This is a genomic window from Micromonospora sp. NPDC003241 (genome assembly GCF_053589795.1).
On the sequence record NZ_JBSFSO010000015.1, the window covers coordinates 96,133 to 139,811 of the forward strand.

The window sequence follows — 43,679 nt, forward strand, 5'->3', positions numbered from 1 at the left end:
ATCAGTGCCCGGAGGGAATACCTCAAGGCGAAGGAGGAGCCATGTCGCCCACGCAGATAGTCGTCACCGTCCTCGTCATCCTGGTGGTCGCCGCCGTGGCCGCGGCTGTCGTCGTGGCCGGCCGCCGCCGGTCGCTACGGCAACGCTTCGGCCCGGAGTACGACCATGTCGTCTCCGAGCGGGACAGCCGCAGCGCCGCCGAGCGGGAGCTGCGGGACCGGGAACGCCGGCACGCCGAGCTCGAACTCGTCCCGCTGGACCCGGAGTCCCGCGCCCGGTACTCCGCCGCCTGGGAGGAACTCCAGGTGCGTTTCATCGACTCCCCCGCCGAGACCGTCGGCCAGGCCGACGAACTGGTCACCCGGCTCGTCGCCGAGCGGGGCTACCCCACCGGTGACTTCTCGGACCAGATCGCCCACCTGTCCGTCGAGCACGCCCGGACGCTCAGCCACTACCGGGACGCGCACGAGATCCACCTGCGCAACTCGCGGGGCGAGGCCAGCACCGAGGACCTCCGCCAGGCCGTCGTCCACTACCGCGCCCTCTTCGCCGACCTGCTGGGCGAGGAACCGGTCGCGGCCGCCACCACGCCCGAGCAGCGCCACCCCGAGGCCGCCCATGACGCCACGAACCGCTGAGGAGAGCACCATGCGGCAAGACGAGCAGCAGCTCAACAACGACCACCCCGAGGCCGTCCGGTCTGCCCCGGTGGCAGTGCCGCCGAACGGTGCCCACCGGGACGTACCGGACGACCTCGACCGCGTCGACGAGCCGACGGACCGCGACTGGGTGGAGTCCACCGACCGCAACCGTCCCTGGGACGGCCGGCCGGGCGACGACGACCGGGATGACGAGGTGACCGATCCCGCTCCGGTGCCGACCGCTTTCGGCGCCACCTCGGTCGGTGGCGCCGTGGCCGCGTCCGCGCTGGCCAGCCGCCGTCCGGAGGACGAGATCGACCCGCGCGAGGAGCGCACCGCGGCGCCGGGCGACGGCGCGGTCGACGGCGAGCGGGAGGGGCTGCGGGCCGACCCGACGGCCGAGTTCGACCGGACCGGTGACGACGTGGACCGCACCAACCTCGACCGCACCGACCTCGACCTGGACGACTCTGACACGGCCGCGCACCGTGGGACGGACGTCCATCGGGCCGACGACCTCGACGGGCGGATCGAGTCGCGGGACCTCCCCGGTGACGCGTCGACGGTCGACACCACCGACGTGGCGGCGGCCGGCGGCCCCGGCTACGGCAGCGCCGCCCCGACGATGGTCGACCCGGACGGGCCGTCGCCGACCGGTGACACCGACGCCGGATCGGCGGTTCCGGCCAGTGCGGCGACCCTCTTCGACGAGACGACCGCACAGGGCTTCCGGGACCGCTGGCGTGACGTCCAGCTCCGCTTCGTGGACGACCCGCAGGCCGCCGCCGGTCAGGCGCAGTCGCTCGTCGACGAGGCCATGCAGGCGCTGTCCGCGGCGCTGGCGGAGCACAAGGACAAGCTGGGCGGGTGGCAGGAGGCGGGCTCGCCCGACACCGAGCAGCTCCGCGTGGCGGTCCGCGGTTACCGCGACTTCCTCGACCGGGTGCTCGGCCGCTGATCACCGTCGAAGGCGGGTGTCCCGGACGGGACGCCCGCCTTCGTCGTGCCGTCGCAGGCATTACCCAGCGGCCTGCGGGTACCCGCAGGGGGCCGGAGGAACCGTGTGGCGGACAGGAGGGCGGCAGGATGACGGATCGTGACCGACCGCTGGAGGAGCGCCCCGAGGTGGCCGCGGCGGTGGACGACGACAGCGGCGTGCCGGAGCTGATGACCGGCGGCGGGGCCGACCGGGACACCCCGGCCTTCGCCGGGCCGGGCGAGCGGATCGACCTCGACGCGCCCACCGAGGACGTCATCGCCGACCCGTACGCGGCGGGCACCGGCGCGACCGGTACCGGCACCGGAGCCGCCCGGGACGACATCCGTACCGGCGCCGAGCAGCCCTGGGACCCGGAGGACCTGGTGATGGCCCGGGGCCAGGACCTCACCCCCGAGAACATCGAGCGGGCCCGGCGTGAAATGGCGGAGACCGGCCGGGCCGCGATCGAGAAGACGGTGCCCTGAGCGCCGGACGGGTCCACCCGGTTCGAGTGGACCCGTCCGGCGCGGCGAGAGGGGCCCCTGGTCCGACCGGTGCGGTCGGACCAGGGGCCCGGGGAACCTGCCGCCGCAGCGCCTCACCTACTGCCGGCGGCCGGTATGCCTGACCGTCAGGACAACGGCGGGTAGGCGTTGCGCATCAGCTCGGAGAGCTGCGCCGGGAACCAGGCGCCCGAGATCGGGGCGTCGGCCAGGGCACCGCTACGGTTGTTGCCGTTGCGGACGTTGCCGGTGTAGGTCGGGTCGCACATCCGGTCGAAGCCCTTGCCGTCGTTGTTCGGGATCTCGCGGCTGGAGCCGTCCGACTCACCCGGGGGCTTGATCCAGACGTACGCGTCGATGCCCGGCTCCGGCGCGGCCTTCGGGCGCTCGCCCAGACCGGCACCGGCCTGGTTGCACCAGTTGCCCTTGTGGATACGACGGTCGACCCGACCACCGTCCACGTAGGCGTCGATGCTGGTCGTCGGGCCCGCGGCGGTGGGCCGGGCGCTGCCGCCCCAGCCGTTGCGGGAGGTGTCGATCAGCATGCCGATGCCGCTGTCGAAGCCCTGCCGGACCAGCTCCTGCCGGAACGCCTGGGCGAAGGACAGCTCGTCGTTGTACTGGTTCCAGTCGATCCACTTCGCCTGCCGCACCGTCTGGCCGTTCACCGTGTCGGTGACCCGGGCGTACGGCTCACGCAGCGCCGAGTAGTTCGCGGTGTTGACGATGAAGCCGTGCACGTGGGCGGCGGTGGCGCCGGACGCACGCGAGGCCTCCCGCAGGATCTGCGCGCTCGGGACGAGGTTGGTGTCCCAGCCGAGCCAGCCGTGGTGGCCGGCGTCGATGTAGTTGTAGACGTTCGGGATCGCGCCCAGCTTGGCGAGGGCGTAGCCGACACCCTGCACGTACCCACCGTTGGCCTTCATGGTGTCGCACAGCGGGACGCCACCGTCTCGGTCGGTGGTGTTGGTGACCAGGTTCGGCAGCGAGTCGATCTCGATGATGTTGATGATCCGCAGGTTGCGGTACTTCGCGTCACCCTGGATCGCCGCGATCGGGTCGATGTACTGCGCCTTGTACTTGGGCAGTTCGTCGGCCTTCAGCTCACCGTTGGAGGCGAGCGCCGAACAGTCCCGGCCGGGCAGGTTGTAGATGACGACCTGGATGTACTGGGCGTTCTGCCGCAGTGCCTCGTCCAGGTGGTCACGCAGACCCATCGGGCCGTTGGACTGGCTGTTGTCGGTGCCCTCGATCGCCGCGATCCGGTCCAACCAGACACCCGTCGGGGTGTTCGAGATCCGGTTACCACCGCTGACCGACTCGGCCTTGGCCTTCCACTCCGGGTTCACGTAACCCCGGGCGTTCAGGTACGGGTTGTCCACCTTGGTGCCGGGCGGCGGCGTGGTCGGCGGAGGCGTCGTGGGCGGAGGGGTGGTGGGCGGCGGCGTCGTGGGTGGAGGCGTGGTCGGCGGCGGCGTGGTGGGCGGCGGCGTGGTCGGCGTGGTGCCGCCGTTGCAGGAGACCCCGTTGACCGTGAACGAGGTGGGCTTCGGGTTGCTGCCGCTCCAGGCACCGTTGAAGCCGATGCTGGTGCTGGCGCCGGTGGCCAGGTTGCCGTTGTAGGACTCGTTCTGCGCGGTCACGTTCCGGCCCGACTGGGTCCAACGGGCCGACCAGCCCTGCTGGACGCGCTGGTTGGCGTCGGGGAACGTGAAGCCGAGGGTCCAGCTGGTGAGCCGGTCGCCGATGTTCCGGATGGTGATGTTGGCGGTGAAGCCGCCCTGCCAGTCGTTGGTCGTGTACGCGACGTCGCACTGCGTCGCGGCGTGCGCCGCGGTGACCGGGATCGTCACCAGACCGCCCGCTACCAGCGCGCTCGCGCCGGCCAGTGCGACAGCCCGTCGTCGACTGGACAGCCTTCTCCACACATTCATGCCACTGATCTCCTTGGGCGAGACCGGATCCGCGTACGGCCCGGCACGTGGCGTCCGAGGGACGTCCTGCACGGACGACCGCCGATGCCAACGGGATTCTTTGGGAGCGCCCGACCCGGGCGGGCGTTGGTGGTGGTGCACGACCGGCGAACCCGGCCGACGGCAAGTGGTCGTCCGGTGACACCGGCTGCCCTCGACACCTGCCTGTGCGGTGTGGCTCCGATCACCGCGTGCAGCGATTCTTGCATGGGAGCGCTTCCATGGCAATGGTTCGATATTTTCGAAACCCTACCCGGACTCGACGGGTCCACTACGTGACACACCGCCACCGAGCGGGCGCCCGCCGGTCACGAAGCGTGGAACCACCCCACCGAGGACACCCCGACACGCCTCCCTCAGCAGCACCCGATCGACCGGGTAAATCGTACTAATGCCAGAACACGAATCTTTCCCTGCATAGGTTGTGAAACGGTCTAACGTCAGTTCTGGCTCGGTTGTGCGAGCCGCAGGACAACCAGGGATGGAGTGACACAGGTCATGGCTAAGAAGATGCTGGGGAAGGTCGTTGCGGGTGCCGCCCTCGGCGGGGCTTCCCTGCTGGTGTTCGCGCCCGGGGTCGCGCTCGCCGACGGCCACGGTCCCGAGGACGAGGGCAAGGTCTTCGCCAAGCCGCACGCGGTGAAGCCCGGCGACGAGGTCAAGCTGGTGCAGATCTGCGAAGAGGCGCAGGAGCACCCCTTCGTCTGGTCCAAGGTCACCGGCAAGGTCGAGCTCGAATCGGCCCACAAGGACGGCGACAAGGGCGACAAGGGCGACAAGGGTGGCGACCGGGACTGGAAACAGGACCGCAAGGACTGGGAGGACCGCAAGGACTCGCAGGACGGCAAGGACTGGGAGTCCGGCGGCGAGGACCGCTCGGGTGGCAAGGACTGGTCGGGCGAGACCGGGTCGGCGCCGGAGTCCAAGGGCACCGGCGGCGGTGCGGCGGACGCGGCCGACGAGAGTGGCAAGGACCGCGACTGGAAGGCCGAGGAGCACGGCCAGGACGCGGAGGGTGCGCGGGACCACAAGGCCCCGTCCGCCGAGGAGGAGCGCGGCGCCAAGTCCGAGAAGGACTGGTCGAGCAAGAGCGAGCACGAGTCGTCCGGCGAGAAGGACTGGGCGAGCGAGGGCGAGCGCGAGTGGGAGCGGTCGAGCGAGCGTGACTGGTCGGGCGAGCACGGCAAGGACTCGGGCGAGCATGGCAAGGACGACTCGGGTGACCGCTGGGAGCACGAGAAGGACTTCGTCTACTACGGCGAAGCCCGCGTCGCCAAGGACGCCAAGCCCGGCACGTACGAGCTGAAGGGCTCCTGCGGCGTCGGCGAGCTGGTGGTCCTGCCGCGCGGTGGGGTCGACGGCGGTGACGGTGGGATCGCCACCGGCGCCAACGGTGGCCTGGCCACCGCCGGAGCGGGCATGGTCGGCGCGGCGGCCCTCGGTGGCCTCGTGCTGATGCGTCGGCGCCGGACCGATGAGTTCGCGGCCTGACGCGACGGCGAGACGGGCCGGCGGCCGTCACGGTTCTCCGTGGCGCGCCGTCGGCGCCGCCGTCGTCGTGCTGCTGGCCATGGTGGGTTCCGGGCTGGTCGGCGCGGCACTGCGGCCCGTCGAGCCGGTACGCCCACCGCAGCCCCTGGCACAGGCCGGGCCGAGCACCCCCGAGCCCCGTGCGTCCGTACCGGTCGATGACGCGGACATCGACGACGGTGACTCCGACGCGGCCCGCCCCGCGACCGGGCTGCCCCGGTCCGCCCCGACCACGATCACCATCCCCCGCATCGGCGTCAACGCGAAGATCATGATGCTCGGCACCAACGCCGACGGCACGGTGGAGGTCCCCCCGCTGGACCAGGCCATGCTCGCCGGCTGGTACGAGCCGGGTCCCAGCCCTGGTGAGGTGGGCAACTCGGTGATCGTCGGACACGTGGACTCCGCCGCGATCGGCGCGGCCGTGTTCTTCTCCCTCGGCGCGTTGCAACCCGGCGACGTGATCACGGTCGGCCGGGCCGACGGCGGCTCGGTCGACTTCCGGGTGGACTCGGTGGCCGCCCACCCCAAGAACGCGTTCCCCACCGAGCAGGTGTACGGCCCGTCCGACCGGCCCGGGCTGCGCGTGATCACCTGCGGCGGCCAGTTCGACGAGGCCAAGGGCGACTACCCGGACAACGTGATCGTCTTCGCCTCGCTGGCGAGCTGACCGGAACGTTAGGAAGGGCCCCTTCCTATGCACGAGGCGTTAGAAAGGGGCCCTTCCTTACATCTCAGCTTGCTGAGGAGGTGCGGACCAGCGTGCGGATCTGGCGCAGCAGCACCGAGAGCGCGGCCAGGTCGGCGCGGGACTCGTCGAACTCCCCCATCGCCCGCTCGGCGCGGTGGATCGAGGTGGCGTTCGACTGTTCCCACTGCTGCACCCGCTCCGACGGCGGAAGGTCACCCGCCGTGGAGTCAAGCACCTCCCCGGTGAGCGCGGCCAGCGCGGCGTACAGGTCGTAGCGCAGCGCCATCCGGGCCAGCGTCTGCCAGCGGTCCTCCCGGGGCAGCAGGGAGATCTTCGACAGCAGCGAGTCGACCCGGAACCGGTTCGAGAGCACGAAGTAGACCGAGGCCACCTCGCTCACGTCCCGCCCGCTGCCGGCCGCGGTCTCCACCACGTCCAGCAGACCGAAGCTGTACATCAGGCGGGTGTTGCGCTCGGCCAGCTCACGCGGCACGCCCCGCTCGGTCATCGAGTCGATGTGCGCCGCGATGCCCTCCCGCTCGGTGCCGTAGAAGAGCGTCTCCAGCTTCGGCAGCAGCTCCGACACGCCCTCACGCAACCGGGCGATCTCCGCCGGCACGTCCAGCGGCGAGCGCCGGTTGGTGACCAGCCAGCGCACCGCCCGGTCGAGCAGCCGCCGGGTGTCCAGGTAGGCGCTGGTCTGCAACCCCGGGTCGACGCGGTTGTCCAGGGCCTCGATGGCGTCCCAGACCTCCCGCAACCCGAACACCTCGCGGACCACCACGTACGCGCGGATCACGTCGGCGGCGGTGGCGGCGGTCTCCTCGACCACCCGGTAGACGAACGAGATGCCGCCCCGGTTGATCGCCTCGTTGACCAGCACCGTGGTCACGATGTCGCGACGCAGCCGGTGCCGGTCCATCCGGTCGGCGAACCGCTCCCGCATCGGGGTCGGGAAGTAGTTGACCAACACCTCGTTGGTCCACTTCTCGTCGGCCAACCCCTCGGCGATGATCTCCTTCTCCAGGGCGATCTTCACGTACGCCAGCAGCACCGCGAACTCCGGCGCGGTCAGCCCGGACTCGGCGCGTACCGCCAGCTCCTCGTCCGGCGGCAACGCCTCCAGCGCCCGGTTCAACTCGCCGGAGCGTTCCAGGTGGGTGATCATCCGCCGGTGCACCGGCAGCAGCGAGGCGGCCTGCGTCTGGGCGTTGTTGATCGCGCGGGCCTGGTCGTAGTTGTCCCGCAGGACCAGCTCGGCGACCTCGTCGGTCATCCGGGCGAGCAGGTCGTCCCGCTCGGGGACGGACAGCTCGCCGTCGGCGACCGCCGTGTTCAGCAGGATCTTGATGTTCACCTCGTGGTCGGAGCAGTCCACCCCGGCCGCGTTGTCGATGAAGTCGGTGTACATCCGGCCGCCCGCCTGGGCGTACTCGATCCGGCCCTGCTGGGTGAAGCCCAGGTTGCCGCCCTCGCCGACCACCCGGCAGCGCATGCTGCGCCCGTCCACCCGGATCGCGTCGTTGGACTTGTCGCCCACCTCGCCGTTGGTCTGGGTGGAGGCCTTGACGTAGGTGCCGATGCCGCCGTTCCAGAACAGGTCGACCGGCGCGGTGACGATCGCCTTCATCAACTCCTGCGGGCTGATCTGCGTCACGTCGTCGGGCAGCCCGAGCACCTCGCGGACCTGCGGCGACACCGGCACCGACTTCGCGGTACGCGGGTAGACGCCACCGCCGGCCGAGATCAGCTCGGCGTGGTAGTCCTCCCAGGTCGAACGGGACAGCTCGAACAGCCGCTTGCGCTCGACGAACGAGGTGGCCGCGTCCGGGTTCGGGTCCAGGAAGATGTGCCGGTGGTCGAAGGCGGCCACCAGCCGGATGTGCTCGGAGAGCAGCATTCCGTTGCCGAACACGTCGCCGGACATGTCGCCGACGCCGACCACGGTGAAGTCCTGGCTCTGGGTGTCGTGGCCCAGCTCGCGGAAGTGCCGCTTGACCGACTCCCAGGCGCCCCGGGCGGTGATGCCCATCTTCTTGTGGTCGTAGCCCGCCGAACCGCCGGAGGCGAACGCGTCGCCCATCCAGAAGTTGTGCGCGACGGAGATCTCGTTGGCGATGTCGGAGAAGGTCGCGGTGCCCTTGTCCGCTGCCACCACCATGTACGGGTCGTCGCCGTCGTGCCGGACCACGTCGTCGGGCGGCACGATGTCACCGGCCACGATGTTGTCGGTGACGTCCAGCAGCGCGGAGATGAACTCCTTGTAGCAGACCACGGCCTCGTCCCGGTCGCCCGGCTTCTGCTTCAGCACGAAGCCGCCCTTGGCGCCCACCGGCACGATCACCGCGTTCTTCACCATCTGCGCCTTGACCAGGCCGAGCACCTCGGTCCGGAAGTCCTCCCGCCGGTCGGACCAGCGCAGCCCGCCCCGGGCCACCGGCCCGAACCGCAGGTGCACACCCTCGAACCGGGGCGAGTAGACGAAGATCTCGAACTTCGGCCGGGGCGCCGGCAGGTCCGGGATGGCCTGCGGGTCGAGCTTGAACGCCACGTACGACTTGGGCCGCCCGCCGATCGGCTTCTGGTAGAAGCTGGTCCGCAGGGTGGCCTGGATCAGGTTCAGGTACGCCCGCAGGATGCGGTCCTGGTCCAGGCTGGCCACGTCGTCGAGCGCGGCGTCGATCTCGGAGACCAGCTCCGCCGCCCGTTCCTCCCGCTGTTCGGCGGTGAGCGTCCCCGGTTCGAACCGCGCCTCGAAGAGCCGCACCAGCAGCGTGGCCATGCCCGGGTACGCGATGAAGGTGGACTCCATGTAGTCCTGGGAGAAGACGGTGCCGGTCTGACGCAGGTACTTCGCGTACGCCCGCAGCACCACCACCTGCCGCCAGGTGAGCCCGGCGCGCAGCACCAGCTCGTTGAAGCCGTCCACCTCGGCCTCGCCCCGCCACGCCGCCGCGAAGGCGTTCTCCACGTGCGGGCGGACCTCGGCCAGCTCCTGGTGGCCCTCGGGCAGACGCAGCCCGAAGTCGTACAGCCAGATCCGGCCGTCGACCCGTTCCACCTCGTACGGGTGCTCGTCGACCACCTTCACGCCGAGCGAGTGCAGCACCGGCAGCACCGCGGAGAGCATCATCGGCTCGCCGTAGCGGTAGACCTTGAACCGGACGTCCATCGACTCGTCGACATCGGACCGGACGACCGCACGCGGCAACGGCTGCTTGCGGAACAGGTGCATCTCGAGCTGGCCGGACTCCTCCAGCAGCTCCAGCTTGGCCAGGTCCTTCATCGCCTCGTACGGCGTGTGCCCGTCCTTGTAGCCCTCCGGGAACGCGTCGGCGTACCGGGCGAACAGGTGCTTGGCCTGCTCGTCGCCGAGCTTGCGCTCCAGCACCAGCCGGTAGTCGTCGTCCCACAGCCGGGTGGCGTCGGCCAGCTCCTCGGCGAGCAGGTCGGCGTCGATGTCCCCGGGCGGGCTGCTCGGGTCGGTACGCACGATGAAGTGCACCCGGGCCAGCATCGACTCGGTCACCCGGGTGGTGTAGTCCACCCCGACACCGTTCAGCTCGCGCAGCAGGATGTCCTGCATGCGTAGTCGGTTCTGCGTGGTGAACCGGTCCCGGGGCAGATAGATCAGGCAGGAGATGAACCGCCCGTACGCGTCCCGGCGCAGGAAGACCCGCAGTTGCCGGCGACCCGCCATCCGCAGTACGCCGATCACCGCGTGGTAGAGGTCGTCGGTCTTGATCTGGAACAGCTCGTCGCGCGGGTACGTCTCCAGGATCTGCAACAGGTCCTTGCCGGAGTGGCTGCGCTGGCTGAGCCCGGAGCGGTCCAGCACCTCGGCGACCTTGCGTCGGACCACCGGCAGCTCCTGCACGCTGGTGCGGTACGCGGCGGTGGAGAACAGGCCGAGGAACCGCCGTTCGCCCACTACCCGACCGTCGGCGTCGAAGATCTTGAAGCCGATGTAGTCGAGGTACGCCGAGCGGTGCACGGTGGCCCGCGAGTTCGCCTTGGTGATGATCAACAGGCGCTTCTCGGTGACCTTCTCGTGCGCCTCGGGCGTCATCGACGACAGCGCCCGCGCCTCCGGCGAGTCCTGTCGCAGGATGCCCAGCCCGGTGCCGAGCACCGCCTCCAGCGCCGGCCCGCCCTCGGTCGAGTCCTGCACCAGCCGGTACTCGCGGTAGCCGAGGAAGGTGAAGTGGTCGTGGGCCAGCCAGCGCAGCAGCTCGACCGAGTCGGTGATGTCCTTCTCCGGCACCGGCGGCCGGTTGTCGCTGGTCCGCGCGGCGGCCAACTCGTCGGCGAGGGCGAGGGCCCGCTGGCGCATCTTGGGCCAGTCCTCGACGGCCTCGCGCACGTCGGTGAGCACCCGCTGCAACTCGCGGCGCAGCTTGTCGCGTACCTCCGGGTCACGGACCGGATCGATCTCGATCCGCATCCAGCTCTCGACCAGGTCGCCGTCGATCGCGTCGTCCGGCTCCACGTCGGCGGCGACCTCGACCAGTCGACCCAGCGGCTCCCGGCGCACCACGACCAGCGGGTGCACCAGCAGGTGCACGTCCAGGTGGTGGCTGTTGAGCAGGGCGGTCACCGAGTCGACCAGGAACGGCATGTCGTCGGTGACGATCTCGACGACGCTGTGGTGCTGCTCCGCGTCGGGTGAGTGGATCCGCAGCTTCAACTCGCCCGGCACCCGCTGCTCGGCGAGCTGGCGGTGGGCGCGTGCGGCGTCGAGCATCTCCTCGGCGGTGAAGCCGATCAGCTCCTCGTCCGGCGCGAACCGCCAGAACCGACCCACCAGGGTCGCCGCGTCGTGGTCGTCGCCGGCCAGGGCGACCGCATGGGCCACCAACCGCTCGGCGTTGGGCACCGGCTCGTCGAGTTCGGCGTCCTCCACGTCGTCCGCCAACGCCTCTGGTGGCAGGCCCAGGTCATAGAGGGTGTCGATGCTCGAACCGGTCATCCCGGTCGTTCCTGTGTCGAGTCGGCCGTAGCCGTCTCCGTCGGTCGCCGTGTCGAAGCTGTCGTCCCGGCCGGTGTCATCCTGCCGGAGGTCGGGTCCCGGTTTGATCGCCGGACGCCGGTCCATTCGGTGCCACTCCCCTCGACCCACCGCGTTGTGGGTCACTCTCGCCGCCCAGCCTAGGCCAGACCGACCGGTCGGCCCGTCGGCGTACCACCAGCCGGACTTCCGGTGCGTGACGTCGTCCTTTCGCACGTTGCGGTACGAGGTTCGGCCGGGTCAGGAGTACCCCGCCAGATGTTGTTCATCACACGAGCGCGGTCCCGTCTTTCGCCGAACGGGATACGGCGGGGCAGCCCCAGGTGTCGGGGCGTACTAGCGTGCAGGGCAGCCCGAGCAGGAGGACACCAGCCCGATGCACCGTGTGTACCGCAACCGTCACACCTCGTCACGACTGGCCGCCCTTGCCACCTGCCTGGTGATCTCGGCCACTCTGGTCGCCTGCTCCGGTGAGGACGGCCCGGAGCGCAGCGTGGACGCCTTCCTCGCCGGCTGGCCCACAGGCGATCTCCAGGCGGTCGGTTTCGTCGACCCGACCGGCAGTCGGCTGCCCGCCGCCGACGTCGCCCGGGAGATCAGGGAGCTCTCCGGCGAGCTGGTCGAGACGCCGCCCAAGCTGAGCCGGCAGGGCAAGCCCACGGTGGAACAGGACACCGCGACCAGCACGGTCCGGGTCGAGTGGACGCTGCCCGGCGACGTCACCTGGGCGTACGACCGGCCGGTTCGGCTGGTCAAGGGACGCGACGACGACTGGCAGGTGATCTGGGAGCCGCAGGTCCTCGCCGAGCAGCTCACCCGTGGCGACCGGCTCGGTCTGCGGCGTGACCCGGCGCCCCGCGCCGGCGTGCTCGACGGTGCGGGCGCGCCGCTGGTGGCCCCGCGCGCGGTGGTCCGGGTCGGGCTGGAGCCCCGCGCGGTGACCGACGTGAAGGCCGCCACCCGCGAACTGGACGCGGCGTTCCGGGCGATCCGACCGGCGATCACCCCACCGGTCGACCTGTCCGGTCTGGCCAAGCGGTTGGACGAGGCGAAGCCGGACGCGTTCGTCGAGGTCGTCACGCTGCGCGACGAGGCGTACCGGCAGATCAGGTCCCGGATCAAGGACCTGCCGGGGGCCGTCTTCTCCACCGACGAGCTGGACCTCGCTCCCACCCGCGAGTTCGCCCGGGCGGTGCTCGGCACGGTCGGTCCGGCCCAGGCCGACGACCTGAAGAACTTCCCCGACCGTTACTCCCCTGGTGACCTGGTCGGGCACGGCGGGGTACAGGGACGCTGGGACGAGCGGCTCCGTGGCGCGCCGGGCCTCACCGTGGTGGTCAAGCGGGCGTCCGGAGCCGGCACGGTGGAGCCCACCGGCACCGAGCTGTTCCAGCACGACCCACGGCCCGGCGAGCCGGTGCGGACCAGCCTCGACGTGGCCACCCAGAACGCGGCGGACCAGGCACTGCGCGGCGAGCGGCGACGCTCCGCCCTGGTCGCCGTCCGGATCGGCGACGGCGCGGTGCTCGCCGCCGCCAACGGTCCCGGCGCCTCCGGGGAGAACCTGGCCTTCACCGCCCAGGTGCCGCCGGGCTCCACGTTCAAGATGGTCAGCGCGCTCGGGCTGGTGGAACGCGGCGCGGTGACCCCGGACACCCGGGTCGACTGCCCCAAGACCCAGGTCGTCGACGGCCGGTCGTTCAAGAACTCGAACGACTTCGCCCTCGGCGAGGTGCCCTTCCGCACCGTCTTCGCCCGGTCCTGCAACACCACGTTCGCCGCCCTGGCACCGCAGCTCGGCGGCGACGGACTGGCCGCGACCGGCAAGACGCTCGGCCTGGAGGGCCAGTGGACGGTCGGGCTCGACGCCTTCACCGGCAAGGTCTCCGCGAACGGTGGCGCCACCGAACAGGCCGCCGCCGCGATCGGCCAGGGCACCACCCTGGTCAGTCCGTTGGCCATGGCGGCGGCGACCGCGGCGGTGGCCAAGGGCGGCTTCACCCCGCCGAAGCTGGTGCTCGACCCCGCCCCGGAGGGGGCGACCGAGCCGGGCCCGGAGCTGAACGCCGAGGCGGTGACGGCGGTCCGCGAGATGATGCGCGAGGTCGTGACCAGCGGCACCGGCACCGCCTTGAAGGACGCCCCGGGCGGGCCGGTGCACGGCAAGACGGGCACCGCCGAGTACGACGACAACCCGGAGAACACCCACGCCTGGTTCGTCGGGTGGCAGGGCGACATCGCCTTCGCCGTCTTCGTGGAGAAGGGCGGCTCGGGCAGCGGCACCGCCGTGCCGATCGCCGAGCGTTTCCTGCGCGCCCTGTCCCGCTGACCGCTCAGGCGGTCAGCCCGCCCGGCGCGGATGCGGGCCGGGCGGCGTCGTCGGCCGAGTCGGCGTCGGTGAACCCGTCCTCGTCGAGAGCGGCGACGTCCGGTTCCCGGTACGCCACGTCCGACTCCGACGCCCGGTGTTCGACGCCGTCCGGAGCCGGCTCCCAGTCGGTGCGGTCAGGCTCCGGCTCCCGGTCGGCCGAGAGCCCCTCGTCCGGGCCGCCCGCACCCGGGCCGGCGGCGACCGGTGCCGCCGCCAGCAGGCGCGGTCCGGCCGACGGCACGTCGGCCCCCCGGCGCGGTGCCGGAGCGGGACGTTCGACGGTCTCCGGACGCAGCCGGGGCGGCATCGAGCCGGGCGCGGTCACCGGACGCAGCCCGGCCACCAACGTGTTGACGATCTCGGCCGCGTACGCGCCGTCCGGGTCGTAGTCGGGGTCGAAGACGGTCAGCTCGACGCCGAGGCAGTGCGGGGTGTCGACCAGCCCGGCGAGCAGGATCTCCAGCTCGGCGAAGGCGATGCCGCCCGGGTCGGGGGCGTCGACCGCCGGCATCACGGCCGGGTCGAGGACGTCCACGTCGACGTGCACCCAGTAGCCGGCGCAGTCCGCGAGCTGCTCGTGCGCCCACTGGGCGGTACGGGCGGCGCCCTCGGCCCGCAGCGCCGGGACCGGCCGGGTCAGGATCCCGGCGGCCTGGAGGTCCAGCCGGTACTCGTCCTGGGCGCGGATGCCGAGCACCACCACGTCGATGTCCCGGAAGTACGGGCGTCGCCCCTCGATGGCGGCCAGGTCGGCCTGGCCCCGGCCGGTGACCAGGGCGAGGTCCTCACCAGCCGCCGCGCCCACGTACGAGGCGTTGCCCGGGTGCCGGAAGTCGGAGTGTCCGTCCACGAAGACCAGGCCGATCCGGCCGCCCACCGCCTCGCCGAGCCGGTGCATGGCCAGTGCCGAGCCGAGCAGGATCGAGCAGTCGCCGCCCAGGATCACCGGGAACTCGTCCCGGTCGATGATCGCGCCGATCCGGTCGGCCAGTCCCACCGAGTAGTCGGCGATCTCCCGGGCGTGACACACCCCGTCGCCCGGCCGCCAGTCCCCGGCGTCGTACCGGGGCGGGGTCAGGTGACCGGCGTCGCGAGCCCGCAGCCGGGGCAGCAGGCCCTGGTCACGCAGTGCGCCCGGGGCCTTGCCGCAGCCCGGCACCGAGGTGGGCGTGGGTGGACGCAGGCCGAGGTTGCTCGGCGCGTCGAGGACGGCGATCCGGCGCATGATGGGCTCCCGTCCTCCGATGTCGGGCGGGCCGGCGAACACGCCGGCCCGCGCTGGCGTGGTAAGTGACTCAGAACAGGGCGCTGGCCAGGGCCCGACGCGCCGACGCGACCGCCGGATCCTCCGGACCGGCGATGGTGAAGAGGCCGACCAGGTGCTGGCGTACCTTCTCCCGGTCCTCCCCGGCGGTCCGCCGGACCACCGAGACCAGCCGCTGGTAGGCCTGCTCGGCCAGCCCGCTGAGCACCTCGATGTCGGCGGCCAGCAGTTGCGCGTCGACGTCGTCGGGGTCGGACGCGGCGGCGGCGAGCGCCGCCTGCGGGTCCGCACCGGCCACCCGGCGGGCCAGCCCGACCTGGGCCAGTCCGGCCTCCGCCGCCGCGTCCGCCGGGCTCTCCGCCAGGATCTTGCGGTACGCCTGCTCGGCGGCGTCCAGGTCGCCGGTCATCAGGGCGTCGTCCGCCTCGTCCAGGCGCGGGTCCTCCGGCTCGGCCACGGCCACGCCGCCGGCCTTGAGCACCGCCTGGAGCCACTGGCGCAGTTGCGCCTCCGGCACCACGCCGGAGAAGGCGTCGACCGGCTGCCCGCCGACCACCGCGTACACCATCGGGATGCCCTGCACCCGGAACATCTGGGCCAGTCGAGGGTTGGCGTCCACGTCGACCTTGGCGAGCACCCAGGCGCCGCCGCCCTCCGCCGCCAACCGCTCCAGCACCGGGGAGAGCTGCTTGCACGGCTCGCACCACTCGGCCCAGAAGTCCACCACCACGGGTGTGGTCAGCGAGCGCTCCAGGACCTCGGACTGGAAGGTCGCCTCCGTCACGTCGACGACGGTGACGCCGCCGCCGACGGGGTTGCCGGGCGCGGCGGCGGGCGGGCCGGACTGGGCCGGTGCCGGGGTGGGACTGGGCGCGGCGGGGCGCAACGCGCTGAGGTCGACCGCGCCGCGGGTGAAGATCGACGAGGTGATCCGTGGGTCGCTCATGGTTACCTAGTCTCGCACGCGATTTGCCGAACTCAGGTGCAGCCACCGCCCGTGCAGTTGCCACTGTCGCCCCTGCCCAGACACCCCCGCCGGAGCAGGTGTCAGAACCGGGCGGGCTCGCGGTAAACGCCCCATTCCGCGCGCAACGCGTCGCAGATCTCGCCGAGCGTCGCCTCGGCCCGGACGGCGTCGAGCATCGCCGGGATCATGTTCTCCCCGGTACGGCTCACCGCCACCATCGCCTCGACCGCCGCCCGGGCCCGGGCGGCGTCCCGGCCGGTCTTGCGCTCGGCCAGCAACCGGCGCTGCTCCAGCTCCACCTCGTGCGAGATGCGCAGGATCTCCAGCTCCTTGGCGACCGTGCCGGTGTGGCAGTTGACGCCGACGATCTTCTTGTCGCCCTTCTCCAGCGCCTGTTGGTAGACGAACGCCGACTCGGCGATCTGGCCGGTGAACCAGCCGTCCTCGATGCCGCGCAGGATGCCGGAGGTCATCGGGCCGATGGTGTGCGGGCCCTCGCCGCCCAACGCGCGGATCCGGGCGAAGATCTCCTCCGCCTCCGCCTCGATCCGGTCGGTCAGCGCCTCGACGTACCACGAGCCGCCGAGCGGGTCGGCCACGTTGGTCACCCCGATCTCCTCCATCAGCACCTGCTGGGTCCGCAGGGCGATCTCGGCGGAGGAGTCGGTGGGCAGCGCCAGGGTCTCGTCCAGCGCGTTGGTGTGCAGCGAGTTGGTGCCGCCGAGCACCGCGGCGAGCGCCTCGACGGCCGTACGCACCACGTTGTTGACCGGCTGCTGGGCGGTCAGCGACACTCCGGCGGTCTGCGTGTGGAAGCGCAGCCAGAGCGCTTTCTCGCTGGTGGCGCCGTACACGTCGCGCAGCCAGCGGGCCCAGATCCGGCGGGCGGCGCGGAACTTGGCGATCTCCTCGAAGAAGTCGACGTGCGAGTCGAAGAAGAAGCTCAGCCCGGGGGCGAAGACGTTGACGTCGAGTCCGCGCGAAAGGCCCAGCTCGACGTAGCCGAACCCGTCGGCGAGCGTGTACGCCAACTCCTGCGCGGCGGTCGAGCCGGCCTCGCGGATGTGGTAGCCGGAGACGGAGAGCGGCTTGTAGCGCGGGATCTCCCGGGCGCAGTACTCCATCAGGTCGCCGATCAGGCGCAGGTGCGGCTCGGGGTCGAACAGCCACTCCTTCTGCGCGATGTACTCCTTGAAGATGTCCGTCTGCAGGGTGCCGTCGAGCGTCGACAGGTCGGCACCCTGCCGCTCGGCGGCGACCAGGTACATGCAGAACACCGGCACCGCCGGGCCGGAGATGGTCATGCTGGTGGTGACCGCCGCCAGGTCGATGCCGTCGAAGAGCGCCTCCATGTCGACGGCGCTGTCCACCGCCACCCCGCAGTGGCCCACCTCGCCGAGCGACTGCGGGTCGTCGGAGTCGCGGCCCATCAGGGTGGGCATGTCGAACGCGACCGAGAGACCGCCGCCGCCGGCGCCGAGGATCATCTTGTAGCGCTCGTTGGTCTGCCGGGCGTTGCCGAACCCGGCGAACTGCCGGATGGTCCAGGTCCGCCCGCGATAGCCGGTCGGGTGCAGGCCCCGGGTGTACGGGAACTCGCCCGGCCAGCCGATCCGGTCGAAGCCCGGGTACGCGGCGCCCTCCGGGGGCCCGTAGACCGGCTCGACGGGCAGCCCGGAGAGCGTGGTGAAGTCCGCGTCCCGCTTGCGCGCGGCGTCGTACCGGGCCTGCCAGCGGGCCCGTCCGGCGGCGATCTCGTCGGCGTTCATCCCCGGGCTCCTCCTTGAGTCCTCGACTGCACGTCGAGTGTAGAGCCCTTACCTGAACGATCGCTAAGGAAACTGCTACCGACCGGTAATGCCGACGGGCCCCTCAGACGGCGGGACCACCGATGGCGACGTCGTCCACCCGGATGTTGATCTCGTCGACCCGCAGCCCGTACGCCTCGATGGCCTGGGTCACGCCGGTCCGCACCGCCGAGGTCACCTCGGGCACCGCGTGCCCGGCGTCGATCACGATCACCAGGTTGACCACCGCCGAGCCGTTGGTGACGTGCGCCGAGCACCCGCGCCGGGCGTCGCCCACCTGGTCCAGCCCGACCCGGTCGAGCACCGCGTTGAAGAACCGTGCGATGTCACCGCCCAACTCGACCACACCGGGAACGGCCTTCGCGGCGGCCACCGCGATCTTCTCCACCACCTCGTCCGAGATGTCGGTACGACCACCCGCCACCGCGTCCGGCGTCATCGGCAACTCCTGCGTCATCTCGTGGTCCATCTCTCTCCAGCAGCCGTCACACCACCCCACGCGCTCTGCGAAGGCGGTGCGAGCGTAACCGTCCGAGACGGTCCGCAGTGGACTGGATTTCAGCCGGAGAGCTGGGCCAGCAGGGTGTCCGCGGCGGCGTACGGATCGATCGCACCGGCAGCGACCTCGGCGGCGAGCGCCGGCAACTGCGTACCGTCGCGCAGCGAGCCGATCCGGGCGCGCAGCGCACCCAGCGCGATCGCCTCGATCTCGGCGGCGGCCCGCGTCTCCCGGCGACGGCGCAGCTCGTCGTGCTCGACCAGCCAGCCCCGGTGCTTGTCGACGGCGGCGGCGACGTCGTCGATCCCCTCGCCCCGGACGGCGACCGCCCGCACCACCTGTGGCCGCCACTGGCCCGGTCCGCGCTCGCCGAGCGCGATCATGCCCTGGATGTCCCGGACCGTCGCGTCGGCGCCGTCCCGGTCGGCCTTGTTCACCACGAAGATGTCGGCGATCTCCAGGATGCCGGCCTTCACCGCCTGGATCGCGTCGCCCATGCCCGGCGCGAGCAGCACCAACGTGGTGTCGGCGAGCGAGGCCACCTCGACCTCGGCCTGCCCGACCCCGACGGTCTCCACCAGCACCACGTCGCAGCCGGCGCCCTCCAGCACCCGCACCGCCTGCGGGGTGGCCGCCGACAACCCGCCCAGGTGCCCCCGGCTGGACATCGACCGGATGTACACCCCGGGGTCGGTGGCGTGGTCCTGCATCCGCACCCGGTCACCGAGGATCGCCCCACCGGTGAACGGACTGGACGGGTCGATCGCCAGCACGCCGACCCGGTGTCCCCGCGCCCGCAGCGCGCGGACCAGCTCGTTGGTGGTGGTCGACTTGCCCACCCCCGGCGAACCGGTCAGACCGACCACCTGGGCCCGTCCGGTGTGCGGCGCGAGCGCCGCCGCGATGCGCGGCAGCGTCTCGTCACCCGACTCGACCAGGGTGATCAGCCGGGCCACCGCGCGTGGGTCACCCTCGCGGGCCCGTTCGACGAGCATCGGTACGTCCCGGCTACGCCGCACCGAACCGGCTGCGGCCGGCGCGCTCCCCCTCGTCTCGCTCATACCGCCGCCCTCGACCGCGACGCTCGCACGCGGTGCGTCGGGCCCGACTGCCGGGCCCGCCCGCTCACCGTGCTGCGCGTCGGGCCCGACGGCCGGGCTCGCACGATCGGCTCGTTCCTCGTGCTCACAGGTCGGTCTCGGTCGGGGCCGGGACGTGGATGATCAGCGCGTCGCCCTGACCACCGCCGCCGCAGAGCGCCGCCGCTCCGGTGCCGCCGCCGCGCCGCTTGAGCTCCATCGCCAGGGTCAGCACCAGCCGGGCGCCGGACATGCCGATCGGGTGCCCCAGCGCGATCGCGCCGCCGTTGACGTTGACCTTGTCCGGGCTGATCCCGAGGTCACGGGTGGACTGGATGCCGACCTGGGCGAACGCCTCGTTGACCTCGATCAGGTCGAGGTCGGAGACGCTCAGCCCGCCCTTGCGCAGGGCGTGCTGGATGGCGTTGGACGGCTGCGAGTGCAGGGAGTTGTCCGGGCCCGCCACGTTGCCGTGCGCACCCACCTCGGCCAGCCAGGTCAGTCCGAGTTCCTTGGCCTTCGCCTTGCTCATCACGACCACCGCAGCCGCGCCGTCGGAGATCGGCGACGAACTGCCGGCGGTGATGGTGCCGTCCTTGGCGAAGGCCGGACGGAGCTTGGCCAGCGTCTCGGCGGTGGTGTCCGGGCGGATGCCCTCGTCCTCGCTGACCACCAGCGGGTCACCCTTGCGCTGCGGGATGACCACCGGGGTGATCTCGTCGGCGAAGTGGCCGTTCTTCTGCGCGGCGGCGGCCCGCTGGTGGCTCGCGGCGGCGAAGGCGTCCTGCTCCTCGCGGCTGATCCCCCGCTCGGCGCCGTGGCGCTCGGTGGACTCGCCCATCGAGCAGCAGTCCCAGGCGTCGGTCAGCCCGTCGAGCGCCATGTGGTCCTTGACCACCACATCGCCGTACTTGTAGCCGCTCCGCTGACCGAGCAGCAGGTGCGGGGCGTTGGTCATCGACTCCATGCCGCCGGCCACCACCACGTCGAACTCACCGGCCCGGATCAACTGGTCGGCCAGCGCGATCGCGTCCAGCCCGGAGAGGCAGACCTTGTTGATGGTCAGCGCGGGCACCGACATCGGGATGCCCGCCGCCACCGCCGCCTGGCGGGCCGGGATCTGACCGGTACCGGCCTGGAGCACCTGCCCCATGATCACGTACTGGACCTGGTCGGGGGCCACGCCGGCACGTTCCAGTGCCGCGGAGATGGCGACACCGCCGAGTTTCGTCGCCGGTAGGTCCTTCAGGTTGCCCAGCAGACGCCCCATCGGGGTGCGCGCGCCACTGACGATCACCGAAGCCATGACTGCCTCCGAGGGGGTGCCGACCTGTACGCCTTAACTATCGTTCGGCCAGACTAGCGTCATGCCTGAGAACTCCCCCGTCGAGCCCGCTGCCGACTATGTCACAGACATCGGTCTACGCCGCATCGACCATGTCGGGATCGCGGTCGCCGACCTCGACGCCGCGATCGACTTCTACCAACGGACCTTCGGCATGCGGTGCGTGCACACCGAGGTCAACGCCGAGCAGGGGGTCCGCGAGGCGATGCTGACGGTCGGGCCGACCGCCGAGGGTGGCTGCGTGCAACTGCTCGCCCCGCTGACGCCGGAGTCGACCATCGGGAAGTTCCTCGACCGCAACGGACCGGGTGTGCAGCAGGTCGCGTACACCGTGGCGGACATCGACGTCGCCTGTGCGGCGCTGCGCGAGCGCGGCGTACGCCTGCTGTACGAGACGCCCCGGCGCGGCACCGCCGACTCCCGGATCAACTTCGTCCACCCCAAGGACGCCGGCGGCGTCCTGATCGAACTGGTCCAACCCGCCTGACGACACGGCGCACAGCCCGAACGCAACGCAGGTGCCGGTGCGGTGCGGGTGCGGTGAAAGGAAGGGTCCCCTGCTAACGCCTCGTGCATAGCAGGGGACCCTTCCTAACACGCAGCACCCCGCACACACGCAGTACGCCGCACATCGCGCCGTACCCCGCACACGCGCGCTACGCCGTACCCCGCACACGCGCAGCACGTCCCACGTCGCGCAGCACGTTCCACGTCGCGCAGCACGCCGCACGTGGTGTACGACGCGGCGCGCCGTCGGTACGACGAGGCTGGCCGGGGACGGCGTGCGGTGACGGGCGGGTACGACGCTGCCCGGGCCGGGCGCGGCGGCTGGCCTCACGGACGAGGTGCCGGTGGCCATTCGGTGAACCGCCTTTGACTTTCCCAGAGGCACGCCGACACCCATTCGAGTGAGACGGGGCGGCTGGAAACATAAGGACGCCGGTCCCCTTTTCCGCCTCACGCTGCGTGCCTTCGCGCTCGCCTCGGAGCTGGCAAGATCGCCACTTCCCCCCGCGGTCCGGCACCCTGTCGAGTTGACCATGTAATGAGGACGGCAAAGGGCGGCACGCTCTTGCGAAGCACCCCGGGGGGTCTGCCAGTATGTCCCAATGCCCCAGCAGCAGTCCTCCCCTCTCGCGTTCTTCGATAACGCGAACTCGCAGCCCGATTTCACGGTTGGCCTGCGCGGATACAACACCGGTCAGGTCGACGACTTCATCGGCCGGCTCAACGCCGCGCTGAGCCAGGCCAACAAGGACCGCGCCGACGCCGAGCAGGCGCTCAACGACGCCCAGCGCCGGCTCCGGCAGTCCGAGCAGCGGCTCACCGCCCTGGAGCAGAAGCTCACCGACACCAGCAAGCAGCTGGAGGAGAACAGCCGCCCGACGCTGTCCGGTCTCGGCACCCGGGTCGAGCAGATCCTCCGGCTCGCCGAGGAGCAGGCCAACGACCACCGCAACGAGGCCAAGCGCGAGTCGGAGGGCATCCTCTCCGCCGCCCGCCTCGAGGCGCGGGAGATCACCGACAAGGCCCGTGCCGAGGCCGCCGCGATGAAGGCCAGCGCCGAGCGCGAGGCGGGCAACGTCCGCACCGCCGCCGAGCGCGAGGCGGCCGAGGCGCGGGTGCAGGCCCGCCGGGAGGCCGACACGCTGCGCGCCGACGCGGAGCGGGAGACCAAGCAGCTGCGTACGGTGACCGCGCACGAGGTCGCCGAGCTGAAGTCGACCGTCGAGCGGGAGGTGGCCACCCTCCGGGCCACCGCCGAGCGGGAGATCACCCAGCAGCGGGCCAAGGCGGCCCGAGAGGCCGAGGAGAAGCGCGCCGAGGCGACCAAGCTCCTCACCGACGCCCGCGACAAGCGCGACAAGGACCTCCAGGCGCTGGAGCTGCAGCTCGCCGAGCGGCGGGAGAAGGCCGAGCGCGAGGAGTCGGAGCGGCACGCCGCCCAGGTCGCGCAGACCCAGAAGCTGGTCAGCGAGGCCGAGCAGCGGGCCCGGGCCGCGCAGGAGCGGGCCAAGGAGATCGAGCAGCGGGCCGAGGCCCGTCGGGTCGAGTCCGAGCGCAACGCGACCGAGACGGTCGAGAAGGCCAAGGCGCTCTCCGAGCGGACCCTGAGCGAGGCCCGCGCCGAGTCGCAGCGTCTGCTCAACGAGGCGCGTACCGAGGCCGAGCTGACCACCCAGGCGGCCCGCCGCGAGGTCGAGGACCTCACCCGCCAGAAGGACGCCGTCACCTCGCAGCTCGGGCAGATGCTCTCCGGCCTGGCCGGCATCGTTCCGGGCGTACCGAACAACGCGAACGCCGCCGCGGCGGCGGACAAGCCGGCGGCCAAGAAGGCCGACGAGTCCGACGACAAGGTCGCTGCGGAGACCACCAGCTGATCCGGCGGCGCGGGGCATGATCGACGGCGCGGGGTGACACCGGGTGACGGTGCCACCCCGCGCCGCCCTGCTTGTGCGGGACGTGTTCGCAACCGCTCGTCCCAGCACGTGAAGTAGGTCCCAACCGGGGCGTCCGTATCGCCCCAGGAGTCGCCGTTGCGTGTGAGGATGGGAGCATGTCGCACGGCGAGGAACTGTTCTCCCTCGGCGGGGACGTGACCACGGAGCCCAGCTTCGAGTCCGCCCTGCGAGGATACGAAAAACGGCAGGTCGACCGGTACGTTGCTCGTGCAGAGCACGAGATCGCGGCGTTGGCGGCCGAACGGGAACAGGCCTACACCCAGATCCACAAGCTGGCCGGTCAGGTCGAGGTGCTCCAGCGCGACCTCGCCCAGGTCCGCAAGCAGGTCGGCGTGGTCGACCGTGCCGCGTTCCGCCACCTCGGTCCCCGGGTGGAGCAGATCCTGGCGCTCGCCGAGGAGCAGGCCGAGGACATCCTCGGTGCCGCCCACGAGGAGATCGAGGCACGACGGGCCACCGCCGAGCACATCATCGACGAGGCGCGCGCGGAGGCCGCCAAGGCGCTCAAGGATTTCGAGATCGCGCTGGCCACCCGCCGGGCCGAGGAGGAGCGGCAGGCCGCCGCCCGTAAGGCGGACTCCGAGGCCGCTGCCCGGGCCGCCCGCGAGGAGGCCGCCCGGCTGCGCAAGGCCGCCCAGGAGGCGTTGGCCAAGGCCGAGCAGGAGGCGACCCAGCTCCGCGACGCCGCCAAGGAGATCCACACCCGGGCCCAGCAGGAGGCGGCCAAGCTGCGGGAGGCCGCCCGCGAGGTGCACGCGACCGCCCAGCAGGAGGCCACCCAGCTCCGCGACGCGGCCAAGGAGGTGCACGCGAAGGCGCAGCAGGAGGCCAAGCGCCTGGTCGACCAGGCCACCGAGGCCGGTCGCGCCACGCACGCCAAGGCCCAGCAGGAGGCCAAGCAGATCATCGACGACGCCGCCATGGCCGGCCGCGCCACGCGCGACAAGGCCCGCCAGGAGGCCGAGCGGCTGACCGCGCAGACCACCGAGGCGGCCCGACGCACCCGCACGGAGACCGAGGCGTACGCGCAGCGCATGCGCACCGAGACCGAGGCGTACGTGCAGCACGCCCGCGCTCAGGCGCAGCAGGAACTGGGCGCCTGGCGGGCCGGGGTGGAGAAGGAGGTCAACGGCCGGCGGGAGGCGGCGGACCGGGAGCTGACCGAGCGGCGGGCGACCGCCGAGCGCGAGTTCACCAGTCGTCGCGAGGAGCTGGAGAAGCAGTTCACGACCCGCAACGCCGAGCTGGACGAGCAGTACCAGGGCCGTACCGTCGAGCTGGAGTCGGGTTTCGAGACCCGCCGCGCCGAGCTGGAGTCGGAGTACACCACCCGGAAGAATGAGATCGAGCAGGGCGCTGACGCGATCCGCCAGGCCGCCGAGCAGGAGGCCGCCACGGTGCGCGCCGAGGCCAAGGAGCGGGCCACCGCGCTGCTGCGCGACGCCGGGACCGAGGCGGCCGACAAGCGCCAGGAAGCCGACGAGTACGCCACCACCACTCGCCGCGAGGCGGACGAGCACGTCACCACCGCCCGTCGCGAAGCCGACGAGTACGTGGCCTCCTCCCGACGCCAGTTCGAGGAGTACGCCGCCACCACCCAGCAGCACCTGGCCACCACGCAGCAGCACCTGGCCGCGACGCAGCAGGAGGCGGCGGCGAGCCGCCAGCAGCTCGCCCAGGTGATGCTGGAGATCGCCAAGGCCCAGCAGCAGCTCGCCGACCTGCGTCAGGAGACCTGGAAGTCCCGGCAGGAGTCCGACGACCTACAGCGCAAGCTGCTCGACCTGCGGCTCACGGCGGCGACCGGCCCCGACGGTCCGGGTACTCCCGCCGCCGTGGCCGCCTCCGCCCCAGCTGCCGCGATGGCCGCCTCCGCCACCACCTCTTCCTCCGCCACGGCGCCGGTCGCCGTCAACGGCAGCCGCCCGAGCAACAGCGTCGTCGGCGCGGCGAGCGGCCCGGGTGGCTCGGCCGACACCGCCACCAGGCCCACCGAACCTGCGGGCGACGACGGCCTGGCATCGAGGCCGGCGACCACCGGCGACGACGGACCGACCGCGAAGCCGGCGACCACCGGCGACGACGGGCCGGCGACGAAGCCGATGGCGGAGCCGGTCACTACGGTCGAGGACGCGACGGCGAAGCCGGCCACCGAGCCGACCTCGGTCGACGGCAGCACGGCGAGCGCCGGTGTGGACGGCGAGCCGACGGTGGCGGCCGTGCCGGGGGCGGGTGGCCGGGACGCCACCCCGACGAAGATCACCAGCACCGGCGAGAACGGCAAGCGCCCGACCAAGCCGACCACTGACGAACGCAGCGCCAAGCCGAGCAAGGTCACCTCAGACTGAGACAACGGCGCCCGACGGCCAGGCGGACGGGACGAACCGACGACGCCCCACAACCAGGCGGACTCGGGACGAAGCGACGCCACCGGCCGTCGGCCAAGCGGCCTCGGTGCGGAGTCACGGCCCCCAACGATCAGGCGGACTCGGGACGGGCTACGGCGGCCGACGGTCAGGGTGAGTCGGGACGGCGGTGCGCGGCCGGTCGACGGGACGCTCCCCAGGCGACGAACCGGTCGAACAGCACCCGAGGTGCCGGGCCGTCGTGCGGGTTGAGGTGGTAGAGGTCCCGCATCGCCTCGTACATCAGGCCGGCCAGATAGATGGTGAGGCCGGCGCTGTTGCCGTCGTACTCCAGCCGGAGCAGCAGTCGCGCCTCCCCGCAGGGCCAGGGCTGCCCATCGGCGCGACAGCACCAGGTCGGTCGTAACGGGGTGTGCGGGGGCCGACTGCCGACGGGTCGCGGACGCTCGGGACGGGGGCCGTCGCCCGGCATGGGCAGGCGCGTGGTGATCACGCCTGGTCACCCGGCGTACGCCGCTGTCGGCTGCCGGTCGCCCGCCACCACTGGCCCGGCGTGAGCCGGCCGGGGCGGCCCGCGTGTTGGCGCGGCAGCGGCTGGGTCGGCTGCTCCGTCCAGCCGGGCAGGTGAGTGTCCCGGCGACGGTGCGGCAGGACCGGCAGGATCACCGTCGGGCACTGGTACCACTTGCTGCGCACATCGACCTCCCTCGGGAAAGTCTGGACACATCTGCTGCTGACGCGACGCCGGATGTGGCCAGGACTGCGGGAGGGGCCGCCCACGCGGGGGAAGGCGGGGGCGGCCCCGGCCTGGACCAGCCCGCGCCCCCTCGGCAACGAACCAGTCCGGCATGGCTGACAGTCTGCTGAGCGAGCCACTACTGTCGGAAGGCATCGAGGCTGGTCGTCGTACCTCTGCGAAGTCCTGTCCCCGACGGACAATTCCGAGTGTTCCTCGGGCTGAGACTGTGGAGGCATTGTGGAGGGAACGACGGCGGACCTGATCCGGGCGCAGCTTCGCCGACTGCGCGTGGCCGCCGGGCTCAGCCAGGAGGAGTTCGGCAAGCAGGTGCACTACTCACCGTCGATGGTCTCGGCCGTCGAGACCGGCAGTCGGCCGTACGACCGGTCGTTGCTCGCCCGCGCCGACGAGGTGCTGCGCTCCGGCGGGCTGCTGGTCGCGTTGCTGCGGATCGCCGAGCGGGAGGGGCAGCCCTCGTGGTTCCTGCCGTGGCTGGACGCTGAGCGAATGGCCCGGCAACTCCGAGTGTTCGAGCCCATGCTGATCCCGGCCGTGTTGCAGACCGAAGGTTACGCCCGCGCGGTGATCCGTTGCGACGACCTGCTCAGCGACGAGGAGGTGGACCGGCGGGTCGCCGCCCGGCTGGATCGGCAGGGCATCCTCACACTGCCGGAGCCGCCGCAGCTCATCGCGGTCGTCGACGAAGCCGTCCTGCACCGGCGGGAGGAACGCTTCTGGCCGGTGATGGTGCACCAGATCGAGCACCTGATCGCCTCTGCTGCGCGACCAAACGTGAGCATCAATGTCATCCCGCTCGGTGTCGGGGTACACATCGGGCTCTCCGGGCCGTTCTCGCTGGCCCGCAGCGAGGACGGCGGCTGGGTGGCGATCATGGAGAACCAACTGACCGCCACGCCGACCGACAGCGAGGCGGACCTGGCTACGCTGTTGGCGCGCTGGGAGACGGTGCGCAACGAGGCACTGTCCCGCCAGCAGTCGATCGAACTCCTCGACAGGGTGGCGAAGTCATGGACCTGAACGGCGCGACCTGGCGCACCGCCAGCCGCAGCGGCAACACCAATTGCGTGGAGGTGGCCGACAACCTGCCCGGCGTGGTCGCGGTCCGCGACAGCAAGGACCGGCAGGGCCCGGTGCTCGCGTTCGCCCCGCAGACCTGGCGCTCGTTCATCCGGCAGGTCAAACAACACTGAGCCGGAGGCAACCGCGAGGGTGAGCGACCGCGCGGGGCGGTGACCAGCAGCAAAGCCCCACCGACCTGGTCGAGTCATCCCGGCCCACGAGCGGTCGGGCGGATCAGCAGCCCCCGATACGACGCATCTGCTGGCTCGGTCCGCCGACCCCGCATTACCCTGCCGAGCAGGACCCGACGGCCACCGAGGCCGGGCGGGACCGACACGGCTCAGGCAGCGATCAGCCCGGGCCAGAGCGGGGAGAGACCGAATGGCGCAGGACGGGCCGGAGCAGCCCGAACGTGAGCAACCCAAACGTGAGCAACCAGGGGTGGGTCAGCACGACAGCGCGAGCCAGGACGACAGGGAACAGCCCCGAGCGGGCCAGCGTGATGGGGAACAGCCTGCGGCGGGGCGGCCCAGGGCGATGGCGGTGAGCTCCGACCACGAAAGCCCGTCGACTGCCCAGATGGCCAGGGAAACGTCGGCCTCGGGGGCAATGGACGGTCCGGCCGGAGCGGAGGCGGGTCGGTTCGGTACACCGGGGCGGCCGCTACGGCGGAACAGCTTCCTGGTCGGGTTCACCGGTGCGCTCGGCGTGCTGCTCGCGTACGCCGTCTATCTGGGGTTGCGCAACGCGGCCGGGATGGTCGTGCTGGTGGTCATCGCGTTGTTCCTCGCGGTGGGCCTGCACCCGGCGGTGGTCCGCCTGCGGTCGTGGGGGGTGCCGCGCGGCCTGGCCGTGGCCATCGTGGCGCTCGTCGTGGTCGCGCTGCTGAGCGGGGGCGTACTGGCCCTGGTGCCGCCGATCCTGACCCAGTTGACCCAGTTCATCGACCAGTTGCCGAGCTACCTGGAGTCGTTGCGCCGCAACGAGACGGTCAACGACCTGGTGGAACGCTTCGACCTGATGCGGCGGGCGCAGGAGTTGGCCAGCGCGGACGTGGTCGGGCGGGCGCTGGGCGGCGTGCTCGGTGGTGCCCAGTTCCTCTTCGGCACGATCTTCCGGGTGCTCACCGTGCTGGTGTTGACCATCTATTTCCTGGTCTACTTCGACCGGATGCGCGACCTCGCGTACGCCCTGGTGCCGCGCTCGCGCCGGGAGCGGGTGCAGCTCATCGGCGACGAGATGCTGACCAAGGTCGGCGCCTACATGGTCGGCGCGCTCTCCATCGCCGTGCTGGCCGGTGTCGCCGCCTTCGTCTTCGCGCTCGCGGTGGGCCTGCCCTATCCGTTCGCGCTCGCCGTGGTCGTGGCGATCACGGATCTCATCCCGCAGATCGGCGCGACGCTCGGCGCGGTGGTCGTCAGCCTGGTCGGGTTCGCCACCGAACCGTCCGTCGGCATCGCCTGCGTGGTGTTCTTCGTGATCTATCAGCAGATCGAGAACTACCTGTTCTACCCCAAGATCATGCGCCGGTCGGTGCACGTCAACGAGGTGGCGGCGCTGGTCGCCGCGCTGCTCGGGGTGTCGCTGCTCGGCGTGATCGGCGCGCTGATCGCCATCCCGACGGTCGCCGCGATCCAGATCGTCCTCCGCGAGGTGGTGATCCCCCGCCAGGACCGCCGCTGACCACCAGCGGGCTCGCGTCGTCGCCACCGGCGGGATCGCCGCGCGAGTGCCGCACCGGCCGACAGGTGGGACCCGGGGGTCAGTCGGCGCGACGCTGCTCCGGGCCGGTGACCGGGATGTCCGCGAAGGCGGCCACCGTACGGTCGGCGTACGCGCTGGCGTCGCCGGTCTCCATCGGGCCGTCCCAGGTCGTCGGCAGCGGCACCGACGCCGCCGGGTTGACCCGCCGGACCACCTCGTCCAGCACCGTCTCGGCGTCGCCGACCCAGAGGTGCTTCGCGCCCGGTACCCCGACCACCTCGGCCTGCGGCACTGCGGCGAACCGCTCGCGGGCCTCCTCGGGGCGGAGGTAGTCGTCGAACTCCGGCACCAACGCGGTCAGCGGTCGGCCGAACTCCGCCCAGTGGGCCAGGTCGGCCGCCTCGGAGAAGCGCAGCGGCGGGGAGAGCAGGACCGCGCCGGACACGGCCGGGTCACCGCCGTACTTGAGCACCAGGTCGGTGCCGAACGACCAGCCCAGCAGCCAGATGTTCGGCAGCTCGTGGAACTCGGCGTACTCGATGGCGGCGGCCACGTCGTACCGCTCGCCGACAGCCGAGTCGAAGCTGCCCTCGCTGGTGCCGCGTACGCTGCTGGTGCCCCGGGTGTTGAACCGCAGCACGGCCAGGTCGGCCAGCGCGGGCAGCCGCCAGGCGGCCTTGCGGAACACGTGGCTGTCCATCATCCCGCCGTGGGTGGGCAGCGGGTGCAGGCAGACCAGCGTGGCCACCGGCTCGCGGTCGACCGGGCGGGCCAGCTCACCGACCAGCCGCAGTCCGTCCGCGGTGTGCAGCTCGATGTCCTCCCGGCGACCGGGCAGGATCGACGACGCGCGAATGGGTGCACTCACCCCTCCATCCTCCCGTCCCACCGTCCCTGCCGCCCGGCCAGGTGACAAAGATCGCCGGAAGGCGGGTCCGGACGGCCCGCGTCTCGGCACCTCGGCGTCCCGCTACTGGGCGCGTAGCCACCTGGGGTGGCGGTGTATCGCGCAGACGACACCCGCGAAGCCCTCATCGCCGGCGTCCTCACCCGCATCCTCGATTCGACGGGCGGCCGGCAGCGGGCGGGCAGGCCCAGCCGGCGGGCCGGCGTTCATCCGTAGCGGCGGGTGCCGGGCCGAACTCGCGATGGGCGGACCGCGCGATGGGCGGGGCGGCGTTCAGCCGTGGCGGGGGGCGCTGCGGCCGCGCTGGATTCCCGGTGTCCGCCGGTCCCGGGCGCGCCAGCAGCCGGTGTGCCAGTGCCGCCGGTCGGTCAGGTCGCCCCGGTCGTCGGCCGGCCAGGCGACCAGATGCGCCACGCCGGGCCGGATCTCCTGGTCGCAGCCGGGACAGCGGTACGTCTTGGTCGACCCGCCGCCGCTGATCGCGCGTACCTGCCAATCGCCGTCCCGCCACTGCTGCACCGAGGCGACTCCGTGCCGGGCACGTTCGGCGTCCAGACGCGTGTCATCGTCACGGCGGGGACGGTTGCGACGAGGGCTCACGTCACCCAGCGTAAGGCCGGGTGGCACCGTGCTTCTCGTCGCCCGGCGGGGGCTGCTTGTTAGGAGGGGACCCTTCCTATACCCCAGGCGTTAACAGGAGCGACCGGCGATAGGACCGGCGGGTCTGCGGCGAGCCTCGACACGTCGGCCGCCGGCGTTGTCGTCACCGGAAGCTGACGCTCGATCCGGGATCGAGTGGTATCCGAGCGCGACGATGACCACTCGATCCCGGATCGAGCGTGATCTTGCGGTGGAGGCGACAGCCTGGGCCTGAGCAAGGCGGTTCGCATGCCCGCTTCTGGCCGCGATCCGCGTGCCGACTCGACTCGGCAGGTGACCAGCGTGAGCAGCAGAAAGCGGTCGCTACGGTCGCAGGCTATCCTCGGTCCACCGGAAGGTCAGCGGAAGCCGCGTCCGGTGCGGTCGCCGAGGTGACCGGCGGTGACCAGTTGCTCCAGCAGTGGAGCCGGGGCGAAGCCGGGATCGCGCAGTTCCCCGTACAACCGCCGCTGCACGGCCAGCGCGACGTCCAGGCCGATCGCGTCGAGCAGTGCGAACGGTCCGGTCGGGTAGCCGCAGCCGAGCTTCATCGCGTGGTCGACGTCGTCGGTGCCGGCGTACCCAGCCTCCAGCATCCGCACCGCGTCGTTGAGGTACGGGAACAACAGCGCGTCGACGATGAAACCGGCCCGGTCGTCGCAGACCACCCCGGTCCTGCCCAGCGTGGCGCAGACCGCCCGCGCCGTGTCGACGGCCGCCACCGAGCTTCGGATCGTCCGGACGATCTCCACGACTGGGGTCGCCGCACCGGGGTGGACGAAGTGCAGGCCCACCACGTCGTCCGGACGCCCGGTCGCCATCGCCAGGTCGATCACCGGCAGCACGGAGGTGGTGGTGGTCAGCACGGTGCCCGGCTTGCAGACTGCGGCCACCTCGGCGAGGAGTGCCTTCTTGACGTCGAGGTCGTCGGCCACCGCCTCGACGACCAGGTCGACGTCGGCCAGCTCGGTCGACGCCGTCGACCAGGTGATCCGGTCGAGGGCGGCGTCGCGGTCGGCCTCGCCGAGCCGGTCCTGGGCCACGTTCTCGTCCAGTGCGGTCCGCACCGCCGCGCCGGCCGTCGCCGGGTCACCGGATTCGGGGCCGACCGCGACGACCTGGTATCCGGCGGCGGCGAAGACCGCGACGAGTCGGTGCGCTGACGCGCCCGCTCCGACCACCCCGACGGTGCGTACCGGGTCGGTGGGTGGCTCCCCCGCCGGTGCCGGCGTCTGCGCGTCGGGGACGACCTGCGACGAGCCGGGCCGCTCGTAGGTGTAGAAGCCCCGGCCGGACTTCCGCCCGAGCAGTCCGGCGGTCACCATCTGCCGCAGCAGCGGCGCCGGGGAGTGGCGGCGGTCCCGGCCGCCCCGGCGGTACATGGTGTCCAGGACCTCGTACGACGTGTCCAGCCCGATCAGGTCCATCAGGGCCAGCGGGCCCATCGGCAGTCCGGCACCGAGCTTCATCGCGACGTCGATGTCCTCGCGGGTCGCGTAGCGAGCCTCGACCATCGTGACGGCGTGGTTGAGGTAGCCGAAGAGCAGCGCGTTGGCGACGAACCCGGCGCGGTCGCCGATGGTGACGTCGACCTTGCCGAGTCGCGCGCAGAGCGCCTCCACGTCGGCCACCACGTCGTCGGCGGTGACGACCGTACGCACGACCTCGACCAGCTTCATCACCGGCGCCGGGTTGAAGAAGTGGATGCCGATGACGTGCTCGGGCCGGCCGGTGGCGACCGCGATCTCGGTGACGCTCAACGAGGAGGTGTTGGTGGCGAGGACGGCCCCGGGCTTGCAGATCCGGTCCAGGTCGGCGAAGAGCCGTCGCTTGAGGTCGAGGCGCTCGGGCACCGCCTCGATCACCAGGTCGACCGCGTGCAGGGCGTCCAGCCCAACCGCGAAGGTGACCCGGCCGTGCAGGGCGTCCCGGTCGGCGGCGGCGAGTCGGCCCTTGGCCACGGCCCGGTCGGTCGAGCGGGTCAGCGTGGCGCGGCCACGGTCCAGGGCGTCGTCGGTGATCTCGACGGCCACCACGTCGACGCCGCTGCGGGCGAAGACCTCGACGATGCCGGCACCCATGGTGCCCAGACCCACCACACCCACGCTGGTGAACTCGCGCGCCACGCCCGGCCTCCCCTTGTCCGCGGAACCGGCGACCGGACTTTAACGGTCGCTCAGGTCATGCGCGCGAGTCTGCCACGTGGCGCGGGCCTGTCCAGACGCGGTGGGGTTTGTCACCGCGCCGGGCACAGGTCGGCGTTCGGGCTCAGGTCAGCGGCCGGGCGCACAGGTCAGGAGCCGCCGGTGATGGCGCGCGTGGCGGGCGCGGCCGGCAGCGGCAGGGTCGGTCGCCGCTCCTGACGCGGCACCCCGAAGCTGAATCCCACCGGGTCGGTGCGGGCCACGCCCGGGTCGAAGAACCGCAGGTCGGTACGTCCGATCCGGATCACGTCGCCGTCGCTCAGTCGGGTCAGCTCGGTGATCCGACGTTCGTTCACCCAGGTGCCGTTGGTCGAGCCGAGGTCCACCAGGGACACTCCCTCGCCGGCCAGCCAGATCTCGGCGTGCCGACGACTCAGGTGCGGGTCGTGCACGACGATGTCGACCGCCGGGTCGCGGCCGATCACCTGCGGCTGGCGACGCAGCCGGAACCCGAGCCCACGCATGGGTCCGGCGGCCACTGTCAGCAGCGGCATCAGTTGCGGATATTCCTCCATGGACAGTCGGACCTCCACCCCGCGCGGCCACCCCCGCGTCAGCCTGCCACCACCGGGCGGCCACCTCCACCACCCGGCCAGTCATCACCGAGTAACCGGCCGGACACCTTCCGTTCGGCCCTTTCGGTGGACAGGGCGCCGGCCTCCCGGCGAAAACTGCTGCTCAGTCCGATTCAACCATCCGCCGCCCAGTGCGTTGAGCCCCGCACCACTCCCCTACCTGTGAGTAATATTCAGGTCTAGACTTCCGCCATGACGGCTGTCCACCGCCCCGGCACCCCGATGATCGAGGGCCACCACCTGATCTCGACCAATCCGGCCACCGGCGACGAGGCGGGCCGCGTACCGGTCGCCACCGTCGTGGACGTCGAGCGCACCGTCGCGAGTGCCCGCGCCGCCGGTCTGTGGTGGGCCGGACTCGGCTTCGACGGGCGACGGGAGCGTCTGCTGCGCTGGCGGCGACTGCTCGCGCAGCGGATGGAGACGCTTGCGGAGCTGGTCCACGCCGAGGGCGGCAAGCCGGTCGCCGACGCGCTGGTCGAGATCGTGTCCGCCGTCGAGCACGTCGACTGGGCCGCGAACAACGCCCGCCGGGTGCTCGGCGCCCGTCGGGTCCGCTCCCGGCTCATCCTGGCCGAGTTCTCGGCCCACCTGGAGTACCAGCCGTACGGGGTGGTCGGGGTGATCGGGCCGTGGAACTACCCGGTCTTCACCCCCATCGGCTCCGCCGCGTACGCGCTGGCCGCCGGCAACGCGGTCGTCCTCAAGCCGAGCGAGTACACCCCGGTGGTCGGCCAGTGGTTGGTCGACACGTTCGCCGAGGTGGTGCCCGAGCAGCCGGTGTTCAGCGCGGTGCACGGCCTCGCCGACGTGGGCGCGGCGCTGTGCCGGTCCGGGGTCGACAAGCTCGCCTTCACCGGCTCCACGGCGACCGCCAAGAAGGTGATGGCCGCGTGCGCCGAGTCGCTGACCCCGGTGCTGCTGGAGGCCGGCGGCAAGGACGCGATGATCGTGGACACCGACGCCGACCTGGACGCCGCCGCCGAGGCCGCCGTCTGGGGCGCGATGACCAACGCCGGGCAGACCTGCATCGGCATCGAGCGGGTCTACGCGGTGGAGCCGGTCTTCGACGCGTTCCTGGACAAGGTGGTCGAGCGTGCGGGCCGCCTCACCGTGGGCCCGGACGACGCCGACGTCGGCCCGATCACCATGCCCAGCCAGCTCGACGTCATCCGGCGGCACATCGACGACGCGCTGACCCGGGGCGGGCGCGCCGCCCTGGGCGGACGGGACGCGGTACGGCCGCCGTACGCGCACCCGACCGTGCTGGTGGACGTGCCGGAGGACTCCACCGCCGTACGCGAGGAGACCTTCGGCCCGACGCTGACCGTGAACCGGGTCCGGGACGCGGACGAGGCGCTCGCCCGGGCCAACGCCCTGCCCTACGGTCTGGGCGGTTCGGTCTTCGGGCGGCGTCGGGCGGTGGCGATCGCCCGCCGGCTGCGCTCCGGCATGGCGTCGATCAACTCGGCGCTCACCTTCGCCGGCATGTCCACGCTGCCGTTCGGCGGGGTCGGCGAGTCGGGGTTCGGCCGCATCCACGGCGAGGACGGGCTGCGCGAGTTCGGGCGGGCCAAGGCGGTGACCCGTCGCCGGGGCCGGACCCTGCTCCCCTCGACCACGTTCGACCGCACCCCCGCTGACGTGGCCCGTCTCGTCAAAGCGGTCAAGATGCTCTACGGCAGGTGAGCGCGGGGTCCGGAACCCGCCACTGTCGGAAAGCCGATCATCGTCAGCTTCGATACGGGACAGAGGTTTAGCCTCGGTAGCCGCGACGGTACATTCCGTTAAATGCGCCCCCATCGATTGCGATTCCATCTCGTGGACAAGGACGGCTCATGGGCCGCGCGGCAACGCCAGCGCCGCGCCGAATGGCTGGTCCGGACGTTTCCCCGACTGTCCGAGATGCACGTGATCGACCTTGGTGGACGCCTCGGCACGTGGACCCGTGCGGCCGTCCGGCCGGCCCGCGTACACGTGGTCAATCTGGAGCGACCCGCCGTCGACGTGCCCGAGTGGGCCGAGGTCGACCAGGCAGACGCCTGCGACCTGCCGGCCCACATCACCGGGCGCCGCTACGACCTGGTCTTCTCCAACTCGGTGCTGGAACACGTGGGTGGGCACGAGCGCCGGCTGCGGTTCGCCGAGGCGGTGCACACGCTGGCCGAGCGGCACTGGGTGCAGACGCCGTACCGCTACTTCCCGATCGAGCCGCACTGGATCGCGCCGGGCATGCAGTTCCTGCCGGTACGTCTGCGCACCGCGGTCGCCCGGCGGTGGCCGCTCGGGCACAAGGCCACCCACACCCACGACGCGGCCATCCACCAGGTGCTCTGGACCGAGTTGCTGGACCGGTCCCAGATGCGGCACTACTTCCCGCAGTCCCGCATCCTGGTGGAACGGGTCGGCGGCCTGCCCAAGTCGCTGATCGCGGTCCGGACCACGATCCCCCGCCAACGCACCACCTGACCGCGCGGACACACCGCAGGACCGGCGGCGGCCCCGGGAGTTCCGGGCCGACCGTCAGAAGAGGGTCAGTTCGTCGCGCTCGATGCCGCGCAGCCGGTCGTAGTCGACGACCACGCACCGGATGCCGCGATCCCGGGCGAGCACCCGGGCCTGCGGCTTGATCTCCTGCGCGGCGAAGACGCCGGCCACCGGGGCGAGCAGCGGATCACGGTTGAGCAGTTCGAGGTAGCGGGTGAGCTGCTCGACGCCGTCGATCTCGCCCCGGCGCTTCACCTCGACCGCGACCGTGCCCTGCTCGGCGTCGCGGCAGAGCAGGTCGACCGGCCCGATGGCGGTCATGTACTCGCGGCGGACCAGCGTGTACCCCTCGCCCAGCGTCTCCGGGTTGGCGGCCAGCAACTCCTGCAGGTGCGCCTCCACCCCGTCCTTGCGCAGGCCCGGATCGACACCGAGTTCGTACGAGGTGTCCTGGAAGATCTCCTCCAGGGTGATCCGCAGCTCCTCGCCGGCCTTGTTGACCACCCGCCACACCCCGGGCGCCTCCTCCAGCCGACAGGGCGGGCTCATCCAGTTCAACGGCTTGTAGGCCCGGTCGTCGGCGTGGATGGACACCGAGCCGTCCGCCTTCACCATCAGCAGCCGGGTGGCCGGCGGCAGGTGGGCCGAGAGGCGTCCGACATAGTCCACCGAGCATTTCGCAATCACCAACCGCACCCGACGAGGGTAGCGGAGACCCCGGGCATCGCCGCCGAGCGGCACTGGCGCGCCGGTGCCATGCTGAGATGGTGCTCGAAGTACTGACCGGTACCGGCCTCGCCGCCTCGGCGGGGCTCAACGCCTACATCCCGCTGCTGCTGATGGGCACGCTGGCCCGTTTCACCAGCGTCATCGACCTGCCCGGCGGCTGGCAGTGGCTCGGCAACGACTGGGTGCTGGGCATCCTCGCGGTGCTGCTCGTCGTCGAGGTCGTCGCGGACAAGGTCCCGGTGGTGGACCACGTCAACGACGTGGTGCAGACGGTGGTCCGCCCGACCGCCGGTGGGCTGGCCTTCGGTGCCGGCTCCGCCTCGGAGACCGTGACGGTCAGCGACCCGGACAGCTTCTTCGCCGACGGCGGCCAGTGGTTGCCGGTGATCGTCGGTGTGTTGATCGCGCTCGGCGTACACCTGCTCAAGTCCGCCGCGCGGCCGGTCATCAACGCGACCACGGCCGGTTTCGGCGCCCCGGTCGCGAGCACCGCCGAGGACGCGACCAGCGTGGTGATGTCCCTGGTGGCGATCGTGCTGCCGGTGCTGGTGCTGGTGTTCCTGGTCGCGTTCGCGTTCTATCTGCCGTGGTTCCTGCGCCGACGCGCGGACCGACGCCGCGAGCGCCAGGCTGCCCGGGACGCCGGCTTCCGGGTCTGATCCCCAGGTACGCGGGACCGACCGGTTGCGTAGTGGATCTACGCTGCCCTGCATGACGTACCACCCGCCTCCGGTCCCGCCCCGCAACAACCGCCCGCTGAGGATCGTGCTCGTCGTGGTGGGGGTGGTCGTCGCCCTCTGCTGCCTGGGTGGTGCGGTCGGCGGCTGGTTCCTCTACCAGACCGTGCAGGACGCGGTCGGCCCGGCCCGCAGCACCACCGGCGAGTATCTGGACGCCCTCCGGGACGGCGACCACCAGCGCGCCTACGACCGTCTCTGCCAGCGGCAACGCGACCAGGTCACGGCGGACGAGTTCGCCCTGCAACGGCAGGCGATGCCGAAACTGGTGGAGTACGACATCACCGGGATGCGGGTCTCCACCAACAACGGCCGGACCACCGGCACCGCCTCGGTACGCCTGGAGACGGCCAACGGCGAGACGAACGAGTCGATCAGCCTGCTCCGCGAGGACGGCGAGTGGCGAGTCTGCCCCTGACTATCGGCGAACCGGTCCTGACGAACCCTCCGAAAGCCTAAAATTAGGGCAAATTCAACGGAGGAGGTTGGGTCATGACCGCAGCGATGGAGATGCCCCGGGTCCAGGAGTGTGTGGTGTCCGCCTGCGCGTACAACCACACCGGCGACTGCAACGCCTTCGCCATCACGATCGGCAGCATGGACCACGCACACTGCCACACCTTCATCGAGATGCCGGCCGTACGCGCCGGAATCGACGGCCAGGTGGCCCAGGTGGGCGCGTGCCAGCGGGCCGACTGTCGGCACAACGCGCAACTGGAGTGCCAGGCCCCGGCGATCAAGGTCGGCCCCGACGCCGACATGGCCGACTGCATGACGTACAGCCACCGCTGATCCACCGCCCCGGGTGGCGTCCGCCGGGCGGACGGACCCGGGATTGTGCAGAACCGCACAGCACGACGACGGTGACGCCCGGGTCCGACACGCCCGTGACGGGGAGGAACCACCACCCCCGGTGCGGACGGCGGACCCGGGCGGGCCGCACACTTGACGGCATGAGTGACGACGTCGCGATCCACGTCCGGGGCCTGCGCAAGGCGTACGGCGACAACGTCGCCGTGGCCGATCTGGACCTCGACGTCCACCGGGGCGAGGTGTTCGCCCTCCTGGGCCCGAACGGCGCTGGCAAGACCACCACGGTGGAGATCCTGGAGGGCTACCGGCAGCGCGACGCCGGTGAGGTCCGCGTACTGGACACCGACCCCTCCTTCGCCCACGGCTCCCGGTCGGGCGGCACCCGCACACCGGGCCGCTCGGGCCGTTCAGGCCGCTCGGTGCGCGACTGGCGTGGTCGGGTCGGCATCGTGCTCCAGGGCACCGGCGAGTTCGACGAGCTGACCGTGGCCGAGGTGGTGCACCACTTCGCCGGCTTCTACCCCGACGGCGACGACCCGGACAAGGTGATCGCCCGGGTCGGACTCACCGCCAAGGCCACCGCCCGTACGCACACCCTCTCCGGCGGGCAGAAGCGCCGCCTGGACGTGGCGCTGGGCATCATCGGCCGCCCCGAACTGCTCTTCCTCGACGAACCGACCACCGGTTTCGACCCGGAGGCCCGCCGCGAGTTCTGGGAGCTGATCCGGGACCTCTCCGCAGCCGGCACCACCATCGTGCTCACCACGCACTACCTGGACGAGGCCGAGGCGCTCGCCGACCGGGTGGGCGTCATCGCCGGTGGCCGGCTGGTCGAGGTCGCCGTACCCGCCGAACTGGGCAACCGGCAGGAGGCGCTGGCCACGGTCTCCTGGCGTACGCCGGAGGGCACGTCGGAGAGCGCGCAGAGCGCGACGCCGACGGCGCTGGTGACCGAGCTGGCCGCGCGGTTCGGTGGCGAGGTGCCCGGCCTGACCGTCACCCGGCCCACGCTGGAGGACATCTACCTGCGGATGATCGGACACTGATGACCACCACCACCCGACCGGACGCCCCGGTCGCCGCCCCCGCCACCCGCCGTCTCGGCCCCTCCGCGCTCGCCCTGCGCCAGGGCCGCATGGAGATCCGGCAGTTCCTGCGCAGCCGGGAGTCCGTCGTCTTCACGCTGGGCTTCCCGATCATCATGGTGCTGATCTTCGCGTCGATCTTCGACGGCGACCTCGGCGAGGGCGTCAGCTACACGCAGTACTTCATCACCGGCATGATCGCCACCGGCCTGATGACGGTCAGCTTCCAGAACCTCGGCATCTGGATTCCGATCGAGCGGGACCGGGGCGTGCTCAAACGCTACCGGGGCACGCCGATGCCGAAGTGGGTCTGGTTCGCCGGCAAGGTGATCATGGTGCTGGTGACCGGCGCGGTGATGACCGCCCTGCTGCTCACGGTCTCGGTGCTGCTGTTCGACCTGACCCTGCCGACGACCGCGACGGCCTGGATCACCTTCGGCTGGGTCAGTGCGCTCGGCATCACCGCCTGCACCCTCTGCGGCATCGCGATCTCGTCCCTGGCCCGTACGGCGCGCAGCGGCTCGGCCGTGGTCACCCCGGTCGCCCTGGTGCTCCAGTTCATCTCCGGGGTGTTCTTCGTCTTCACCAACCTGCCGAGCTGGATGCAGCAGGTGGCGGCCATCTTCCCGCTCAAGTGGATGTGCCAGGGGCTGCGGGCGGTCTTCCTGCCGGAGAGCTTCGGCGCCAACGAGCCGGGCGGCTCGTTCGAGCTGACCCGGGTCGCGCTGGTGCTGGGCGCCTGGTGCGTGATCGGCCTGGTGCTCTGCCTGACCACCTTCCGCTGGACCACCCGCCGCGACGGCTGAGGTGCAAGGAAGGGCACCTTATTAACGCCTGCGGTAGAGCAGGGGTCCCCTGCTAACAGCCCGACGCCACTCGACGGGCGACGCCGTTAAAAGGGGTCCCCTGCTATGCACGAGGCGTTAGCAGGGGACCCCTCCTTTCAATCGGTCAGTACGAGTAGAAGCCCTGGCCGGTCTTGCGGCCCAGGTCGCCGGCGGTGGCCATGCGCTGGAGCAGCTCCGGCGGGAAGAACTTCTCGTCACCGGTGTCGGTGTAGATGTTGCGGGTGGCGTTGAGCAGCACGTCGACGCCGGTCAGGTCGACGGTGGCGAGCGGACCCATGGCGTGCCCGAAGCCGAGCTTGCAGGCGGTGTCCAGGTCCTCGGCGGAGATCACGCCGGTCTCGACCAGCCGGACCGCCTCCATCGCCAGGGCGGTGATCAGCCGGGTGGTGACGAAGCCGGCGATGTCCCGGTTGACCACCACCACGGTCTTGCCGATCTCCTCGGCGAACGACTTCGCCGTGTCGAGCGTGGCGTCGGTGGTCTTGTAGCCCCGGATCAGCTCGCAGAGCTTCATCATCGGCACCGGCGAGAAGAAGTGGGTGCCGACGACCGCCTCGGGCCGCTCGGTGACCGCCGCGATCTGGGTGACCGGGATGGCCGAGGTGTTGGTGGCCAGCACCGCGTCGGACTTGCAGATCTTGTCCAGCGCGCGGAACACCTCGTGCTTGATCTCCAGCCGCTCGAAGACGGCCTCGACCACGATGTCCGCGTCGGCCGTCGCCTCCAGGTCGGTGGTGGCCGTGATCCGCTCCAGCGCCGCCTCGGCGTCGTCGGTGGAGATCTTGCCCTTCTCCGCGAACTTGCCCAGCGACGTACGGATGCCGTCCAGACCGCGCCGGGTGGCCGCGTCGTCCAGGTCCCGCAGCACCACCTGCCAGCCCGCCTGTGCCGCCACCTGTGCGATGCCCGAGCCCATCAGCCCGGCGCCCACGACCGCGAGTCGACCCGCCATCTGATACTCCCTCGCTGCGATTTCGAGTGTCTGCCTGCACCCTAGTCGGCGAGCCTGAACGACGGCTAAGGAGGGAGAGCCGCTGCTCAGATGGTGAGTTCGGGTTCCTTCGGCGCGGTGGCGCGCTCCACCTCGATGCCGAGCGCCCGCAGGTCGGCCACGAAGTCGGGGTATCCCCGGTCGACGTGGTGCACGTGCGACACCTCGGTCACCCCGTCGGCGCAGAGCCCGGCGATGATCAGTCCGGCGCCGGCACGGATGTCGGTGGCGCGTACCGGTGCGCCGGAGAGCTGGTCGCGCCCGCGTACCACGGCGTGGTGCCCGTCGGTCTTGATGTCCGCGCCCAGCCGCATCATCTCGTTGGCGAACATGAACCGGCCGTCGAAGATGTTCTCGGTGATCAGGGACGCGCCCTCGCTGAGCGCGGCGAGCCCGATCGCCATCGGCAACAGGTCGGTGGCGAAGCCTGGGTAGGGCAACGTCACCACGTCCACCGCCCGGGGACGGTCGTCCATGCGTACCCGGAAGGCGTCCGGCCGCGTCTCCACCAGGCCGCCGGCCGCGACCACCTTGTCCAGCGCGACCTCCAGGAAGGCCGGGTCGAGACCGGTCACGGTCACGTCGCCACGGGTCATCGCCGCGCCGAACGCCCAGGTCCCGGCGACGATCCGGTCACCCACCGTGGCATGGCGGACCGGCTGCAACCGGGGTACGCCGACGATGGTGATCGTGGAGGTCCCCTCCCCCTCGATCAGCGCGCCCATCCGCTGGAGCATGGTGCAGATGTCCACGATCTCCGGCTCGCGGGCGGCGTTCTCGATCACGGTGGTGCCCTCGGCCAGCACCGCCGCCATGACCAGGTTCTCGGTCGCGCCGACGCTCGGGAAGTCCAGCGTGATCTCCGCGCCCCGCAGACCGTCCGGCGCGGAGGCGATCACGAAACCGTGCTCACCGGAGATGTCGGCGCCCATCCGGGTCAGCCCGGAGATGTGCATGTCCAGACCGCGCGAGCCGATCGCGTCGCCGCCCGGGTGGGCCACCCGGACGTAGCCGCGCCGGGCCAGCAGCGGCCCGAGTACGCAGATCGAGGCCCGCAGCCGACGGACCAGGTCGTAGTCGGCCTCGACGCCGGGTTGTTCCGGCACGTCGATGGTGACCGAGCGGGACCGGGGCACCCCGCCGACGGCGACCATCGGGTCCACCGGCTCGTCGGCGTCGAAGCGGACGCCGCAGCCGAGTCGGCGCAGCACCTCGCCCATGATGGCGATGTCGGTGATCCGGGGCACGTTGGTGATCACCGTCCGACCCGGCGCCAGCAGCGCGGCGGCCATCAGCTTCAACGCGGAGTTCTTCGCGCCGACCACGTGCACGGTGCCGGCGAGCCGGGCGCCGCCGCGTACCCGGATGACGTCGACGTCGGCGACCGCCGCGTCACCCGCGTCACCTGGGCCGACCCCGCTGGACCAGCCCGTACCGGCCGTCGGCCGGGTCGGGATCGTCAGGTCCGGTATCCGTAGGCTGTGCGTCATGGCCGTCCACCTCACGCGCATCTACACCAAGGCCGGCGACGCCGGCATGACCAGGCTGAGCAACAACGAGCAGGTGCCGAAGAACGATCCACGGATCGCCGCGTACGCCGACGTGGACGAGTGCAACGCCACGATCGGTGTGGCGCTCGCCCTGGGTGGGCTCGACGACGGGTTGCGGGCGGTGCTGGGGTCGATCCAGAACGACATGTTCGACGTGGGGGCGGACCTCTCCACCCCGGTCGAGCCGGACCCGAAGTACCCGCCGCTGCGGGTGACCGAGGAGTACGTCGAGCGCCTTGAGGGCTGGTGCGACGAGTACAACGGGCGCCTGAGCAAGCTCGACTCCTTCATCCTCCCCGGCGGCACCGCGGGTGCGGCACTGCTGCACGCGGCGCGGACCGTCGCTCGGCGCGCCGAGCGGTCGGCATGGGCCCTCGTCGCACACGACCCCGACCGGACCAGCCATCTCCCGGCAAAGTATCTCAACCGGTTGTCGGATCTACTCTTTATTCTGGCAAGAACGGCAAATCCGGACGGAGACGTGCTATGGGTTCCGGGCGGAGGTCGTTGACGCTCGGAGCACTGCACCACGTGGAGGTCTGGGTACCCGACCTGGGCGTCTCGATGCGCAGTTGGGGCTGGCTCCTCGGCCAGTTGGGTTGGACCCCTTTCCAGGAGTGGCCGGCCGGTCGGTCCTGGCGGCTCGGCCCGACGTACCTGGTGTTCGAGGAGTCCCCCGCGCTCTCCGGGCGGCGGCACGACCGGCTCGCGCCCGGTCTGAACCACCTGGCCTTCCACGCCGGCTCACCGGCCGCCGTCGACCGCCTGGTCGCCACGGCCCCCGAGTACGGCTGGACGCTGCTGTTCCCCGACCGCCACCCGCACGCCGGCGGCCCCGACACCTACGCCGCCTACCTGACCAACGGCCAGGGCTACGAGGTAGAACTAGTCGCAAGCCCCCCGGACCGATAGCGCCACGAGGTCACGCAAAGGGAGCTTGTAGGCCGTGACAGGGCCGCAAACGGCGACCAGCCGCCACGCTGACCGAGAACCCCCCGCTGGGCAGCACACCGAAGCCGCTACAAACGCTCCGGCCTGCCGAACGTCAGGTTTCCGGGGGAGCCCACCCGCGCAGGGATCAAGCCTGACCGCCCGGAGCGGGTGG

General features: G+C 71.5%; 38 protein-coding genes. 21 read left to right on the forward strand and 17 right to left on the reverse strand.

Annotation, left to right across the window (positions count from 1 at the left end):
* Positions 1 to 41: 41 nt before the first annotated feature.
* The 3 genes from ACWDVW_RS15050 to ACWDVW_RS15060 all read left to right on the forward strand — a co-directional run bounded on the left by ACWDVW_RS15050 (position 42) and on the right by ACWDVW_RS15060 (position 2,105).
* Positions 42 to 638 (forward strand): hypothetical protein, encoded by a 597-nt coding sequence (locus ACWDVW_RS15050; RefSeq protein ID WP_449948583.1) that lies wholly within the window; start codon positions 42 to 44, stop codon positions 636 to 638.
* A gap of 10 nt (positions 639 to 648) precedes the next feature.
* Positions 649 to 1,599 carry a hypothetical protein gene (locus ACWDVW_RS15055; RefSeq protein WP_449948585.1) on the forward strand — a complete coding sequence of 317 codons (951 nt, stop codon included), beginning with the start codon at positions 649 to 651 and terminating at the stop codon, positions 1,597 to 1,599.
* A 128-nt stretch (positions 1,600 to 1,727) separates the two neighbouring features.
* Positions 1,728 to 2,105, forward strand: a complete 378-nt coding sequence (locus ACWDVW_RS15060) for a hypothetical protein (protein ID WP_449948587.1) — start codon at positions 1,728 to 1,730, stop codon at positions 2,103 to 2,105.
* Between the two features lie 146 nt (positions 2,106 to 2,251).
* Here ACWDVW_RS15060 and ACWDVW_RS15065 read toward each other — a convergent pair whose 3' ends face one another.
* Entirely contained in the window at positions 2,252 to 4,057 is a 1,806-nt protein-coding gene (locus ACWDVW_RS15065; protein WP_449948589.1) for a glycoside hydrolase family 6 protein, read from the reverse strand.
* A gap of 537 nt (positions 4,058 to 4,594) precedes the next feature.
* Here ACWDVW_RS15065 and ACWDVW_RS15070 point away from each other — a divergent pair.
* Positions 4,595 to 5,587: a hypothetical protein gene (locus ACWDVW_RS15070; protein WP_449948592.1), complete on the forward strand. Its 993-nt coding sequence runs from the start codon at positions 4,595 to 4,597 to the stop codon at positions 5,585 to 5,587.
* A complete protein-coding gene (locus ACWDVW_RS15075; protein ID WP_449948595.1) occupies positions 5,571 to 6,296 on the forward strand; it encodes a class F sortase in 726 nt (241 codons plus the stop codon). Before ACWDVW_RS15070 ends, ACWDVW_RS15075 begins: the two co-directional genes overlap by 17 nt.
* A gap of 64 nt (positions 6,297 to 6,360) precedes the next feature.
* Here ACWDVW_RS15075 and ACWDVW_RS15080 read toward each other — a convergent pair whose 3' ends face one another.
* Positions 6,361 to 11,412 carry an NAD-glutamate dehydrogenase gene (locus tag ACWDVW_RS15080; protein WP_449948598.1) on the reverse strand — a complete coding sequence of 1,684 codons (5,052 nt, stop codon included), beginning with the start codon at positions 11,410 to 11,412 and terminating at the stop codon, positions 6,361 to 6,363.
* Between the two features lie 289 nt (positions 11,413 to 11,701).
* Between ACWDVW_RS15080 and ACWDVW_RS15085 the strand changes: the two genes are divergently transcribed.
* Complete coding sequence (locus tag ACWDVW_RS15085) at positions 11,702 to 13,654, forward strand: penicillin-binding transpeptidase domain-containing protein (RefSeq protein WP_449948601.1); 1,953 nt, start codon at positions 11,702 to 11,704, stop codon at positions 13,652 to 13,654.
* Positions 13,655 to 13,658: 4 nt separating this feature from the next.
* Here the strand turns inward: ACWDVW_RS15085 and ACWDVW_RS15090 are convergent, their stop codons facing one another.
* From ACWDVW_RS15090 to ACWDVW_RS15115, 6 genes are all read right to left on the reverse strand, one after another.
* Positions 13,659 to 14,924, reverse strand: a complete 1,266-nt coding sequence (locus ACWDVW_RS15090; protein ID WP_449948686.1) for an arginase family protein — start codon at positions 14,922 to 14,924, stop codon at positions 13,659 to 13,661.
* Positions 14,925 to 14,991: 67 nt separating this feature from the next.
* On the reverse strand, positions 14,992 to 15,906 hold the full coding sequence (locus ACWDVW_RS15095; protein ID WP_449948604.1) for a tetratricopeptide repeat protein: 915 nt from the start codon (positions 15,904 to 15,906) through the stop codon (positions 14,992 to 14,994).
* A 101-nt stretch (positions 15,907 to 16,007) separates the two neighbouring features.
* Positions 16,008 to 17,696 carry an acyl-CoA mutase large subunit family protein gene (locus ACWDVW_RS15100; protein WP_449948607.1) on the reverse strand — a complete coding sequence of 563 codons (1,689 nt, stop codon included), beginning with the start codon at positions 17,694 to 17,696 and terminating at the stop codon, positions 16,008 to 16,010.
* Between the two features lie 103 nt (positions 17,697 to 17,799).
* Complete coding sequence (locus ACWDVW_RS15105) at positions 17,800 to 18,204, reverse strand: Asp23/Gls24 family envelope stress response protein (protein WP_449948609.1); 405 nt, start codon at positions 18,202 to 18,204, stop codon at positions 17,800 to 17,802.
* Between the two features lie 89 nt (positions 18,205 to 18,293).
* On the reverse strand, positions 18,294 to 19,295 hold the full coding sequence (meaB, locus tag ACWDVW_RS15110) for a methylmalonyl Co-A mutase-associated GTPase MeaB (protein ID WP_449948612.1): 1,002 nt from the start codon (positions 19,293 to 19,295) through the stop codon (positions 18,294 to 18,296).
* A 124-nt stretch (positions 19,296 to 19,419) separates the two neighbouring features.
* A complete protein-coding gene (locus tag ACWDVW_RS15115) occupies positions 19,420 to 20,619 on the reverse strand; it encodes an acetyl-CoA C-acetyltransferase (protein ID WP_449948614.1) in 1,200 nt (399 codons plus the stop codon).
* Between the two features lie 61 nt (positions 20,620 to 20,680).
* On the opposite strand from ACWDVW_RS15115, the gene mce reads away from it, so the two are divergent.
* From mce to ACWDVW_RS15130, 3 genes are all read left to right on the forward strand, one after another.
* The gene (gene mce / locus ACWDVW_RS15120) at positions 20,681 to 21,145 is read left to right on the forward strand and encodes a methylmalonyl-CoA epimerase (protein ID WP_350692383.1); all 465 of its coding nucleotides are present in this window, start codon (positions 20,681 to 20,683) and stop codon (positions 21,143 to 21,145) included.
* Between the two features lie 622 nt (positions 21,146 to 21,767).
* The gene (locus tag ACWDVW_RS15125) at positions 21,768 to 23,039 is read left to right on the forward strand and encodes a DivIVA domain-containing protein (protein ID WP_350692385.1); all 1,272 of its coding nucleotides are present in this window, start codon (positions 21,768 to 21,770) and stop codon (positions 23,037 to 23,039) included.
* 176 nt (positions 23,040 to 23,215) lie between these two features.
* The gene (locus ACWDVW_RS15130) at positions 23,216 to 25,468 is read left to right on the forward strand and encodes a hypothetical protein (protein WP_449948618.1); all 2,253 of its coding nucleotides are present in this window, start codon (positions 23,216 to 23,218) and stop codon (positions 25,466 to 25,468) included.
* 166 nt (positions 25,469 to 25,634) lie between these two features.
* Here the strand turns inward: ACWDVW_RS15130 and ACWDVW_RS15135 are convergent, their stop codons facing one another.
* Together ACWDVW_RS15135 and ACWDVW_RS15140 are read right to left on the reverse strand one after the other, a co-directional pair.
* Positions 25,635 to 25,958 carry a hypothetical protein gene (locus ACWDVW_RS15135; protein ID WP_449948688.1) on the reverse strand — a complete coding sequence of 108 codons (324 nt, stop codon included), beginning with the start codon at positions 25,956 to 25,958 and terminating at the stop codon, positions 25,635 to 25,637.
* 17 nt (positions 25,959 to 25,975) lie between these two features.
* Positions 25,976 to 26,182 carry a hypothetical protein gene (locus tag ACWDVW_RS15140; protein WP_449948621.1) on the reverse strand — a complete coding sequence of 69 codons (207 nt, stop codon included), beginning with the start codon at positions 26,180 to 26,182 and terminating at the stop codon, positions 25,976 to 25,978.
* Positions 26,183 to 26,462: 280 nt separating this feature from the next.
* On the opposite strand from ACWDVW_RS15140, the gene ACWDVW_RS15145 reads away from it, so the two are divergent.
* The 3 genes from ACWDVW_RS15145 (at position 26,463) to ACWDVW_RS15155 (ending at position 28,988) form a co-directional block, all read left to right on the forward strand.
* Positions 26,463 to 27,263 carry a helix-turn-helix domain-containing protein gene (locus ACWDVW_RS15145; protein WP_449948623.1) on the forward strand — a complete coding sequence of 267 codons (801 nt, stop codon included), beginning with the start codon at positions 26,463 to 26,465 and terminating at the stop codon, positions 27,261 to 27,263.
* Positions 27,254 to 27,436: a DUF397 domain-containing protein gene (locus ACWDVW_RS15150; protein ID WP_449948626.1), complete on the forward strand. Its 183-nt coding sequence runs from the start codon at positions 27,254 to 27,256 to the stop codon at positions 27,434 to 27,436. The genes ACWDVW_RS15145 and ACWDVW_RS15150 overlap by 10 nt, the downstream gene beginning before the upstream one ends.
* Positions 27,437 to 27,884: 448 nt before the next feature.
* Positions 27,885 to 28,988: an AI-2E family transporter gene (locus tag ACWDVW_RS15155; RefSeq protein WP_449948628.1), complete on the forward strand. Its 1,104-nt coding sequence runs from the start codon at positions 27,885 to 27,887 to the stop codon at positions 28,986 to 28,988.
* A gap of 79 nt (positions 28,989 to 29,067) precedes the next feature.
* Here ACWDVW_RS15155 and ACWDVW_RS15160 read toward each other — a convergent pair whose 3' ends face one another.
* From ACWDVW_RS15160 to ACWDVW_RS15175, 4 genes are all read right to left on the reverse strand, one after another.
* A complete protein-coding gene (locus tag ACWDVW_RS15160) occupies positions 29,068 to 29,877 on the reverse strand; it encodes an alpha/beta hydrolase (protein ID WP_449948631.1) in 810 nt (269 codons plus the stop codon).
* A 312-nt stretch (positions 29,878 to 30,189) separates the two neighbouring features.
* Positions 30,190 to 30,516, reverse strand: coding sequence for a hypothetical protein (locus tag ACWDVW_RS15165; protein WP_131052243.1), 327 nt, complete (start codon positions 30,514 to 30,516; stop codon positions 30,190 to 30,192).
* Positions 30,517 to 30,914: 398 nt separating this feature from the next.
* On the reverse strand, positions 30,915 to 32,636 hold the full coding sequence (locus ACWDVW_RS15170) for a 3-hydroxyacyl-CoA dehydrogenase family protein (RefSeq protein ID WP_449948690.1): 1,722 nt from the start codon (positions 32,634 to 32,636) through the stop codon (positions 30,915 to 30,917).
* A 212-nt stretch (positions 32,637 to 32,848) separates the two neighbouring features.
* Positions 32,849 to 33,253 (reverse strand): FHA domain-containing protein, encoded by a 405-nt coding sequence (locus tag ACWDVW_RS15175; protein WP_449948635.1) that lies wholly within the window; start codon positions 33,251 to 33,253, stop codon positions 32,849 to 32,851.
* Positions 33,254 to 33,526: 273 nt separating this feature from the next.
* Between ACWDVW_RS15175 and ACWDVW_RS15180 the strand changes: the two genes are divergently transcribed.
* Both ACWDVW_RS15180 and ACWDVW_RS15185 read left to right on the forward strand, forming a co-directional pair.
* Positions 33,527 to 35,023, forward strand: a complete 1,497-nt coding sequence (locus ACWDVW_RS15180) for an aldehyde dehydrogenase family protein (RefSeq protein WP_449948638.1) — start codon at positions 33,527 to 33,529, stop codon at positions 35,021 to 35,023.
* Positions 35,024 to 35,125: 102 nt separating this feature from the next.
* On the forward strand, positions 35,126 to 35,803 hold the full coding sequence (locus ACWDVW_RS15185; protein ID WP_449948641.1) for a methyltransferase domain-containing protein: 678 nt from the start codon (positions 35,126 to 35,128) through the stop codon (positions 35,801 to 35,803).
* A 54-nt stretch (positions 35,804 to 35,857) separates the two neighbouring features.
* Here ACWDVW_RS15185 and nucS read toward each other — a convergent pair whose 3' ends face one another.
* On the reverse strand, positions 35,858 to 36,517 hold the full coding sequence (gene nucS, locus ACWDVW_RS15190) for an endonuclease NucS (protein ID WP_350692403.1): 660 nt from the start codon (positions 36,515 to 36,517) through the stop codon (positions 35,858 to 35,860).
* Between the two features lie 71 nt (positions 36,518 to 36,588).
* On the opposite strand from nucS, the gene ACWDVW_RS15195 reads away from it, so the two are divergent.
* The 5 genes from ACWDVW_RS15195 (at position 36,589) to ACWDVW_RS15215 (ending at position 39,991) form a co-directional block, all read left to right on the forward strand.
* Entirely contained in the window at positions 36,589 to 37,209 is a 621-nt protein-coding gene (locus tag ACWDVW_RS15195) for a DUF4126 domain-containing protein (protein ID WP_350693139.1), read from the forward strand.
* Positions 37,210 to 37,261: 52 nt separating this feature from the next.
* Positions 37,262 to 37,705 (forward strand): Rv0361 family membrane protein, encoded by a 444-nt coding sequence (locus ACWDVW_RS15200; RefSeq protein WP_449948644.1) that lies wholly within the window; start codon positions 37,262 to 37,264, stop codon positions 37,703 to 37,705.
* Positions 37,706 to 37,779: 74 nt separating this feature from the next.
* Positions 37,780 to 38,079 (forward strand): DUF1540 domain-containing protein, encoded by a 300-nt coding sequence (locus ACWDVW_RS15205; protein WP_449948646.1) that lies wholly within the window; start codon positions 37,780 to 37,782, stop codon positions 38,077 to 38,079.
* A 161-nt stretch (positions 38,080 to 38,240) separates the two neighbouring features.
* Entirely contained in the window at positions 38,241 to 39,146 is a 906-nt protein-coding gene (locus ACWDVW_RS15210) for an ABC transporter ATP-binding protein (protein WP_449948649.1), read from the forward strand.
* Positions 39,146 to 39,991, forward strand: a complete 846-nt coding sequence (locus ACWDVW_RS15215; RefSeq protein ID WP_449948651.1) for an ABC transporter permease — start codon at positions 39,146 to 39,148, stop codon at positions 39,989 to 39,991. Before ACWDVW_RS15210 ends, ACWDVW_RS15215 begins: the two co-directional genes overlap by 1 nt.
* Before the next feature lie 145 nt (positions 39,992 to 40,136).
* Here ACWDVW_RS15215 and ACWDVW_RS15220 read toward each other — a convergent pair whose 3' ends face one another.
* Both ACWDVW_RS15220 and murA read right to left on the reverse strand, forming a co-directional pair.
* Complete coding sequence (locus ACWDVW_RS15220) at positions 40,137 to 40,985, reverse strand: 3-hydroxyacyl-CoA dehydrogenase family protein (protein ID WP_449948654.1); 849 nt, start codon at positions 40,983 to 40,985, stop codon at positions 40,137 to 40,139.
* An 86-nt stretch (positions 40,986 to 41,071) separates the two neighbouring features.
* Positions 41,072 to 42,514 carry a UDP-N-acetylglucosamine 1-carboxyvinyltransferase gene (gene murA, locus ACWDVW_RS15225; protein WP_449948656.1) on the reverse strand — a complete coding sequence of 481 codons (1,443 nt, stop codon included), beginning with the start codon at positions 42,512 to 42,514 and terminating at the stop codon, positions 41,072 to 41,074.
* Between murA and ACWDVW_RS15230 the strand changes: the two genes are divergently transcribed.
* Both ACWDVW_RS15230 and ACWDVW_RS15235 read left to right on the forward strand, forming a co-directional pair.
* A complete protein-coding gene (locus ACWDVW_RS15230; protein ID WP_449948659.1) occupies positions 42,513 to 43,085 on the forward strand; it encodes a cob(I)yrinic acid a,c-diamide adenosyltransferase in 573 nt (190 codons plus the stop codon). The genes murA and ACWDVW_RS15230 overlap by 2 nt on opposite strands.
* Positions 43,061 to 43,486 carry a VOC family protein gene (locus tag ACWDVW_RS15235; protein ID WP_449948662.1) on the forward strand — a complete coding sequence of 142 codons (426 nt, stop codon included), beginning with the start codon at positions 43,061 to 43,063 and terminating at the stop codon, positions 43,484 to 43,486. Before ACWDVW_RS15230 ends, ACWDVW_RS15235 begins: the two co-directional genes overlap by 25 nt.
* Positions 43,487 to 43,679 lie beyond the last annotated feature (193 nt).

Bases quoted from the DNA above. Each gene is read 5' to 3' on its own strand.
- ACWDVW_RS15050 (WP_449948583.1), top strand. From the start codon at position 42: ATGTCGCCCACGCAGATAGTCGTCACCGTCCTCGTCATCCTGGTGGTC.
- ACWDVW_RS15055 (WP_449948585.1), top strand. From the start codon at position 649: ATGCGGCAAGACGAGCAGCAGCTCAACAACGACCACCCCGAGGCCGTC.
- ACWDVW_RS15060 (WP_449948587.1), top strand. From the start codon at position 1,728: ATGACGGATCGTGACCGACCGCTGGAGGAGCGCCCCGAGGTGGCCGCG.
- ACWDVW_RS15065 (WP_449948589.1), bottom strand. From the start codon at position 4,057: ATGAATGTGTGGAGAAGGCTGTCCAGTCGACGACGGGCTGTCGCACTG.
- ACWDVW_RS15070 (WP_449948592.1), top strand. From the start codon at position 4,595: ATGGCTAAGAAGATGCTGGGGAAGGTCGTTGCGGGTGCCGCCCTCGGC.
- ACWDVW_RS15075 (WP_449948595.1), top strand. From the start codon at position 5,571: ATGAGTTCGCGGCCTGACGCGACGGCGAGACGGGCCGGCGGCCGTCAC.
- ACWDVW_RS15080 (WP_449948598.1), bottom strand. From the start codon at position 11,412: ATGGACCGGCGTCCGGCGATCAAACCGGGACCCGACCTCCGGCAGGAT.
- ACWDVW_RS15085 (WP_449948601.1), top strand. From the start codon at position 11,702: ATGCACCGTGTGTACCGCAACCGTCACACCTCGTCACGACTGGCCGCC.
- ACWDVW_RS15095 (WP_449948604.1), bottom strand. From the start codon at position 15,906: ATGAGCGACCCACGGATCACCTCGTCGATCTTCACCCGCGGCGCGGTC.
- ACWDVW_RS15100 (WP_449948607.1), bottom strand. From the start codon at position 17,696: ATGAACGCCGACGAGATCGCCGCCGGACGGGCCCGCTGGCAGGCCCGG.
- ACWDVW_RS15105 (WP_449948609.1), bottom strand. From the start codon at position 18,204: ATGGACCACGAGATGACGCAGGAGTTGCCGATGACGCCGGACGCGGTG.
- meaB (WP_449948612.1), bottom strand. From the start codon at position 19,295: ATGAGCGAGACGAGGGGGAGCGCGCCGGCCGCAGCCGGTTCGGTGCGG.
- ACWDVW_RS15115 (WP_449948614.1), bottom strand. From the start codon at position 20,619: ATGGCTTCGGTGATCGTCAGTGGCGCGCGCACCCCGATGGGGCGTCTG.
- mce (WP_350692383.1), top strand. From the start codon at position 20,681: ATGCCTGAGAACTCCCCCGTCGAGCCCGCTGCCGACTATGTCACAGAC.
- ACWDVW_RS15125 (WP_350692385.1), top strand. From the start codon at position 21,768: ATGCCCCAGCAGCAGTCCTCCCCTCTCGCGTTCTTCGATAACGCGAAC.
- ACWDVW_RS15130 (WP_449948618.1), top strand. From the start codon at position 23,216: ATGTCGCACGGCGAGGAACTGTTCTCCCTCGGCGGGGACGTGACCACG.
- ACWDVW_RS15135 (WP_449948688.1), bottom strand. From the start codon at position 25,958: ATGCCGGGCGACGGCCCCCGTCCCGAGCGTCCGCGACCCGTCGGCAGT.
- ACWDVW_RS15150 (WP_449948626.1), top strand. From the start codon at position 27,254: ATGGACCTGAACGGCGCGACCTGGCGCACCGCCAGCCGCAGCGGCAAC.
- ACWDVW_RS15155 (WP_449948628.1), top strand. From the start codon at position 27,885: ATGGCCAGGGAAACGTCGGCCTCGGGGGCAATGGACGGTCCGGCCGGA.
- ACWDVW_RS15170 (WP_449948690.1), bottom strand. From the start codon at position 32,636: ATGGGTGCCGGCATCGTCGAGGTCTTCGCCCGCAGCGGCGTCGACGTG.
- ACWDVW_RS15175 (WP_449948635.1), bottom strand. From the start codon at position 33,253: ATGCCGCTGCTGACAGTGGCCGCCGGACCCATGCGTGGGCTCGGGTTC.
- ACWDVW_RS15180 (WP_449948638.1), top strand. From the start codon at position 33,527: ATGACGGCTGTCCACCGCCCCGGCACCCCGATGATCGAGGGCCACCAC.
- ACWDVW_RS15185 (WP_449948641.1), top strand. From the start codon at position 35,126: ATGCGCCCCCATCGATTGCGATTCCATCTCGTGGACAAGGACGGCTCA.
- ACWDVW_RS15200 (WP_449948644.1), top strand. From the start codon at position 37,262: ATGACGTACCACCCGCCTCCGGTCCCGCCCCGCAACAACCGCCCGCTG.
- ACWDVW_RS15205 (WP_449948646.1), top strand. From the start codon at position 37,780: ATGACCGCAGCGATGGAGATGCCCCGGGTCCAGGAGTGTGTGGTGTCC.
- ACWDVW_RS15210 (WP_449948649.1), top strand. From the start codon at position 38,241: ATGAGTGACGACGTCGCGATCCACGTCCGGGGCCTGCGCAAGGCGTAC.
- ACWDVW_RS15215 (WP_449948651.1), top strand. From the start codon at position 39,146: ATGACCACCACCACCCGACCGGACGCCCCGGTCGCCGCCCCCGCCACC.
- ACWDVW_RS15220 (WP_449948654.1), bottom strand. From the start codon at position 40,985: ATGGCGGGTCGACTCGCGGTCGTGGGCGCCGGGCTGATGGGCTCGGGC.
- ACWDVW_RS15230 (WP_449948659.1), top strand. From the start codon at position 42,513: ATGGCCGTCCACCTCACGCGCATCTACACCAAGGCCGGCGACGCCGGC.
- murA (WP_449948656.1), bottom strand. From the start codon at position 42,514: ATGACGCACAGCCTACGGATACCGGACCTGACGATCCCGACCCGGCCG.
- ACWDVW_RS15235 (WP_449948662.1), top strand. From the start codon at position 43,061: ATGGGTTCCGGGCGGAGGTCGTTGACGCTCGGAGCACTGCACCACGTG.